This is a genomic window from Mycobacterium sp. IDUB_19 (assembly GCF_055419445.1).
On the sequence record NZ_JBVAXR010000011.1, the window covers coordinates 1 to 57,387 of the forward strand.

Sequence of the window (57,387 nt, forward strand, 5' to 3'; positions counted from 1 at the left end):
TTCGGATCAACGCCTTCGACATCGACACCGCGGTGTGACCTGCCCAAACGTTGTGGAGCTAAGGGGAATCGAACCCCAGCCTCTACCTGCGGAAATGCCGCTTCACCTGCAGGTTCGCTCCATCTCGTTCCGATTTAGTGCCGCTCGTTACCTGCGGTTTTGTTTTCAGGTCTTGACGGCGTCAAGAGCAGCTGGGTTCGCAGAAATGGCTGGCGCGAAGTCTCCCACTCAAGCCTGCCGCTGAACTAGCTGTACTGACCTGAGAGGTTAGGTACGCGGGTGGCGGGTGGTTGGCCGCCGAGTGCGGTGTGGCCGCGGTGGTGATTGTAGGTGTGCAGCCACTGTGTGAATTCCTCGCAGCGTTCGGTGTCGCTGGTGTAGAGGCGGGCGTAGGCCCATTCGTCGGCCAGGGTGCGGTGAAATCTCTCCACTTTGCCGTTGGTCTGGGGTCGGTAGGGTCGGGTGCGGCGATGGTTCACTTCGCCCAGGACCTCGGCGAATGCCGCGGATCGGTAGCAGGACCCGTTGTCAGTCAAGACATTCCGCACGGTTATCCTTCAATCGCTGAACCAGGCATTGGCCCGGAGCCAAAATGCCGCGGCGGTGTCTTTGCGTTCATCGGCAAGCAGTTCGGTGTAGGCCAGCCGAGAGTGTCCGTCGAGGGCGGTGTGCAAAAAGTGATAGCCGCGTCTGGGGTTGCGGTAGGCGTTGAAAAGCCCAGATGCTCTGTCCGCTTTCGCGTTGCGGTTGCCCACGGTGCGGCCCAGCATGCGCCAGCCGCCGCCGGCTGGGATCTTGCCGAGTTTTTTGACGTCAACATGCACCAGGTCCCCGCATCGGGCCGTTTCCATGCGACGCACTACCCGCCCGGTGGGGCGATCCAGCCAGCGCAGTTTGGCCAACCCATAATGGGTCAGTACCCGGTGGGCAGTTGAGGGATGAACACCCAACAGATATCCGATGCGTGCTGGTTCCCCACCGCCGCAACACCCGGACCTTGATGATGCGCCGCTCGATTCGCGTCGGTGTGCGGTTGGGGCTGCGATGCGGCCGTGACGAGCGATCGGCCATCCCGGCCGCGCCCAGGACGCGATACCGACCCGCCCAACGCGCCGCCGTGGTCGACGACACCTGGAACCGTTCAGCGGCCCGCCGCAGCGGCCAGCCGTCGTCAACGACACAGCGGGCCAGCCGCAGCCGACCTGTTTCGGACAAAGGAGCATTACGGTGGGACACGAAGACCTCCGAGGTGAGCAGTGCGTTCTTCAGCAGCTCGCACTTCACTCGGAGGTCTTCGTCATGTCACCACGCCACGCCGTCACCAACGTCCGTGGTCAGTACAACTAGCGCTGGGCAGTGAATGACCTACTCGATGCGACGATCGCTACTCGGCGTTTGTTGTGAGGAGTCCTGTTGTTATCGCGATAAAACTGCAGCTAGCGATGTTGGCGGCGCGAGTTGAATCAAGCTCCAGCAAGTTCTGCTGCGGACTGACGGCGGACTGGCGCGGCATTCTGATATCAGGCGTGGCCGCCTTCAGCTAAGGGTTGGATGCTTCCCGTCACGTGTTCCAAGACGACCCGGGGACGCGCCCATACAGATGGTCATTGGACTGATGGCCATCGCGCGAGCTGCCAGCTAGCCAAACGGAGCCTGTTCGCTCACGGCCGAGACACCAGCCATGGCGATCAGCCGACTGTTGGGTGTCATTAGGGTTGACCGTTGCCCGGGCTGGGCCCTTACCGATCTGGATGAAGGCGATGGATCTCGGGAATCGCTCCTACCGGTCGTCTAGCTTGACTGTGACGGTCACCCGGCCCCGATCGTCGCGGTTGCGCTGTCGGCTTCTACGGTAATGACTGGGTTGAGGAAGCTGTGCACGGAGAACTCAACCATTGCTGTGGATTCCGGCAGACCGGCCGCGATGGTATTCAAACCTTCTGCGGCGATGCCCATATCGTGATCGGTCACCCGGACGTCAGTAGCGCGACGGGATGACCGCGGTCAGTGATCTCGATCGACTCCCCGGCGGCTACTCCTTCGAGGTACTTGCTCGCGTGTTGCCGGTGCGGGAGGCATGATCCAATCAAGGTTTCCCGGCGACATCGAAGAAGTGGAAGCCGACGCGGTCAAGCCCGGAATTCGGCGTACAACAGCAATACCGCTGTGGGGGTGTTGTGCCCAGTGATGACCACCGCACCGCTGACCACCCGAGAATGCCCGTAGGAGCCCACACGGGTGCTCACGAAGCCGCCGTTGAAGTATTAATATCGGCACAGGTTGACAGTGGCCTCGGACACGATCTTGTCGGCGTCCTCGGACGACGTCACTATGCCGGTCGCCAGCACGGCGGCTCTGCGCGCTTCGGGGTCGACCTTTCCAATTCCGTCGGCGGGTCTGGCAACCATGCAGGCCGCGTAACCGGCCTTGAGCAACGCTGCGGGGTCGCCCTTAATGCCGTCGCGCGAGACCAGCCGCAGGTAGTCGGTTTCGTCGCAGAGATACACTTGTTCCCAGCCGCAGTCGTCATCGGCATGTGCGATACCCACCGCCCACGCGCCACCAAGAGTGTAGGTACCGGCCGCCACAAGGAGCAGTATCACTTTCTTCATCGCTGCCTATCGCCTTCGTCGTCGCACTCGCGGAGTGAGCCCTTTCCCGAATCCCCCGGTATTCGCCAGTCACCGCGAGCCGAAAGTCCTTCCAGAACATTGTGATTCATGGTAGGCCGGTCGTGATTACCAGGTTCGATGCAGCAGAGCTTTGGCGTATCCCAACGATTGCCTGATACTCATCGCACTCATACCACGCGTGCGCCAGTTCCTTACTGGGAAACTCGATGAGTACTGTCCGCGTGAAGGGCCAGCTACCCTCGACGATTTCCACATTTTCGTCCAAGGTGACCAGCTTCCCACTGAAGCGGTCCAAAATCTCCCTATGGTCGGCCGTCGCGTACTGCTGGTAGCTATCCCGATCGTGGATCAGAATTTGCACGATCACGAACGTTTTGGCAGTCGACATGAGTGATCTCCTCGGTTGGGCGTCATTTCTGCAAACAAACTCGGCACGTGCAAGGGCCCTCCCATGGCTTTGAGGCTTCAGTAATGCTGAACCGCAAAGACTTTGAAATCGATATCGCGATGCCGATGCAGTCGGCGGCCTGTGATCGGCGACAACATCGCTTGCACGAAAATATCGGCGCGCTGGGACGCTGACTCTGAAAGCCTGACGCCTGGGCACGAAGTTCGTCACGTGCCCGCCGTGCCCGGTGAACGGGAACGCCGCACGGCGGAGTCATCCGCGGCTTTCGGCAATGGCGCGGTAGATTGTCGCTCGAGTGACCCCAAGTGCGGTCGCAATGGCGGATGCCACTTTCCCGTTGTCGCGCATCCGCCGGGCCAGAGCGGTTTGAGAAGCATCCAGAGCACTTGGCCGCCCAATTGCCTGAAGTCCACTTCACGTCGGCTGTCGCTCACGACGACGCCGGTAGCCCGTAGTCAGGCACCTCTATCGAGTCGTAAAACCGGATGCTTTTGTCAGTGAGCGTCATGACCATCCGCGTCAATCCGGTCGGCACGATCGAGATGGTACGGGCTACGCCGATGAGCATCCGCACCCCGAGCGTCGAGCCGGGGATAATGGTCTTGGCTGCGGTTCGGGCGATTGCGCGGCTGTTCACCACCGGATCGGTCATCACCTGCTGGTAGGCGGGGAAGGCAGCGATGTGGTCTCCGCCTGCCCGAGCGAGTTCGCCGGCAAGCACATAGGCGCCGAGCACCGCCAGACTCGTGCTGCCACCTATCGCCGGCCCTGGGCAGTAGCCGGCATCGCCGACGAGCGTTACGCGCCCACGTGACCAGCTGGTCAGCTCGAGTTGATCGATGGAATCGAAGTAGAACGCGCCGGAGCCGTCCAGTGACTCGAGCCAGCGATCGACGACCGGAGCTAGGCCGGTGTACGCGGCCCGCAGCAGGGTTCGCTGCTGATTCTGGTCGCGATGGTGGTACTGCAGGGGGGCGGGGGGGCGGAAGACGAATAGGGCGCGCGCATCGTCGAGATGGTCGGCGGTGTAGAGCATTGCCACTCGTCTCGCATCGAGTATGTCCAACGCTTCGCCTTCGCGGGCAAGGGCTTTCGGCACCGATAGAACCGCTAGATAGCCGCCGAGCCATCTGCTCTGTTCCGCATCGGAACCGAACACCAGCCGACGTACGCCCGAGTGCAACCCGTCGGCCCCGACTACGACGTCGTATCGGCATGGCGCAGCGCGTTCGAAGGTTACGTCGCCCTCGTCGGAGATCGTAGTGATCTCGTCGCCGAACAGGTACTGGACGTCGTTGCGCGTTGCGTCGTAGTAGATCTGGCTGAGATCGTCACGCATGATTTCGATGTGCCGGTCGGAGATAGCCGCCAACACTTTGCGATATTCGATCTCGGCCGGACGTCGTGCCCCTGCACGGTGCATCATGAGTCGGGTCGTACCGGTCGCGTAGGATTCGAGCTGCGGCAGAACGCCCATGCGCTCCGATATCTCCAAGGCAGGCCGAAACAGGTCGACCGCGTGCCCACCCGATTTGCGCAGCACAGGCGCCCGTTCAACGACCGTTACATCGAACCCGTGCCGCGTTAGCCAGTAGGCAAGCACGGGTCCGGCGATACTCGCGCCCGAGATGAGAATCCTCATGGCGTCTCCTTGCATTCGCATTGACTGTTTTGCCCACGTGGCACACGAAACGGGTCATCGCCGCCCGTCATACGCACGTCCGATACGGCCGTAGCGCTTGGCGCGCGCCGATGCCGGCCTTGCTGACACGTCCGTGAGGTCGCGATGGGCGTGGCTGGCTCCGCCAGCATCGCGACGTCGATCGTGCCGAACCTCTCCTTCGAGTCGAACGCGCCTCGGAGAGACTCGGCACCGCCGAGCAGGTTGCGAACGATCGAGCTCAGCACGGGAGTTCTACTGCGGCACTGCAGGTTCCGCGTCGGAATAGGCTACCAAAGTCAGCACGATTTATGGCAAGCGTGGCGATTTCGGGCGTGTTTCCCTCGGGGTCGCAGAGGTACACGTGGCTGAGCGGGTCTAGGCCACCTGCGACCGCGATTCCCTGCCACGATAGATAACCGCTTCCAGCAGTGAGGTCGTCAACGACGATCGAAACGTGACCGTTTCGCGAATCGGACTCCTGGCTTGGGCTGCCGTCGGTCGTTGCGCACTGGTCCAACGGACACTCCGTGAGATGCATCTGTTGTTGACCGATCTGCAGCAATGGACCCCGAAACCCCGACTCCAGCCGATGCACTTGTTTACGACCAAGTACACGGACATAGCGACCGAGGGGACGCTCAACATCCGAGGCTGTGAGTGACACGTAAACGACGCTCATCAGTTGTGGCAACTCAGAGACGTTGTCTTCGACATCGTCATGCGGCGGATCGTCAGCCGTGGTCTGCCGGGACAGGCTGCGAGACAACGGGACGGGCTGCAAGACAATAGGACTCACTCCAATCGTGGCCAGAATGCCGCCTAGATCGTCCCACGCCTACACCTTTGCAGCAAAGCCGCCCACAGTCCTTCCGGGCAGCCTTGTTCAACGGTGCCCCAGGCCATCGACCGCAACCAGTTGCGATCGATACCATGATGTCTTCAACCGCGGATCTAGGCCCCAGAACCGAACGAAGCGGATCCATGAACAAGTTCACTTACATGATGGCCACGATGACGTGCGGGCCCGTTCACAGCTTGCTCAGACGCACCATCGTGTCGCCTTGTCCAGTGTTAGCGTTGACGCATCGGGCATGGCCAGATCTGCCTCGACCATCCAAGCAATGTCGACGAACAGGTCAATCTGGATGACGAACGTACCTTTGGCCTCTTCGGCATCGCCGAGGTCACTGGCGCGACCGTGCTTCGCCAACACTTTTCGTGTCGACATCTATTCGGGACTCCTCGCGCTGCTGCGAGGTGATCGACGCCGGCGCGCCGGTCAGCGGGTCGACGCCGACGACGGTCTTCGGCAAGGCGATCACCTGTCAGATCGAGTCCACCCCACAGAGCAACGCGTTGATGCGGTGCCAGCCGAACGCGATGTGGCCGTGCAAAGATACGCCAAAGGTGAACGCCTCCAACAGAAATTCGAACTTCTCCTCGGCCTCGGCTTGTCCAGCCCCAATCACCGCGAACACCCGCTCCTCGACGTCGCGGCAGTGGATCCGAATTGAACCGCCGCCGATTTCGTTGCCGTTGCAGGAGGGTAGTAGCAGAACCACCATGACTCGGTTCGGAATGCCGCCTACCATTTCAGAGCTGGGGCGGCACACCATCATGCGCGGTGTCCACACGGTAAGTAACGACTTTCAGGAGGAACCATGCCAGACGGACAGCAGCGCGGCACTGGACAGGTAGACCACCCTCTGCCACCTCCCACGCCGGAAATGGTATTGGCCCCCGCGGACGTCTTCGACCACCTCAAGTCAGACAGCTTCGATGCGATCCCAGGATTTCCGGCGCTGGTGATGCGCGATCTCGACCACGTCAAAAAGCACACAGGCGGCGAGGTCTCGGCCGTCGTGCTGCGGGGCGTGCCGGGCGTCCAGTGGGTGGGCAGTCCCTGGCACTTGCATCTGCTCGATTTCCAACTTGCTTTCATCATCGCCGGCGAGGCCGACTTCAATTTCGAAGGGGTCGGTGTGATACGTCTGAAGGCAGGAACCGTGATGTATCAGCCGCCGGTGAACCGCCATCAGGAGCTGGGTGTCTCTGAAGACTTTGAGCTGCTTCTCCTCAACAACCCCGCGCGGTTCAAGACGACGGCGTTCATTTATGACGAAGACTCCGGCGCCTACCAAGACATGACCTTCGACACGGATGACCTCGAAGGTACGGAGCACCTCAACGAGATCCAGTACGCGGACGCGCCCAGCTGATCGCGTCGCGATCGCACGGCTGCACGTCGCTCTCGGCACGATTCTGTACCCGAATACTTCTCTGTACCCGAATACTTTGGCGAGCATTTCCGTCCCCTGGAGGCATTGAATGGCGACGACTCTGGACAAGATGACCGCAGACTGGCGCATTGCGGTGGGCAACGACTCCGGTCTTGGTGACTACACGGTCAAATACGATTTGCGTGGCGAGGGTTTCATTTTCATCGACCGCAACTCGGTGTCCAATGAGGATCGGCCGGCAGACCTGACGTTCAAGGCATCGATCGACGTGATCGAGGGGCTCCTCACCGGGAGGATCAACCCGAACACGGCGCTGCTGCGCGGCAAGCTCAAGGTCTCACCGATGTCGATGGCGCCGAAGATCGGCCCAAAGCTTGAGCCTTTGATTGCGCGACTACCCCACGGTAGTGACGCGACGCCTTCCGATGACGCGGACGTACTCGAGACCCCCCTCGAGGTTCCCCTGCCGCCCCCCGACCCCAGCATGCTGATGGCCGAGGCCGACATGTTCTCGCAAGAGGAGCCGGGCAGTTTCACACAGGTGCCAGGGTACGAGGGGTTCGAGGTGCGCCGCCTGACCCACGTCGAGAAGTACACCGGCGGCAAGTGGGGTGGAGTGATGGTCCGCCGTCTGCCTGGCACCTCATACGCCCGTAGCAACTGGCGTATGGGTGAGCATGACGTGCAGTATCGCTACGTCGTCAGCGGCTGGGCCGTAGTGGAACTCGAGGGCCAGCCCCCCGTACGGCTGGAGGCGGGCAGCTCGCTGGTGCAGCCGTCGATGAATCGACACCGCGTGGTCGAATTCTCCGATGACTTGATCCTGATCGAGGTGTCGTCGCCCGCCGATTTCACCACCACGGTGTGGGTGTGGGACGACGCGGCACAGGTTTACAACACGATCAAGGTCAACCATCTTGACGACAGCAAGGCGCTCAGCAAGCTCTGAGTAGCAAAGGCGGACATGGCTCGTCCTGGCCAAACTCAAGGAAATTCCACGACGACACGACGAGGACGACAGCATGGACACGCGCAAGCTTGATCCCATCGCCAAGCGGTTCAACAAGGTGCACCAAGCCGTGTATCGCAAGAGTAAAGGTCGATGCTGGAGCAGAATGCAGGGCGTCGATCTGATCATGTTGACGACGATCGGACGCAAGACCAAACAGCCGCGAACGACGGTTGTCGGCGCGCCCATAATTAGCGACGAAATGGTCCTGGTTCTGGCCTCGTATGCGGCCGGTAACCGCAATCCGCAATGGTATTACAACCTCTTGGCCAACCCGGCCGTCGAGATCCTTGTCAAAGGCGAGAAGCGCTCCATGATCGCCCGCGACGCGCTCGGCGAGGAGAAGGCCGAACTATGGAAGCGCTCCGTCGCAAACGGAGCATCGCTGGACAAATACCAGTCCAGGACCGAGCGCCCCATTCCGCTTGTCATCCTCGAACCTGCCGAATAGGGATCCCCTACGTTCAGAACATTCCAACAGTCGACGCAGCGGCTCTGGATGAAACACTGCCAGTACTGGCTGGGCCACCGGATGGTAACGGCGAGTTCGACACCCCGATTGACCCGCGCTTCCCGACGTTTCTGGCCACCAATCTGTCGGAGGCCCTGCCGGGGCCGTTCTCTCCGTCCTCAGCGTCGGTAACGGTGCGGGGTCTGCGCGCTGGCGGCGTCGCGATCGCCGACCGGCTCCGGCCTGGTGGCGTGATCCAACACGAGATCGCAAACGTACCGTCGCTGTGTTCGCACACCGTTTGTATGGCGGCATCACGGCGGCGCACTTTATAGCGGAAGCCGGTTTGCCGTTCGTCAAACCCGCAACGATCATCAGCCAGCCGTTCGGTCGCAGGGTGGCCGAGTTACCGGTCTTTGGTGAGCAACGTCTGCCGTCTGGGCACAGCCGCGTGACTCGGCTCGTGCGCACTATCCGCAACGTCGGGGTGTTCGGTGTCAATCTGGTGGCTCTTAGCGGTGGTTCGCGTTGGGACACTCGGGACTTCGTGGGCGATGTGGACCGGTTGGAACGACTGGTAGGTGACGATGTCACCCAACTGGAGGCCGGTCGGTTATTGAGCCTGATCATGATGGCGCGCGACCAAGTGACGTATGGGTGGATATTGGCGGGGGCGGGGTCGTTCATGGTCGGTACTGCCTGCAACGTGATCTTGCGGGCAGTCTGTGGCGACGATGTGACGCCCTCAGCTGGGCCGGGGTTGGTCAGCGCGCGGCCATTGGCCGCTGTGCACAGGCTGGCGTCGGCGGCGCGCAGCAACCCAGAGGTGGCCCGTCTGCTAGGCGGGCAGGACATTCCGCTTGATGCGCTATCGGCGGACACGCCGGACTTTTACGCCGCAGTCCTCGCCGAGCTGGCACTGATCGGTCATCGCGGCCCAGCAGAACTAGAGATGCGGTCTAACAGCTATTCCGACAATCCCGAGCTCCTGGTCCAGCTGGTGGCCAAGTCGCTGGAGCCGCACACAACGCCAGCACTCCGCCGATCACCGATCCCGTTGCGGGCCTTACCTATTGCGTTGCTAGCCGCACACCATATTCGAGAACGCGAAGCCCGTCGCGACAAAATAGTGCGTGCCAACTGGGTCCTACGCCGCCTGTTGCGCGAGCACGGGCGTCGGCTGGCCGAATCCGGCGATTTCGACGCCATGGACGACGTGTTCTATCTGCTGGTCGATGAACTGGATGCACTACCACCAGACGTTGTAGGCCTTGTAGCGCAGCGCCGTGCCGAACAACTCAAGCTGGCCGCCATCGTGCCGCCCCAGGTCTTTAGCGGCAGCTGGCAACCGACTGCCACATTGGCGGCCGCCCTGACGGCCGGAGAGACCATTTATGGTCTCGGCGTCAGCGGGAACCGCGTCCGGAGCCGGGCTCGGATCGTCGGACCCGAGAGCCTAGACGATCTACAGCCTGGCGAAATCCTCGTCACCGAAGTCACCGACGTGGGCTACACGGCCGTCTTCTCCTACGCAGCTGCCGTGGTGACCGATCTGGGCGGCCCGATGTCCCACGCCGCTATTGTGGCCCGCGAATTCGGATTCCCATGCGTCGTCGACACCCAGAACGCCACTCGGCGTCTCCCACCGGGAGCCCTGATAGAGGTCGACGGCAGCACTGGGGAAATCCGCGTGCTGAAACTCCAGCCCGAAAACATCGTCACGCAGGAGGAGAAATGATCATTCTCAAATCTCGGCGAAAACGGGGCTCCGCGGGACTCACTTTCTGCATCGCTTGCTGGCAGTAGGTGTGCCACACTCCGGTCCATATGCCGTCGTAACGTCGTCGTTGTGGGTAATCATGCGCCCCGGGCACAGAAGAGCGTGCCAAGTGAGTCGATAGTCGAAGGCGACTTGATATTTAGGACGACCGAGGCTCATGGCGACCTCATGCTGGTGGTGGAATCGGCGGGTAAAGGCAGTTACGGGGGTATAAAAGTGTCCGTCTGGCGTGGCGACATCTACAAGCTCGAGGGAGAGGGCACCGGCAAGAATTTCAAGTTCCTCGGAAATATAAACGCCCGACGCATGGGCAGAGGTGAATGGATGGTACCGATCGGCAAGCCCGTGACCAAGGCGGCCCCGATGGAGGAAGCGGACTACGAGTACTAATCGACCAAAAAGGAAGGCCAGTGCGGCCCTACGAACACGGCGTGGCGGCGACTATCCAGGCGCGCTGGGCCAAGAAGAGTCGTTTGGAGCAACTTGTCTGCGCCCGCGTCAATTACCAACCCACTAGACCGCTTATGTTTGCAGGCGATCCGATTCTCCACCGTGACGAGCGAGGAATCGATATGATCGAAGATCGGTTGGTCCATCTGAGCGGGGAAATTCGATGTCTGTAGAAACTCGGCTAGTCGCGGTTCGTAGTACAGCAGCTCTTGAGTCTGATTATCTGCGTTCCGCACCGAAGGTCGACGCTGCGCGCCGGGCGGAGCTGGCCGCGTTTCTGCGTGCCCGGCGCCGAGCACTACAGCCCGAGGACGTCGGCCTGCCCCGCTCACCCCAGCGCCGTGTTGTCGGCCTGCGCCGCGAGGAAGTCGCGGAGCTCGCATGGATTAGTGTCACCTGGTACACGTGGCTCGAGCAGGGGCGAGACATCGGCACCACCTCGCAGATTCTCGACTCGTTGGCTCACGCGCTCAAGCTCGACGAAAGCGGCTGGGCCTATCTCCGCCGGCTGGGTGGCCACCCACTGGAGACATCGGAGATGACGGAGGAACCCTCCGACGACATCCCCGAGGTGCTGCGTGTGCTCGTCGAGCAGCAGGGTCCCTGTCCCGCGCTGCTCCTTCGGAGCAACAGCGACATGATCGCTTGGAACGAAGCCATGGCGCGGATGTGGGTCGACCCGGCTACGGTCGAGCCCAAGCTCCGTAACGGTCTGTTGATGTTCCTGACCAACGAGATGATGCGCGCCACGATGGAGGACTGGGAGTTGCATTGTCGTCGCGGGATTGCCTGGTTTCGTGCCGAGGTCGGCAAGCGACTCGGCGACCCCCGCAACGAGGAGCTCGTCGAGCTCCTTCTCGAGCGAAGCGAACTGTTCGCCAAGGTTTGGCCCGAGCACCACGTCGAGCAGCTCGGATCCGAGCCCTACCACTATCGTCACCCTAAGCTCGGCGGCCTTGCTACCCAACACATTCTGTTGCGGCCGTACGGCTGGCCTTCCTACACGTTGCTGGTGCATCAGCCGGTCGACGATTCGTCACGTGCGAAGTTGGCGGAGCTGCTCGGGGATTGACCGTATTGGGCAGGTGTTCGCTGGTATGGCGGCAAGGCGTGGCTGTTGTGCGGACGTGGCGGATGCGCGTGGCTGTGGGGCCTGCGATCGAAGTTTGGGCGCATTTCTGGGAGGGTCGTGTAGCGCCGGGATCTGTGCGAGCCCGGGGTGCGGTCGATCCCCGGGGCCAACCGGCCAATGGGATCGACGCCGCTGATGCTGCATTGGCGCGACGCACGCAGTGAACAGGGGTGAATCGGGCTATGGTCCCCAGACTGTAACGATAGACGGTTTATTCCCGATGGCAGCATCGACCTTGCATCTGATGTCGATGGGTCCCGCCACAGGTTTACACCACCAGCCCGGACCCGGATCCCAGCCCCCGCTATGCCACGAGATCTCGACGGCGCCGCTGTACTGAAAGCCCGTCCGGTTCTCGGCGTTGATGTTCACTACCCATTTTTGGAAGATGCTCGCCGGTTCGGATCTGCATTGAGTACTCCCATTGGGGGCCGCCCAGATGTCTGTTATCTGAGTCTCGGTACCGCCGGATGTCGCGCCGGAACCGAATGTCGGCATAGTGAACGCGTCGGTGATGCCGCACGATTGGGCGCGCGTGATGTCTCCGGTGACGTGATATCCGAGCGCCAGCCTCAATCTGGCGTGAGCGGGCTCGTTCTGCGGTTGGCTCGGTGCCCAGGGATCTGAGGGCGAGCCCTCTTCGCCGGCGGGATCGGCCACCGACGTCACTGGTGGGCACCACGCCGTTAGTAGCACCACTGTCGCTGCCCCCTGCAGCAACCGCCACCACCAGTGGCGCCCACCCCTGGGCACCGCACCGACGAAGCCCGTCACCGGCGCACGCTGCATCCCGTAGCAACCCTTGTGCGCCTGCTTAAGTGCGCCCACCTGGCCGCTACTCGCAGCCGATATCAGCACGCCCCGGTCCAGCGAGTCGGCCATCTGTGTGCTCCTTTTGTCCGAAAACGATCTGCCGTTGTGCCTTCGTCATTGCTGGTAAAGAGAGAACGTCCGGCCTGAGCTGATGTGCCGTCCAGTGCAGCGTCGGATCAAGCCATCAGACGTATTTATGGGCTGTTGGCATTGCGAATCGGCTACCGCAAACATGTCCTGCCCTTTGTAGCCGGCCGCTAGGACCGCACCGAGCAGGTTCGCGGAACCGTCGCGCAACTTGCGCCAGCAGCGTGGGTGCCGCGGGCTCCGACTAACGAGATGATCTGTCTGAACCACTGGCTTTCCGTTTTGCCGTCGACGCCTCGGCGCGCTGGGGGCATCGGCGACCGCAATACCTCGTCTTCCAGGGTGGTGAACTCTAGCCGCGGCGGCGATCAGCGTAGGAAGCTCAATGGAACGATGGATCAGTGGCACACGAGCTGGCAAAGGCACTACGCAGGGAAATCTACAAGGCGGATTGTCGTCGATCGAGACACACAAGCGGCGCCACACTGTGGCGTTGCCGCTTCCGCGTCCGGGTTGACTACTCGGAGTCGGCATGGCCTGCGGTAAGCACGGTCAGTTCCAGGGTGTTTCCGTCAGGGTCGCAGAGAAACACTTGACTAAGCTGTTCTAGACGACCACCTGCGACGGTAAGTCCCTGCTCCGACAGAAACTCCCTCGCAGCAGTGAGGTCGTCTACCACAATTGCGACATGGTTGTTTCGTGGATCGGGATCCTTGGTCGCGCGGAGGCTGGTGTTGGCGCGCGCATCTGTCGGGCACTCCATGAGATGGATCTGCTGTTCACCGATCTGCAGCCATGCGCCACGGAAACCCATTTCCGGCCGCGGCAGTTGATGGCAACCGAGCACGCGGACATAAAAATCGAGCGAGCGCTCAAAATCCGAGACTGCGAAAGACACGTGATGGATGCTTCGAAGTCGCGGCCGGATGGCGACCTCGTTTTCGAGATCTTCATGCCCTGGTTCACCGCTCGCGGAATGCCGGGACCCGTTGTCAAACAATAGAACTCACCTCTTTTGGTCGTCAGACGGCTGCCGGCGACCGTTCTGCTCGTGCTGCATTGGCCTCTGCAGGCGGTGACGCCGGTGTCAGCAGGCTAAAAACCGCCGGTCCGGCACCGGGAAAAATCCTGCCCGAGGTCGGTGGCCACAACCAGTTACGATCGATACCAGGACGTCGTAAACCGCGGCTGTTCGGCGCCCCGTCGCACTGACGTGAATGCGGGTTTGTGTCAGCGGGTCGGGCGATCACGTGCGTGAGCCTCGGCTCGGCGAGTCCCACGAGCTCGACCGGCGTAGTTGCGCGACCAGCTGGACACCTTCCATCGAGGTGGTCTTGCGCGGTGGTATTAGGAGCCATCGGGCTACTCATCGAAGCGGAAGCCGATGGCCTCCGCCCCCGCTCGGCAGCCCAGCCGGTCTAGTTGCTGCCCGACGGTCGCGGCACTGACGATGTCATCCTGGTCGCGGCCGGTGATGATCACCAGCATGGTGCCCTCGGTCTCCCCCACCGCACGGAATGCCCTGTACACACCGGGCGGGAAGGACACCACGTCGTACTTGCCCAGCACCACACGGTGGGCGCCGTCTCGGCCCCACAAGTATTCGAAGGCGCCGTCGAGGACGACGAAGGTCTCGTAAGTCGCCGCATGCCGATGCAAGCCAGGGCCCTGTCCGGGAGGGCATTTGGCGAAAACCATGGTCATGCCCCCGCCACCGGTGATCGGCGCTCCTGCGGTGACGACCGTTTCGTTCCCGTCGGTGATGACAGGAAGAATGGTGCGCGCGTAGAGGAGATCCAGGGCAGCTGGGGGAAGGCCTGACTTCGCGATATGCGGCAGCGGCAGCAGCTCGCTGAATCGCGCGACCCTCCCGGTGACCGATGCGTCGGGGTCAGTCAGGTGACGATCCAAAGCCATCGTTGGCCATTCCTTAATCGTGTAGGGACACTCCGAGATCGATCTGCGGCGTTGGCATCGTCGTCGGCGGTGGCGGAGGTGCGAGGCGAAGGTGAGGCGCCCTCAACGCGGCCCCGACGAACGACTATGAGCGGCCAACTGAACGCCTTCCTTAGATACCACGGGTACACCCTTACGAGCCTTATCGGCTGGTGGTAGTACTTCTACTCTTGTGCCCTTCATCAGGCGGGTGGTCCGATTTGGCGGGAGAACGCCAGAGGAGCAGAGGAGCGCTGATGGACGGGCTGATGCTCAGCGGCGCGCGGGCAATGGCGCAGTCCGTACTGTTTAAGCGCGCGGCACGAGCAGCGTCCGGGTTCGCTTCGCTCGGCATCGGTGCGAACGGCGCGGTTGCCCTGATCCTGCGCAACGACTTTGCCTTCTTTGAAGCCGCTATGGGGGCCGGGATGATAGGCGCCTACACCGTACCGGTGAACTGGCACTTCACCGCGGATGAGGCCGGCTATATCATCCGGGACTGCGGTGCGCGGGCCGTGTTGGTGCACGCCGACCTGCTGCCCCAGGTGGAAGACGGCATCCCGGCCGGTGTCAGCGTCTTCGTAGTACCTACGCCTCCGGAGATCCGTGACGCGTATGGCATCACGGCTAAGTCCAGCGTTCCGTCGATGGAGGCGGTCCAGTGGCGCTCCTGGGTGGCCCAGCAGGAACCCTGGACCGGGCCGCCGCTGGCACGGTCCACCATGATCTATACCTCGGGTACCACAGGCCGGCCCAAGGGGGTGCGGCGCGAGCCGCCGACGCCGGCCCTGCAGGCGCGGATGGCCGAGGTGGTGTCGCACGTTTACGGCATAGAACCTGGCGAGGCTATCCGCACAGTCATCACCGGCCCGATGTATCACTCGGCGCCCAACACTTATGCGCTTTCGGCGGCACGCAGCGGCGGGCTCGTGGTGCTGCAGCCGCGATTCGATGCCGAGGATCTCTTGCGGCTGATCCAGTTGCACCGCATCACGCATCTGCACGTGGTCCCCACCATGTTCGTGCGGTTGTTGAAGCTGCCGGCAGCGGTGCGCACCAAGTACGATCTGTCCTCGCTGAGATTCGTGACGCACGCTGCCGCACCCTGTGCGCTGACGGTGAAGCAGCAGATGATCGAGTGGTGGGGCCCAGTGATCAACGAGTACTACGGCTGCACGGAAAGTGGCGCCGCGGTGTTCCATACGTCGGCGGAGGCGCTGCGCAAACCGGGCACGGTCGGGCGGCCGATCGAGGGTGCCGTGGTGAAGATCTGCGATGCGGCGGGCAATGGGTTGGCGCCAGGCGAGATCGGCGAGGTGTGCATCAAGATCAACGGCTACCCCAACTTCACGTACCACGGCATGGACGACAAACGCCGCGAAATCGATCGCGACGGCCTGATCTCCTGCGGCGAAATAGGTTACCTCGATACGGACGGCTACCTGTTTCTGTGCGACCGTGCCCGCGATATGGTGATCTCCGGCGGCGTAAACATCTATCCGGCCGAGATCGAGTCGGTGCTGATCGGTATGCCGGGCGTGCAGGATTGCGCCGTGTTCGGCATTCCCGACGAGGAGTTCGGCGAGTCCGTGGCGGCCTATGTCGAGCCGCAGGAGGGTGTCGAACTGACCGCCGAGGCCATGCGCGCCTGGCTGCGCGAGCGCATCGCTGCCTACAAGGTCCCAAAGCTGATCAGGTTCGAGCGTGACCTGCCGCGCGAGGACTCGGGCAAGATCTTTAAGAGAAAGCTTCGCGCGCCGTACTGGGAGAATGTGGGGCGCCAGATTTAATCGGGCGAACAGAAAAGGGGCACCGTCGAGGTCTCCGGTCTTCCTATCGTCCAGTGCCACAGCGGGATTCAGTTTCAGGAATGAAGACCGTGTTTCAGTCCGTGGCATCGATGGCCGCGGTCGAGAGGCTGAAGGCGTGTCTCGGCGATGCCCGCCGGCTATGGTGCCGTTTAGGGCCGAATGGCCCAGGCTCATTCGAAGGAGGGCGGCAAAGGGCGGCTCATCGCGGAGCCGGCGCCCCTGCTAGTAGATGAAACCCGCTCTAGGGGAACGGGTTAGAGCGATCCCGTATCATCGGCGGGGGCCAGAATCGCGGTAGCCGCGAAACGGCCGCGCAGTAGCGTGGAACCGCACGACACCCAGTGCTGACGTTCTACTGACTCGGCGCAGGTGAAGACCGCCCGGGAGCAGAGAACCCTCCCTTTAGCTGTCTTGGCATGATCTGCCAGCCGGGAGGCTTCGTTTACCGCATCGCCAATCACGGTGTACTCATAGCGACTTTCGGCTCCCACGTTGCCTGCGAACACCGGGCCGGCTGATACACCGATGCCGAAGTCGACCTCAGGTAGCTGACGCAACGCGACGCCGAGAGCACGCGCTGTCGACAGTGCGGCCGACGCTGATCCGGGTGTTTGCAGGGGCGCACCGAACACCGCTAACGCGGCGTCGCCCTGGAATTTGTTGATCAGTCCTTGGCGTTGATCGACGGCGGCGACAACGATCCGGAAGAAGGCATTGAGCACCTCTGCAACCTCTTGGGGTGGCCGCTTCGCAGCCAGCTCGGTCGAGCCGATCAAGTCGATGAACAGGATGGCCACCTCCCGGACGTCGCCTGACGGCCATTCCTGTTCGGTTACGGCCCGGCGCGCGACGTCCTTGCCGACGTAGCGGCCGAACAGGTCGCGCAGATGGTCGCGTTCCCTGAGTCCGTTCGCCATTCTGTTAAATCCGCTTTGAAGTTGCCCGATTTCGGCCCGGTCGTACACCTCGACCGTGGCGTCGATTTGTCCGTGTTCCAACTGCGACATCGCCTTGATAACGTCTTGTACCGGGTCGCGTATCGACCGTGACACGAGAACGACCGCGCGCAGTCCAATGGGGAGCGCTGCTAGGGAGAAAGCCAGCATTGGGATTTCCGCCGATGCGGCACTGTCAAGGATCCAGCCGTTCGATCGAGTGAGCATCAGCGCCATGATTCCCGCACAGGGAAGTGCGCCGCATAGCATCCACATGATCAGCAGTCGGGTATTCAGGCCGGGAGATATTTTGCGGGCACGGTGGTCGTCGGACTGAGCGGCGGCGGCGAGCGGCCGAAGGGTGCGCTGAGTGAGCAAGAGGCCGGCGCACGCCGATGCTCCGCCGCCAAAGATCCCCGCGAAGCTGATCAAAACCGCCCCTTGTATTCCCAGGTCAAGGTTGAGCAGGGTGAAGACGGCGCCGCCGAACAGCCATGTCGCCAAGAGGATCGCGGACTGGCGGATCGTCGTCGTCATAGCCAGGCGCCATTGTTCGGGATCGGGCTTTTCACCTGTGCTGAACCAGCGAAGCGACGGCGCGAGGTTGACCACGCCTACGACTGAGGCCGCGGCAGTCCCAAGGGCGACGAGGACGGCCATCGTGATCAGGTTGCGCTCCGTGAACAAAGGGGCCACCTGGGCCACGGTCCGACCGCGGAGCGAGATGACGACAATGATGACGTCGATCGCGCCGACTAACTGCGCAGATGCGATGCCGGCCGCATACCGAATGCCTACGCTGGTCCTGTCGCCAAATATTGGTCGGGCCGCTGTCATCGGGGTGGTGATCGACGTTGGGCCAGCCAAGGGCTGGAGCGGGCAGGCCCGTGGTCCGGTTCGGTGTCGGCGGCAAGTCTTGGGCGCAAGGCCACATCTTGCTCGCCATGGTTGCTAGCTGGGAGTAAGGACGACGTGCGCGGCCGATTGCGGCTGCCACCGGTTCCCTTTGGCCTTGCGCGGCGCCACCGGCTCACTAAGGGCACCAAGCGGGGCGGCCGACGTCCTCTGGCAGTCCCATGCACGAACACATCGGTCTGGACGGCGTCGATACCGGCCAGGACCTCGGCCCAGATGTCCGCCTCTTCGGTTGCACTCAACACTCTAATGACGCCCTAACATGACCAGCACGAGGGCTGCGTCGGTCATGACCCTCTCATGACCGATCTACTGCAAAATCGGGGGCGAACGCGCCCGCTCTCCATGTCAGTCACGGGATTCCAGGGGTCGATGACCAGCCATCGACCAAAGGCCGTCGGCTTATGCCTACACCGCCGCCGGTTTGGCCGTGGGTCGGGTGTTCAGCTCATCGAGCAGGTCCTCGATGAGCCCACCGGGGGTGAACTCGTCGGCAGTCGACTCCATCGTTGGCGTGGCGTGGCGGCGATCACCGATGACGAAGACCTGCTGCATTCCATCTGGGCCGGCGACGACGGGACCCAGCCATTCGCCGGCACGGTCAACACGCATGTCACCCTTCTCGTATGGCCGCCCGCCGATCTCACAGGTACCGGCCACGATCAAACGGAACACCTCGGTCTCGAAGCGGCACCGAGGGGTGACCACGCCGTTCGGCTCGGTCGCCGAGAGGATGAGGACCGGACCGCACACTGGGTGCCCAAGGACTGACACCACTGCCCGCGTGCCGGCGTGCAACGGTGTCCACGAGTCGGCGTCGGCGAACGACCCGTTCAGCTTTCCGCTTCTTGTCGACCCCAGGCTGCATGCGAGCGCCGACGGTCCTGCCGTGTCTTGGGGGTCGTCCGGAAACCATATGTCGCCGCCCTTGAGCTCGTAGAGCCTCGCGAAGTAGCGGTGTGTTTCGACCTCCAGCTGCGCCTCTGGGCTGTCCGGCGGGGGCTCTTTGACGTACCTGGCCCGCATCCCACGCCGGTCGGCTACGAAGACAGCCATCCATAGACCGTCGTCGCCGAGGACGTCCTCGCCCGGATAGGGCTTCCAACCCTGTTGGAATCGGAACTCGCCGGGATCGTATGTCTCGGGACCCATCTTGAACGTGCCGCGCAAGATGATCCGGAAGTTGTCGCTGGCGTGGCCGTGCGCCATCGCCGGCGGCGGGATCGTGCCTGGCAGGCACGCCACCGGACCGATGATGGGCCCGCAGGTGTCGTGACCGAGCTTGACCGACGTGTTGGCCATATCTCCCATACGGACTGGCCACGCACCGGTGTCGCTGAAATTCAATTCGGCGAGGGTTTCGGTGGACTGCTTTGTCCCCCAAGCGCTGTACATGCGGTTCTCCCTCCGGGGAGTTGACGGTGAGCTACATCGGAGGCTAGCCCGCGTCGGAGCGGTCAATCCACGCCGTTGAGTGGCAGTAGTTGTGCCACCTGCGGTCAGGCGTGCGTCAAAACGTCGTCGCCAGCGCATGCATCCTTCGGCCACGCCACGGGCGAACCCGTTCCAGGGCGCTGCTGGTTTATAACCAGGTTTTGGGGCGGTGCGGTTGGTGGCGAGATCGGGAGGCGCGGCAGCATTCAACGGCTGCCGCCCGAAGGTGGTGCCCGCTTGGCGGTGAGCATGTCGCCGATCTGGTTACACGCTGGGGATTGGGACGTCCGATGATCGAGGCGTGGGTGATGGCGACGGCGTCGTGTTGCAGGCCTAAGAGGGCTGCGACGCCGAATCATGTTGAGTCGGGCGGGTGCTCAGCGGTCGACGCCGCGATGCGCTGTCCATTTCGACTTGGTCGACGCTCTCACGTCCGACGTCGAAAGTCACCGGTCGAGGGGTAAACCCCACGGCCAGCGCAAAATTCGCGTGTTTGGTGTCCGTACCCGGGCGCTCAGCCGCAACGGTCGTAAGTGATGGATTTACGACACGCGGGCCAGGCATTCCGCCCACTTTCTCACCATCTGAACTTATTTGGGTTGCCGTGGTGCCCGCACAGCGGCGAATAATTGCCGCCAAGCCATAACAGTGCCGGCCCATACCGACGTGCCAGCCGAAGTAACCGGAGTGATCCGCGAGGGGTTAAGTGACAGGTGAGGCTGAATTGACAGAAGAATCTGGTGACGTGTCGCTGGGCGATGGTTCCGGCCACAACACACGGATGCTGAGGCGCGTGCAGCCCGCTTTCGGCTGTCGCGGCTAGAACGGCCGTTTATGTTATTGCAACGATCAGCGGAATCTGAGGAGCGGACGCTCACGATCATCGGCATTGGCGTGGTGTTCTGCATCGTCCTTGCCGCTCTCGCTGTTGTGTTCCAGCCATTTCACGGCAAACCACATGACCAGATTTCGGTAACGATCGACACTCCGTACGCCGCCCAAGGCGTCAAAGCGGGAACGCCAGTGGTGCTGCACGGCGTTCCGGTGGGCGAGGTCACCGACATATCTAGTTTGCGCGGTGGTGGTGTTCGGCTGGTTACCGACCTGCAGAAGGGGCCAGTGACGGGCCTCACCGACACCATGAAGATCGATTTCCGGCCTGTCAATTATTTCGGCGTGACCGGTGTCAACATCATCGGTCGTCCGGGTGGCCAGGCGCTGCGCGACGGGACTCAAATCAGTACGGTGCCCGGTGGCAACTTCTCTTTGCAGACGCTGCTGTCTCGTCTTGGCGAGGTGTCCTCGAGCATCGTGTCGCCCAAGGTGGTCGAGGTGATCGATCGCGCCACCCGATACACCGACGGACTGACTCCGCTGATCGAGACGCTACTGGTCGCTAGCAACACGGTCGCCGACGTGCAATCAATCTCGACAGAGAAACTCTTGCGCAATTCGGCAGGGATTAGCGTCGCATTTCCGGCACTGACTGATTCGGCGCTGGACGCCGCCGACCGCTTGATTTCCTCAAACCCTTCTTTCGGCGGCCTCTCTCAAGCCATGTACGAGAGGTACCTTGCCTTCTTCGATGAGTCGAATAATGGCCTGTTCGGTACTGCCGGCAGGTTGGAGGGAAGCCACATCGATGATGAGCTGCCCGCGATCGAGGTGACCAAGATGCTCGTCGATGTCGTGCCCAATTTGCTCAGGCCAGATGACCTCGCCTACACACTGGTGGAACTACGCACCCGGTTCGAGAGGGGTTTCGAAGGAACTCCCGAGCAACGTGCGCTGCGGGTTCGAGTCGTCTTGGACAGCCTTCCTGGCGTTGCTGCGCCGCTTGGCATCATGGCGGCCCGACAATGAAGCCGATAGCAGCGTTATGGCGCCTTGGGATCAGCGTCATCGTGACGATCTTTCTGATTGTCCTGGTCTCCAACGTCATTACCCAGCCGGTAACCACGAATATGCGTTCTTACACCGCGGCGTTTACGGATGCATCCGGACTGCATATGGACGCTGATGTGCGTGTCCGTGGTGTTCGTGTTGGGAAGGTGACATCTATCGATTTGTCGCGACAGAGTGGGCAAAGCGTAGCCGTGGTCGGATTCACTCTTGATACTGGACAGGGCATCGTGTCAGCCTCGCGCCTTGCCATCAAGTACCAGGCTCTGACGGGTGTGCGCTACCTGGAGGTGGTGAACCCAGCGGAGAAATATTCGGCAGCCGATCTCGTCACGAAGGTGCCAACCGCCATGACACAGTCGTCCTTTGACATCACCGCGCTGTTCAACGGCCTGCAGCCCGTGATCGCGACACTGAATCCCGACGAGATCAACACCTTTACCGCGAATGCGGCATCATTTTTGTCCGGCGACGGGGCCGGCCTGGGAACGATGCTGGACAGCCTGCGCAAGCTCACCGAGTTCGTGTCGGACCGCCAGCAAGTCGTGGCAACTCTGATGCGCAATCTTGCAGCACTCGCCGACGCTATAAGCGGCGATTCGCCAAAGTTTATCCAGTTACTAAAGTGGGCGGAAAGACCGCTTGATGGTGCACTCGAGGCGCTTGATGAATTCAGGAAGTCCCAACTCTACGGTCCCGGCTTCCTCCAACCGACGTTGCGACTTATAGATAGTTTGGGGATCAAGCCTGGAATTAATCCTGATACGGCCCTAGATCGTGCGTTCACCAACCTCGACAATGCAATAGACGCATTCAAACTGATACCGGTCATGTGGGAGAATATTCCATCACCGGCTCCGGATGGAACGCCCGCGCCGTGCTCTCATGGTCGTGCCCAGCTGCCGACGACATTGGATGTGTTTTTGAATGGGCAACGGGTGATGCTATGCAACAATTGAAGCTGCGGCGAAACCCGATTCTCTGGGGTACCGGGGCGCTTGCATTAGTTACCGTACTCGCGTTAGTGGCCGCGTATTTCTATGTGTCTCCCCCGGGGCAGAAATTAGTCACTTTCTATACCGACGACTCGGCGTCCATCCGTCCCGGCGATGAGGTGCGGATTGCGGGTATCTCGGTTGGCGCGGTAAAAGACCTGGCCTTGGAATCGGATCGGGTGCGGGTGCAGGCACACGTCGAGGGCACAGCCTTTGTCGGCGATCAGTCGCAGGTACAAGTCCGCATGCTCACCGTGGTCGGCGGTTACTACGTGAATCTCGTTTCCCTCGGGACCAAGCCGCTTGGCGCTACGCCTATTCCGGTGGCGCGGGTGACCATGCCCTACAGCCTGGTCCGCGCGCTGGCTGATTCGACGAAAATCACCGACGATGTCGCCACAACGTCGATCAACGAATCACTCAACCAAATACAAGAGGGGCTGACAGGTAAAAATGTGGAGTCGCTCTCCGCGGTGATTGACGCGGGCAATACCCTCATGTCGACAGTAGACAAGCAGCGGGGACAACTCTCCGCGATCCTGAATCTTTCCGACGAATATCTCAACGGTCTGGCCAACTATCGGGATGACCTCGTCAGATTTGTCCGCAAGGCGGCAGTCGTGCAGCAGACTCTCGTCCTATACAGCAAGGGCTTCGGCGCCTCATTGTTAGGGATTGGTAAAGTGCTCGACGCGGTCAAACCGGTCGGCGACTTTTATATCAACCATCGTGATCGTTTCCTCGAAACGGTCCGCCGATGGCAACAAGAGGCGCGGTTGTGGATAGACCGCAATGGTGTCACTCTTCGCCTCCTGCACCGACTGCAGGACAAGACGAGCCGAATGCTGGACGAACAGAATGCCAGGCCAGAACTGTTGGCCACCGACCTGTGCATTCCCGTGCCGGGGAGCCCATGCTGATGGCCGCATCACGCCGATACCGCGCATTCTTCCGGGCGACCGCAGTTTCAGTCAGCGCGGCGACTGCGGTCGTCCTATGCGGCTCGTGCGCGCCGATCAGCCGGGTGCAGCACGCCAGCTACTGCGCGATCATGCCCGACTCTGTCGGTCTCTATGTTGGCAACTCGGTCACCCAGATGGGCTATCCGATCGGCAAAGTCTCCGCGATCACCCCCGCGATGCGCGACGTCCGAGTGGATTTCACCGTGACCGAGCCGCGGTCGCTGCCCGACAATGTTAAAGCCGTCACCAGGTCGGGGTCGATCCTCGCCGACCGTTCGCTCGAACTTGTCGGGAATTTTCATTCCGGTTCCCGGCTGCCCGTCGGCGGGTGCATTCCGCTGAGCAGATCGTCGACGTCGAAGAGCTTGTCCGAGATCATCGGGTCGGCAACCAATTTCGTGAACTCGATCAATCCGAACGGGTCGAGCAATCTCGGCGATGTCGTACGGGGGCTTGACTTGGCCACCCGCAACACCGGATCGCGCGTCAATCACCTTCTGACCACGACATCGGCGCTGCTTGACGCGCCCGACCAAGCGATCGGCGACATCGGCTCGATCATCACCAACCTTGAGCTGTTGACCTCGACGATCGCAAAGATCAGGGGGCCGCTCAAGGATTTGCTGCACGACCTTCCCCAGACGATACCGGATGTGATCGATGCGCTAGACGGTGCCGTCCTGATATTTAACGGCATCCTCCCGCTGATCAACTTGGCTTCGGATGTGGAGAGCAACCTGGGTAGCGAGGTCCAGCAAACGCTCGACGAAGTGTCGATCGCATTGCGGAAGGCGAGCGCACACGCTCCGTGGCTAGCGTCGTTTCTTTATTGGGGTATCTATCCGTGGTGGATCAACCCGATCGTCAACTATGTCAATCGGCATCAATTCGCCACACTCAGATGGCGACCGCCCCTCTATCGCATCCGCACGCCTAACAACCTGGCCCTGTGCAACATGATGAACGCGTCGTTGCCCGGCAGCTGCGCAGACGTCGCCGGTACGCCGTACGCGGTTGATGCTGCGCTCCTGCAGTACGTACTGACGCAGGCGGCGAAGCGATGACGCGCCGGGTGGGGTACCTGGCCGCCGCCACCGCGCTCGCGCTCTCGTCGTGCGCGTCGCTCAATGTCAATGCGCTGCCGCTGCCCGGCAATTCCCATAGCGGCGGATACGACATCGTCATGGAATTCGCTAGTGTGCTCAACCTGCCCGATCGCGCCAACGTGATGCTGGATCAACGGACGGTCGGAAGTGTCACTGCGGTGACGCTTCGGAGCAACCACGTCGATGTCACGGCGCGTATCGACCGCGATGTGGTGGTGCCGTCCAACGTCCACGCCGTTCTGCAGCAAGCGACGGTACTAGGTGACATCTACGTCGCTCTCGACCGCCCGCAGACCACTGATGTCGTGGCCCACCCGTTGGGTCCGGGCGCTCGGATAGCCCTGGCCCAAACCACCTCTCCCCCACAGCTGGAAGACACCATCGCTTACGCGGCCAATTTCATCTCCAGTGGGTCCATTCAGCGTATACAGAATACGATTGTCGGCCTCAATCGAGTGACGCCACCCGGTGATAAGGTACGCAAAATCGCCTCCCTGGTTTCTGCCGATCTCTCGGATTTATCCAATAATATCGATGTGGTCGACCACTTGCTTAACGGCGCGTCCCAGACCGGTGATGTCTTGTACAGCAGAATTCCGTCGTTTCAGCACTATTTTTCACCGGAAGGCATGCTCGGGTTTGAGCGCACGACTTTGGCCTCGCGTGACACAGGTAAAACGGTTCCGTCAATCGGCACCACCTACACAAACGGATTCTGGCTTGTTCCGTTTCTGATGTCGGCAGCAGACGCCGCGAGCGCGCTCCAACGGTCGAAGTGGGCTGTCGATGATGAGATACGAGAATTGCCGCGCCTATTACGCGAGTACTTCCTCCCGCAAGACAAGCATCCGGCGATCAATATCACCTCCATCATCGGACCGGACGGGCGAGAATTGTCGGGCAATGTCCAAGATGTGTTACGGATTCTGGGAGCCACCCCGTGAAAGTACGTGACGTCGCGTCATTTCTCGCCTTTGCGGCGATGATTGTGCTCGGGCTTGGTTACCTTGGATCGCTCGGCGTCCGGGTAAAGCCACCTGATCAGCGCACGAATCTGTCAATGGAAGTACCTGATGTCAATGGTCTCGTGGTGGGAGCGAACGTCCTGCTGCGGGGGGTGCCGGTCGGCAAGATCAGCAATATCGCAACGTCGGTCGGGGGCGCATCTATCGGCTTTTACATCGATGACCGCTATCGCGTTCCAGTCGACAGCGAGGTGCGACTGGAGAATTTGTCGGCGCTCGGTGAAACCTACGTCGGCCTGGTACCGCGCAGTGAGGGCGGACCGGTATTCCATAACGGCCAGCACATCGCGACCGACGCGATATTTCAGCCCGCGTCGATCTCCGAGTTGGCGACGAGTGTCGTGCGCGTTCTCAATCAACTGGACCCCGGCGCGCTGGACCGCATCGTCGATGAGGGTGATGTTGCATTGCCAAGCCCCGTCGCCGTCCTACCGAACCTGTCGCACGCCAGCACACTGCTGAGAAACACCGCAATGAGCATGAATGGACGCGCACGTCAACTGCTTGATAACTTTCAAACGCTGCTGCACCACAGCGAATGGGTTGGTCCGATACTCGCCGGCCTTGCACCCTATATCTACCGGGGTGGCAAAGATTTTCAAGGGGTGTTTGGCGCCTATTCGGAGATCATTGCTCGCGGTGCACCGCGAACACTTATTAACCTTCGCCATCTTATCGAACGAATACAGAAGTTTCTTGACGTACGGGGCGGTGACCTCAAGGTGTTGTTCGAGGCGTTTCGACCGGGTATGACAGGCATCACCGGGGCGCTGATGAACCTAGACACCGGTCAACTCTTAGAAAACCTGCTCGCCACGGTGCCGCCCGACGGCACCATCACGCTCCATGTCGCCACCGCCGGGAACTAGGTATTCGGTTGCCTCGGGACACGCGAACGAGAAAGGTACAACAATGACTGACACGACTACTGACACCTTGGAACCAGCTTCCGCCGAAACGGATCCGTCCGGGCCGCAGGACGGCGATTCGGACACGGTTCGGGTTAAACCCGAAGCGCCGGTGAAAGATTCGACAGCCGACACGGCAGTCACTGGGCGGCGGCTGTCGATCTCCATCGGATTTCGCAGCTTGAGCCTCGCTACATTGATAGCCATTCTAGTCGGGGCGGTCGCCACGTTGGCCTGGCTATATATCGGGGCGCAGCACAAGCTCGATGCTCAGGCTCGCGAATCGGATAATAGGACTCACGCCGAGAAGATCGCGCTTGACTACGCGGTGGCCGCGGCGGCGATGAATTTTCAGGATCTCAATGCCTGGAAGGCCAAGCTGGTGGCGGGGACCAGCCCGGAACTCAACGCGAAGCTGACCGACGCGGCGAAATCCCTGGAACAGATCCTCACCCCTCTGCAATGGACTTCGACGACGCAACCGCTCGTCGCAAAAGTTCATTCGACTACGGGCGGAGTTTTCACCGTCGACTGCTTTGTCAGCGTTCAGACAAAAACCGTGCAAGCCCCTGAACCGCTGCAATCCACGGCAACATACAGCGTCACCATCGACAGTAATAAGAATTGGCAGATCACCGACGTTGGCGGGATTGGCGCGGTCGTCGAGCATAAATAGATCGGCTAATGCTCAAAGAAACGAAGGGGCCGTGATTCTCAAGATCTTGGGTCGTCGCAAGAAGCTCCGCCCCGGCGGCACTGCTACCGCCGCGCTGATGGTTGCGCTCACCACGGTCGGCATGGCGGCGGGGGTCCTGAGTGGGCCGACGGCGTTCGCTGAACCCGCTTCTGATAGCGACCTCATTCGGCCTTTACCGGTGTTCACCCCGACGCCCTCGACCTGGGTTCCAAAATTTCCTTTTCCTTACGACTCCACCAGAGGCAATGTCACCGATGCGGACATCAACGCCGAACGCGAAATGTGCCAGTGGTACACGGCTCAATACAATACGCTGTATCGGCAGATCGACAGGTTGCAATTCAACCGCATTGGTGATGTTGGCACCAACAGCGTTAATGGTGACAACGGAGTTGATTGGGACTACAGCATCAACGGTGTTCAACAGCAAGCGGATATCGTCCTGGCAAATATCGATCAGTCGCTCGCCTTCCTCGCTCCGCGCGTCCAGTCGCTGTCGCGCAGTCAAGACTATGTGGGCGATAGCTACTTCCCGCTCTATAAAGCCGACGCCTTTTACAAGCTCTGGGAGCAGCTATCCAATGTGCGTAACGGCGTCGGGGCCCATCAGCCGGACTGGTTCACCGGACCATCGGTGCAAACGGCAAAGCGGTGGGGCAGTGACATCCAGCATTCGCATGTGTGCGACTAGAGGGGATGCGACGAATGCACACTGAGGCGGCGCTGCTCAGACGGTCAACCGGCGATCTGGTCGGCCGCAAAACAGAGCGACCACCATTGCGCCGCCGCCGACAACGCGGGGCATCGGCGGTGATGGCCGTGACGGTTGTCGGCGCCAGCGTCTGGCTGCCACCCTCGGCGGCCGCAGATTCGGCAGACAACTTAAGGAACGCGGTGTTATCGGCCCGCTCGGGGTCGTGTGGGCCATTACGGTCAAACCCAGCTGCGGAGCAAACGGCCACGATCGTCAATCGCTCGACCGATACATACCTCGATCACAACGCACGCGCGTTGCCAGTGCTCGACCCATTACCGGTACTCAAGGATCTCGGCTACGGCGGCCGTAAGGCCGTGATACTGCAAGGTGCGGGCCACACGGAGGCCGAGGCAATTAAGGGGGCGTTGTTGGAAGGCTATGATGCGCTTCCCGACTGCTCCTACACCGATTACGGGGTGAGCTTTTTGCGCAACGCCACGAGTGAATACATGTTGACCGTCGCCGTATTGGCCGGACCCTAAATACGGTCGACGCGATCGGAGTGCTGTGACACACAATTTACCCACCGGCCGGGCCAATTCACGGCCCAGCCCGGCTCGGCCCGACATTGTCGGCCGCTGGGCGCTCCCCTGCTCGGCAACCTGGACGGACTCATGAATCGAATCCACATCATGACAGTTTCGCTGATCATCGCCGTTGCCGCGACTATGTTGGCCCCAGTGGCGAACGCTGACGATAGCGTGACCTACGAGATCGTTTCCGAATCCATCCCGGTAGTAAACATCGAGTACTTCGACCATTCTACGAGAAAAGCATTCCAGGGCGTGCCGCTGCCATGGCGAACCGATGTCACCGTGGTCAAAGCAGTTCTTCCGTCGCGAGACGGGGCCGAATTGCGCGCCGACTGGCGACCCTATGCCGGGGAATTTAAATGGGTCACGCTGCGCATCTCTGTTCGTGGGAAAGTCCTGTGCGAGAGCACGCTCGATATCGGCGACGCGACCTGTTATGGGAATACGCCGTTCACCGCGGGAGCGCCCCCCAACTTTCCGCTGTGGAATTGAACACTGTGGCGCGCACAAATTCAGGATTGTCAGCCCCCGCGGTGGCACCACGACCGTGCGCCCGCGCTTGGAGCGCGGACGCACGAATGACACGCACGAATCAATGGAGGCGACGACCCATATGCATCTGAGTACCGCGATCCGCCGATGGTTGCGGGCGACCGCAACGTTACTCATCGGCTCGGCGTTGGTCGGCGCCCCGGTGGGGCGTGCAGAACCGACGTACACGCCTGCGCCCACCCCGTACCCGGACAACCAGTACGTTCTGAGTACGTACGACAGCGTCCCACCTGATCGATTCTTTGTTGCCGACCAGCCCGGCGTGTGGTTCCTGACGCCCACCGGACTGAACTGCGGCATTTTCTATAAGGGAGGCTTCGGCTGCAGTGGCGACATTCCAGGCGCACCCCCGGGGACCCGAAATATCGCCTGGTACAACGGAGATCGGGTGGTGCATTACGGCTGGCCGGCAGCTGTCCAGTTCCCTTCCGGACGAGCGACGCAAGTCCTGCCGCCGCACAGTTACGTGAACTACAACGAATCAATGTGCGCAACGATGCCAGACAACAGCATCTACTGTAATCACGGCATGATGCGGTTCTTGGTGACTGCGACACAGACCTGGCTCAACGGTTAGTTGACTCCTTTGCGAACGCTCGTCTGGCCGGACGAGATCCGCAGGCCTACTCGACGTTCGGGCAATGGGCCCGCGCGACGCCGACGCGGCGATGAGGTGTTCGCCGTGGCGGTAAACCCCGACCCCATCGACATCGGGCCTTTCCGGATAGATTCCTTAGCAATGAGGCGAATCGAGGATGCCCGGGCCGAGCAACTGGGCGCCCGCAGGAGTTCCACCCGGGCGAAGCTGTTAACCGCCGCTCGCGACGTGTTCCGCGATCTGGGTTATGAAGCGGCGACCACGGCCGACATCGTCAACGCAGCTGGCGTCAGCCGTGCGACGTTCTATCTGTACTTCAGCAGCAAGCAGGATCTTTACGTTGCGGTTGCCGAGGACGTCGTCGCAGAGGTAACGCATCGCTTCCACGAGCTTGACGAGGTGCTGGCGCGAGGCTCGCGTGATCGTTTTCGAACCTGGCTCGACGATCACGCCGATTGGGCGGAAACTCACCACGGCGCGCAGAACTTATGGCGCGACGCGGAGGCGGTCAATCCGATCATGTCAACGGGAGTCTGGCGTGACACCATCTCTAAGTGTCTTGACGTCATGCCCTGGTTTGTGCGTCAGTGGACCCCGGGGCGCAAGTATGAGTCGTTCACTCGGCTCGGTCTGTTCGTCGGACAGCTTCAATTCTTCCACCAGCCACTATTGACCGCCGCTGAGCGTCGGATGGCCTTGGACGTCCTGGCCGATTGCTGGTGGACACAGCTGCGCCCCAGGTCCTAGCTATAGGGCGGACCGTTCCGCGATCATCGTTGGGCGCGCGTGTGCTCGCGCATGGAGATGTCAGAAAAGTTGTAAATTAGACATAGTGTCTTTCATTCCCCTCCGAGACCTACGTGAGCAACCGCGGGTGTTCGCCCTACGAACGCGGTTCACGATCACCGGCCCACACTCAGGGTAGTCACGCACCAGTCCGTCCATGGAGGAGCGCGCAGAGGGTGCGCAGGCGTTCGGCTGCGCTTAACACCCGAACGGCATTCTTCCCGGTCAGCAGCGCCAATGTGACCGCAACGACAGCGTTGTGCCTGTTCATAGCGATGCAGATTGGGGATCATGGTTGGACCGGCCATCGTCGCGGTGACAAAGAAAGCTGGAGAGCTACTCGGTCCCTAATGTCCAACGTTGCGCTATCGATGGAGGTCCTGTTCGGGGCGGACCGCTTGGGGATTGAGGTCGCCGACCACCACACCACGATCGCCAGAATGAACTTGTCGCCGACCGACCAAAGTTAGACAGAGTGTTGAATTTGGCTTCCGCGCTGGCTATGGTGATACGGAAGGGCGTGAGCCCGATCACATGAGCAAGAGCCACTCGGGCCCTAGCCGTGGCAGTCAAGGAGTGCGAGCAGAATGCGCGTTGGTGTCAGCCTTTTTCCTCAGAATTACGGTGACTGGCCTCGCTTCGAGGCGGCCGAACGCCATGAGTCTGCGGAGCCGCTACCCGTGGTGCCAGATGGCAGCGTGCTCGATGACGACTTTCGCCTCGCTGACGAAGTCGAGGCTCTTGGATTCGACTCGCTGTGGTCCGTGGAGCACCACTTCGCGCCTTACACGATGATCACCAATCCGCTTCAGATCCTGGCTTACTTCGCCGGCCGCACCGAGCGCATCGACCTCGGTACATGTGTGGTCGTGCTGCCGTGGCACAACCCCATTCGGGTGGCCGAGGACGCGGTGATGCTGCAGCATCTGCTTGGCACTGAACGAAACCTGATGCTGGGTGTGGGCCGAGGGCTCGGACGCCGCGAGTTCGGAGGCTTTGGTGTCGACATGAACGAGACTCGAGGCCGCTTCCAAGAGGCTGTCGAGATCATCAAGTTGGCAACGACACAACCGTCATTCTCCTACGACGGCGAGTTCAACAAGGTGCCAGAAACGTCACTGAGGCCCTACCCTTCCGACACTCGTATTGTCGAAAACATGCACTGCGCCTGGGGGAGCCCGCAGTCGGTGCCGATTGCAGCAAACCTGGGGCTCAAACCGATCATCATTCCCCAAAAGGAGTGGGCCGAGTACAGCCCCGAGATGGAGATCTTCGACGAAGCCCGCCAGGGTCTCGATCTGCCTCCGGCTCGACCCAGAATCATGGTCTACATGTATTGCGCACCGACGGCCGAGGCGGCCGAAGCCGGTGCCCGCAAGTACTACCTGGAGTACGCCGACAGCACCCTGCGCCAATATGAGCTCGGTGCAAATCACTTCGCGACGCTAAAAGGCTACGAGCACTACGCGGCACATGCTTCTGCGATGGCCGACTCGAACGTCGGCGCAGCGCATTTCGCGGATATGTTCTTCCAAAACCACATCTGGGGCACACCCGACCAATGCATCGAACGTATCCAGAAGATTGAGTCGGCGTTGGCCGTTGCGCCAGCCGAGATCATCGTCGTCGCCAGGTATGGCTCTATGCCCTACGAGGAAGCGCGAAGCAGTCTTGGGTTATTCGCGCGCGAGGTGGTCCCTGCCGCCCAGGAGCTTCCCTAATTGTGCCCGTTGCCGCGACCAGATAGGTGCGGCCCTGCAGTCCTTGTGGACTAATGCCCAACCTGGAACCTCCGAGCTAGGAGAAAGGGGACGCGTCAAAGATGACCGCCCAAACACACCGGACTCGTACACCTGTTGCGACCCAGAAATTTCTCGACGAGGGCCCCAAGCGACTGTTCATTGATGGCAAATGGACGAACGCAGCCAATGAGGCGACGTTTGAGAGCATAGATCCCTCCACCGGCAAGTCGATAGCCCAGGTGGCCGACGGCGGTCTGGTCGATGTCGACCGCGCCGTCGAGGCCGCCCGACGGGCTTACGAGGGGCCATGGAGCTCCTTTCGGCCCAACCAGCGCCAGAATGCACTGTTAAAACTGGCCGACCTTGTGGCCGCGCACGCGGAGGAACTGCACTACCTGGAATCAGTGGACATGGGCAGTCCCATTACCTCGACTCCAGGAGCGGGGCTGGGACTGGCTGCGGAGTTCCTGCGTTACTACGCTGGTTCGGCCACGAAGCTCGAGGGCACAACGATCCCAAACTCGGCCGCGGGCAACATGTTCAGCTACACATTGCGCGAGCCGGTCGGAGTCGTTGGCTCGATCATCCCATGGAATGGACCGGTTCACGCCGCGGTCTGGAAGCTCGCGCCGGTGTTGGCGACAGGTTGCACCATGATTTTGAAGCCGGCAGAACCCGGATCGCTTTCGGTGATCCGACTTGCCGAGCTGGTACAAGAAATTGGACTGCCCGACGGAGTGTTCAACCTGCTGACCGGGGCGGGGCCGGACGCCGGCGTCGCCCTTTGCGCGCATCCCGGCGTGGACAAGATTGCGTTCACCGGATCTACCACGACCGGCCAGTCGATTGTGCGTGCAGCGGCGGGAAACCTCAAGCGGCTGAGTCTAGAGCTCGGGGGGAAGTCGGCCAACATCATCTTTGCCGACGGCAATCTAGCCACCGCCATTCCCATGGCGGCCGCTGCGGTGTTCCACAACACCGGTCAATCGTGTTGCGCGGGAACACGAGTGTTTGTCGAGCGCTCCATTTACGAGGAAGTGATCGAGGGGCTTGGCAGCATCGCCAATGCCTTGACTGTCGGCGACAGCCTTGATCCTTCGACCAAGATCGGCCCGGTTGTCTCCGCGCAACAGCTTTCGCGCGTAATGCATTACGTGGACAGCGGACACCGCGACGGCGCCCGGGCAATTGCCGGTGGCGAGCGCGTGACCGAGGGCGACTTAGCCAATGGGTACTTCATTCGCCCGACCGTGCTGGCCGACGTCCGCGACGACATGCAAGTCGCACGTGAGGAGATATTTGGTCCGGTCGCCTCAGTGCTGCCGTTCGACGACACCGACGAGGTGATCGCCCGCGCCAACCGGAGCGAATTTGGGCTGGCCGGGGGTGTCTGGACGAGGGATCTCGGCCGAGCCCACAGGGTCGCTCACGCTATTCGAACAGGTGTGGTGTGGGTCAACACCTACCTACAGTTCGACCCGGCCGTGCCCTTCGGCGGTTACAAGATGAGCGGATGGGGCAACGAGCTTGGTGTCCAGTCGCTTGACGAATACCTCAATACCAAGGCCGTCTGGGTAAATATGGCGTGACGATGGCGAATCAACGACAACCATGGGTTTCAGTGACTGTGCCCGTACGCCCTAGGAGATCAGGTTGTTTCGCCGCGGCCGCGTCACCCACGAGGCAATGTTGGTGCTCCCCCATGGCCCGCTCGGCATCGCACAAGGCCACCATGTCGCGTATCGACGGTGGCCGCGGCAAGTCGCCTCGCCCGAGCCTGTGGGCTGCGGCACCGGCGAGCATTACGTGGGCAGCGACATCTAATAGAAGCTGTGAAAGCCCGCTTAAGCTTCCAAGGCCGTGTGATTGCCCGGGCAGCGACAGGTCGTGGGCCGACCAGCAGTTAACCGGTCACAGCATCAGGAACCGAAAGTTGTTCCGATGACTGTCAGTATCGAGTCAGTGGCCTCCGCGTCAGCTTCATCTCGACTGGGTTTGCCAACCCGTGACCCTGTCGCAGCCAATCGGGTACGTTGCGCAGTCGAGAGCCTCCGGACGGGTAAGCCGGTGGTTCTTATGGACACCTATGCTTGTCCGAGCCGAGGCGACATCGTCCAGGCCGCGATGTATACCTCGACTCGCGCTGCAGCCTTCATCATTCGCCACTCGTCGGGCTTCCTTCAGGTTGCACTACCCCAAGAGCGGTGCAACGCACTAGAGCTGGGCCGGCAACAAGGCGCAGGCATCGGAGCCACCGAACAGTGCGTATCGGTGGATGCGGCAGCCGGAATCAGCACCGGGATTTCGGCTGCCGACCGGGCCACCACCATCCGCCTGTTGTCCGAGCCAACCGCGTGCGCGACATCCTTTGCACGCCCCGGCCACATTGTTCCCCTTAATGCCGACCTCGATCGTCCACCCCGCGGCTACAGTTTCGCTGAGGCCGCTTGCTACCTCGTCGCACAAGCAGAGCTTGCGCCGGGTGCCGTCCTGGCGACGATTGTCCAGGAGCCACCCGGTGTGGACGGCATGGCCGGTGCCGAACTCCATCGATTCGCAGTCGAAAAGCACCTGCCGGCCATCGGTATCGATGACTTGTACAGCATCCGCGCACCCCGTCTGAGTCTCGACATTCCAATGCCCATCCCGGAGCAGCGGACCCGTCTGATCCGGTTTGATGATCACCTGGTGACGATTACGGCCCTCCTGGCCGGAAAGACCGACGGCTGCCTACCCATCACGCTCCGCGCGGTAGCTGATATCGGTCAAATCGCTGGTGCTCCACTCGACAGTGAGCCGCAAATCTACGTCTCTTTCCGCTCGGAGACATTCAATCTGAACTGGGATTACATTTGCGGATATCTTCACCGCCGACAGTCGGCGCTGTTGAGCGCGTTGTATCAAATCGGAGTCAGCTCAGTTCGCGTCGTTGATGCCATGCATGGCGTCTTGGCAGAACTGCCAACGGTCGGCGGCGGATCGCCTAATCTCGAGCCCCCGATGGACGGGGTCAACGACCATTACCCATACGCCGACGGGAATCGGCCGCACACCGAGAGAAGCGACAGTGACATGTGCGCCACGTACCGGGCTGATGTCCTCCCGCAGATCGACAACTACCGCAAGCAATTACGTCGTTGACACGTAATCCCCGAGGCGGTGCGTGACCTCTCATGCATCGCGCCCAAACGCGCCTTAACGCTGTTCAAATCGAGTGCCCTGGAGGTTCGTAGCATGCCGAAGCCGGTGTCTGATCGCGTTCTTATTGATGTCGTTGATCATGTCGCGCTGATCACCGTCAACGACCCCGACCATCGCAACGCGGTCACCAAGGAGATCTCGGTCGCCCTGCGCAGTGCCGTCGACGCCGCCGAGGCCAACGCTGAAGTGCACGCGCTCATCGTCACCGGTGCCGGTAAGGCGTTCTGCGCCGGCGCCGACCTCACCGCCCTTGGTGAATCGACAGGGGAAGAATTGCGCGGGTTCTACGACGGTTTCCTTGCGGTCGCCAACTCGGTGCTCCCCACGATCGCAGCGGTCAACGGCGCGGCCGTCGGCGCCGGACTGAACTTGGCGTTGGCCGCCGACGTGCGGATCGCTGGCCCCGCTGCGCTGTTCGACCCGAGATTTCAGAAGCTGGGCGTCCATCCCGGTGGCGGCGCAACGTGGATGCTGCAGCGCGCGGTCGGGCCGCAAGTGGCGCGGGCATCACTGCTGTTCGGCATGCGCTTCGACGCCGAAGCCGCGGTGCGCTACGGCCTTGCGCTCACGGTGGCCGACGATCCCGTCGCCGCCGCGCGTACGTTGGCGGCCGGCCCTGCGGCCGCGCCTCGTGATGTTGTGCTGGCAACCAAGGCTTCCATGCGGGCAACTGCCAACCCCGGAGTCGTCGATACCGATCAGCACCGGATCGCGGTCGACACCGAACTGGGACCGCAGGCCGCCTCGGTCCTGTCGCCGGAGTTCGCGCGCCGGTTGGCCGCCGCCCAAGGGCACTGAGTGCTCACCATGATTGGTAGATCTTGGGTAATTGCGCACAAAGGGAAAATCGGTCGCCATATGGTCGAACACCAGCTAACAACGCCCCACGCTCGCGCGGAGAGAGTCTCCGCTTCCTAAACTGTGGGTGTCGGGGCAGGGCGGGCGTGCGTCTTCGCTTTCCAATCGGGACCGGCCCATGGTCGCCGATAAATCAAAAGCCTCGGTGCACAAGCAGAATCGGCTCGGCACCTCATTGACTTTGCTGGGCTTTCAGGCGATGTCGCTAAGCCAGCTCATCACAGCTTCGACAGGCCGTTGCTCGGATACCCAAATCACGTCGCCGCACCCGTTACGGCCACGGTCGTCATCGGCGATTATGGCGTCGTTAAGCTCATCAATCTCCGCCCTGTGGGCCGATTGGATGCGTTGGATTGTCATTCTGTGGCCCTCCATCGCGTGCAGGCCGCTACGGCACGGATTTCGTCATCGTCGACTGCGACGTAATGCTCTGCGCCGGTGAACACATCGCGCAGACGCGCCTGGCCGGCTTCGGCGCACCGTAACCTCGCCTCGGCGACCGGACGCGACGCGAGCCCGGCGCGGGCATCGGCCGCAGCGTCGTCAGGCACGGGCCGCTGCGCCGCCTTAGACTGCGGCACCTTGGGCAGCGCGTCCCCAACAGAAACCGACAGGCGACCCGCCTTGTGCGCCAACGAGAATCATACCTTCACGGCAATTCGGTTGCTGCCGCGATGCGTGTGGGGATGGCGCAGCGTTGGCCTTACAGGGATGCATCATCTACCACCGATTTCGGTAGCGCGCTGTCTCTCGCGTCGGGCTCATCGGTGAAAGCCAGCGATCGTGGCGTAGTAAGTGCCCCCTAGCAGGCCTGTCAGCTCTGCGGACTGCTCGGCGGTGAGGTCACCGTGAATCGCGATGCTAGTCAGCTTTGCGATCTTGTTCTGCAAGGGAACATATTTCTTGACGGGTCCGATCTCTCCACGAAGGTGCGAACGCGCTGACTCAAAGCTGTCGAATCCCTCGAAGAGGTGGTAGATGAGGCCATCGGGGTGGCGATAGCCCCAAAAAGAGTATGCGTTCGGCTCTTCGGCGCGAACGCAGTCGATGATCTCCTCTATCAGCTGGTCGAACTGTTCCGCCGCGTTTTCCTGAACGTCCCACTCCACCCAGAGATCGACCCGCGCCATCTATTTCCTCCTTGGGGTTACATGGGCGCGGGCAAGTTGACCACACGGTCGCGTGGCCGGCCGACCCAAATTTACTGACGACCACTCCGGACTCAGGACTGGTCGGATCTGTCCTCGTTACAGCCATCTCATTACAGCCCCGCCCAACCCTTTTGGCATCGGCCCAGCCGGGTACGAATGGTACTGGTTATTTCCGCTACCAGTCTGGGTCTCCTCCCACTAGTGCGGGACGAACCAATGATTTCCTTTGGGAGACAGGGCTTCCGGACGCTCGCCGAACGCCGATCCTGCATCAACGAGTCGTTCTCGCTGCTTGCCAACGACGAGCGCCCGCGAATACTCGAATGAATAGTGGACGTGCCCGCGCTATCGGGCCCGCCGAGAATGTGGCGGCACTACTACACGCGATATGCAGACCGCAACGAATTCATTTGTGACACATGCGCCTCAGCGCCGAGATCGCCACAGCTATGGCGCACAGACGTGAAGCGCGGATCCTCTCGATCGATACGATTTCGTTGTCTGAGATCGGAGCGCTACACCGCGCATTCGCCCTGACATGTTTGCCCTCGCAACCGGCCGACGCAGGATCGATAGGAGATACGTACAGGTACTGAGTCCAATGGCATTCATACCGGCTAGCTTTTGAGTTCTCGGGCTCGTCCACGATCGCAGGTAGGGCTAACAACGGCAAGCCAACGACTGCGATCCGCCCGAGGGCGTGGGCGATAGCAGGGCTTGGCTCGGCGAGTGCGCCGAACTCAAATCTCGGCATCTGCGCCCGCTGCTTGGGATCGACCGTACTTGTGAGGACGCAAACATGCGCATCGATATCCCGGCCGACCAAGAGCCGATGGTTTACATATGGAGCCAAATCGCATCGCCAAAGTTACGAGGCCTGCTGCAGTCGACGCACCAGGTAATGTTCGCCAATGACTCCACCGTCACTCCCCAGGAACGCGAGGCGATGCGTTACTACCTCGCGTATCGGGTCGATTGCAACGCGTGCGCGAGCTTCCGCGCGGGCCGCGATCTACCCGGTTTCTCAGACGAAGTGATGTCTGAGGAATGGTACGACCAAATCCCGAACTACCAAACGTGGGCGGGCTACACCGACCGCGAACGACTCGCCATCGAGTTCGGCGCGCGATTCGTGGACGACCATATTGCTCTCGAACAGGATGATGAACTCTTTCGGCGGCTGTACGACAACTTCACTCAGCGCGAGGTTGAGGACCTGGTTGTGATTTTGGCTTTTGCGGTCGCAGGGAATTGCATTCGCGAGGTTCTGCTCGGTCCTGCCGTCTGCTCTGTCGAGGGCGCCTCGGCTGAATCGGCGACAGCCCCCTTGCCAACAGCTGGATACGACCAGGTTTGTTGAACCGCAGTGCAAACACCATCAGCTGCTCCGATGGGCTGACGAGACAGGCTCGAAGGGTACGCAACTTGCCCCACGAGCGTATCGATCCTTTGCAGTCGACGGCCTGGGCCGGCGTCCTCGTTCCAACAACTGCAAATGACTGACTAACCATGCGCGCAGAACTTGCCGGGCTGCCCCCGTCCGCGACTGCCGATAGCGGTCTTAGAAATGGGCCAAAAGCCGATTTCTCGACGAGCGACGACCGGCGCTGTCTGGAAGCCGAACTCCGCGGCTCTCCTGATCAGATCAATTCGGGAATTGATGCCAAGCTTGCGGTAGCCATGGCTGATGTGGGTTTCCACCGTCCGCTCACTGATGAACAACTGGGCCCCAATGTCGCGAGCCGACAGCCCACCACAAACCATTGCCAAAACTTGGCTCTCCCGCCCGGTGAGCGGCTCGATGTAGGCGGGGGTGGGAAAGTTGGGCGCAGTGACGGTCCCGGTCTGGCTGCCGCAGCGCACCTGCACGACGAGCAGCTTCCCCGACGTTGACAGCAACTGAGTGACCTCCTGGCACAACCCGAGCAGCTGCTCCTCGGCAGCCGCATTGAAAACCGGCCTATCAAATTCAGTGAGTGCGATCGTTTGGACAGCCGGATTACGAACATGGGCGGCGACCACCGCGAGTATTTGGCGCCGGAACCTCTGCAGATCACTTGGTTCCAGCCGGTCGACGGTCACCCAGCCGATAGCCCCATCGACGCCGCTTCTAACGATGGCATGTTCCTGGGATGTGGTCACAGCCCACTCCTTCAACTCCTTGGGAAAAGCAACTTCTTGGCCGCAACTTCGCTCGCTGTGACACGTCTTAGCTATTGAAAGGTTCGCTCGAGCGATGCCAGATCAGCGCCGACTTTCTGCCGTCGACGTTGACCGAACCAAAAGATAAAAGGCGGTAGAGCGAGCCGACGGACCGGTGCCACACCCCGCGTAACCTCTGTGCCCGCTGGCCGTATCCGCGTAACTCCTGGTCTTTCGGGCCTGGTGTCTGCTAGTGATCACCTATATCGGCACGATCGCTTCCAATCCGCCTACTTGCTCGCGCGGATCAGTTTCGTTCAACGAGCCTACGAATCTCCTCGGGAAGTACCCTGAATAAGTCGAGCGGATCTACGGTTCCGATCACTTCATCATTGTCGTCGAGGATCTCGAAACGGTTGCCTTTGCCGATGGTCAAACTGATGGTGTCTTCCGTACATATGAACGCATCGTGGACGGCCCCATCGCGCTCGTAGAACCAAGATCCCTCGGCGATCAAGTTGCCGTTGACATTTGCGCCACCACCAGAGATGACGTACACCATGACATCGCCGATGTGCCGATGGCGCGGTTCGAAGGCACCTTCAGTCATCCTCCCCAACGCCACGTACTCGCCGTTCTGGCTGAATCGAACGGGCTTGACGAAATTGCCAGGAGTGAACTCGATCCAGTCGATATCGTGAGCATCAATTACGTCGGGTCTCATACCGAGGTCATTCTCGCCTGTGGTTGTCATGTCGTGGTCCCCATTCTCCGTCGGCGCCTGGTTTTGTCCGGCCCGAACCGCGGCTTGGTTCGACGGTAACAACCGCACCTGACGACAACCGGGTGCTAAAGCTAATAGCTTCCCGGAACGTCTCGAGGCGGCCCTGCCCAGACCCTCTAGCCTGCACCCGACAGTCCATGCAGAGCTAACGGTGCGCCTCCGCGCCACGACTAGCGACCGGCGCGAACGCGACATTTTCTGACGCAAGCCGCCGCGGTGCATCGCCCGGGAAAACCTAACGGCAACTTAACGTCGTTGCAACACATGGGCTTTCAGGAGTCGCCTCTAGCACAGTTTTCCAATGTCGGGAGTGGCCAACAAGCAATAGTTCCAGCCGCGTCGCGACGGCCGGTGGAAGGATATTCCTGATGCTCCAAGTTGAACCCGGCTCCGATGTGCAACGAACGCAGAAACCATTCTCCGCTGATTAGCCTCGGCAATGAGTAGCCCCGATAACTTACGAGCAATCGGTCAGGCGACGAGGCTAAAGAGCGCGACGGGGGAACGCTCAGTGGTTGATCACCTCGGCCGCTGTTAAAGCCACGCACGCGGCGTGGGTCGCTGCTTGCGTTTGCTGCCTCACCACCAAATCTTGCCCACCCGACAGACAAAGATGTACCAGTGTTGATCACCAAGTTTTGTGTGTCATCGAGACTGCAATGCAACATCGCAGCATCAATCGCGTGGGCGGTGTCCGGCGCCGGGTATAAACCGCCCGAGCCGTTCGTCGCGGGGGCGTCCTTCGTGAGCAACGAGGTCGCCCCGCAGATACGTGCTGAGGACCCGACCGATCATGGTGCGCCCGTCAAAAGGTGTCCAGCCCGCCTTGGATAGAACGTCGGCGTTGTGCAAGGTTCGCGTTGCCGCCGGGTCGACGAGAATGACGTCGGCGTCGGATCCGGTTGCCAGCCGGCCCTTTCGCGGCCACAGCCCGTATTGTCGCGCCGGCGCCTCGCTGTACACCCGGGTGACATCCTCATACGACAGATGCCCGCGCGCGGCGGCGTCAAGCAGCACGGACATGGTGCTGTCGAGGCCAGGTAGACCGAAGTGGACCTCCCAGATATTCCCAGCGTTTTTCTGTTCCAGGGTCGAGGGGGCGTGATCGCTGGACATGTGGGTGAGTACGCCGTTGCGCAGCAGCCGCCATAGCCGCGCTTCGTCGTCATCGGTGCGCGACCTGGCCGGCGGGGTGAATTTGCGCAGCGCACCGTGGGTGAGAACCTCGTCTTCGCGCAGGAGAAAGTACTGCGGGCAGCCCTCGGCGGCCAGCGTAGCGCCACGGGCACGCTCGGCGGCCACATAATCGGCGACCTCGTCGTTGCTCACGTGCGCGATGGTGGCCCGGGCGCCTGTGCGACGGACCAGCAGCGCCGCTGCCGCGGCCGCGATTAGCTCAGCGTCACGATTGCGCCATTCCACAAGCACGCCGGCGTCATCGCGACCCTGCTCATGCAACAGTTTCTCTGCCGCGCTCGTCAACGATTCGTCTTCACAATGCATCAGGCTCACCGCGCCGGCAATCGCTGAGCGCTCCAAATGTGTTTTCAGCGCCGCGAAGTCGTGGCCCGGCACCCCATGCGTTGTGCAAGTGAAAACCTTGAAGAACGCGACGCCGGCCGCCCAGAGATCGGGCACTGCGTCGGCCTCGCCGGGCCAGGCGTGGGCGGCGAGGCCGAAGTCCACATTGGAGCGGTCAGTTAGGTACGCCACTTTGTCGTTCAGGCCAGCCACGGTGCGGATCGGCCGGCCGTGAGAATGCTCGATAATGGTGGTCACGCCCGAGGCCGCGGCAGCGCTTGTGCCCGTCGGAAAATCTTCACGCTCTGGGGAACCCGGGTCCATCAAATGGACATGGGTGTCCACGCCACCGGCCATAACAAGCAGCCCCGACGCGTCGATGACCTCACGGGCATGCGGTCGCTGATTGGTGATGTCGGCGATGAGGCCGTCCAGTATCACGAGGTTGGCCCGGCGCCGGCCACTGGGGGTGACGACAGTGCCACCTGCGATGAGCACGTCTGCTTCTTGCATGCCTACTCCTCAACCGGCTCGTTGCCGGGCTGATCCTTGCCGTGGCTTGCCGGCCACTCTGTGGTCGGCAAGCCATCGCGGCGCACTTGATGATGCATCATATAGACTGCATGATCCGCACGGACTGCAGCGACCGTGCCTGGCGGACGCTGACCCGGGGCGGCTCAGCATTTTTCGCGACACAGTCACGCCCACAGCGGTGAGGAGTAAATCGGCCATGGTCAATCCGACGATTGCGGTCGCATCGTTGGGTGGAACCATCACGATGACATCAGCCAGTGGGCACGGTGTCCGACCGGCGTTAAGCGGCGAGCAGCTGATTGCGGCGGTGCCGGCGTTGGCTGAGTTCGCCGACGTCCAGGCCACGACATTGGAGACTTTGCCAGGGGCGTCGCTGACGTTCAAAGACCTACTGCGAGCACTGAATTGGGCGCGAGGACAGGTGGTCGCCGGAGCGGCCGGAGCTGTGATTGTCCAGGGCACTGACACCATCGAAGAAAGTTCCTACCTGCTTGACTTGTACTGGGAAGCACCCGAGCCACTTGTCGTCACCGGCGCGATGCGCTCGCCGCAAGCCCCGGGGGCCGACGGGCCGGCGAACCTGATCGCCGCTGCCCGGGTTGCAGTCGACGACACCTCTCGGGATCGAGGGGTGCTTGTGGTGTTGAACGATCAGATCCATGCCGCGCGCAGGGTGCGCAAAATGTGGGCTAGCGGGCCGAGCGCTTTCGAGTCGCCGTCGTTTGGACCGCTCGGGTACCTTGACGAACTGCGACCAGTCTACGGTTGCCTCACGACGGGCCGGCACGTGCTACGGACGCCCGAGCCATTCACCACGCCTCGGGTGGCGCAGATTGAAACATATCTCGGCGACGACGGTGAGATACTGAAAGCCCTGGTGCGCAATGGATTTGAAGGCGTTGTCGTGGCCGGCTTCGGGGTGGGGCACGTTCCCGGCGACTTCGCCAATGCGATCGAGGCGGCGGTTGCATCCATGCCAACCGTGTTCGCTAGCAGGACTGGGGCTGGCAGCACCCATCGCAATAGCTATAGCTTTAGCGGCTCGGAATCAGACCTGATCGCCCGAGGCGCAATCCCGGCCGGATGGCTCGATGCCCGTAAAGCGCGGGTTCTGCTGACCTGCTTAGTGGCAGGCGGAACTGATTTCGACGGCATCCGTGACGAATTCGATCGTCGGGGATCCGCGTTGTAGGACACCAACCTTGCCCCCGTTGGGTGACCCGAGTGTTGACGGGCTTCGACGAGACGTAAGGCAGGGCACGCGGTCGAACAGGCGCTAACCTCACCTGCACTGCTCAGTAACTCGTCCGTCGCGAAGCGCTGCGCATCTGGGCGTCGAATACGTTGCCGCCTGCAGCGAGCCGAGGTGCCAACCGCGCCAGGCAAGGCGGGGTCTGTCGGCGCAATCGTTGCACGGTTCAGTTAAGGCGCTTGAAGGCTGGGCCTGAGCACCAGTGATGCGCCGGCCCGCCATGCGCGACCCTTAATTGGCGCCACGCGCACGGCGGCGCGAGATCGGCGCGCAGTCGAATTGACTGGCTTCAGCTCCTCGCGCGCGGGGCGGGCTTGAGCATCGGTGTGATCATCCGGCGCCACTCGGCGACGAGGCGTTCCTGGCCAGCCTGGGCGGGAGCAATGCCCGCCGAGCTTGCTGCACCCGACATGAATTGCCAGGTGAGCTCCACGGCGGTGACGAAATCGGCGTCGTCTTGCGCGACGCCCAATCGATCGGCAATGGCGTCGACCACTCGATCACAAATCGCCTGCTGATTCTTGGCAAGTACGTCGCGCAGCGTGGGATCGGTGCGAGCCGCGTATTGCATTTCCAGGGTCGCATACATCAGCGGATCGGTGAATTGACGCCACAGCGCGTCGACAAAGTCACCGGGCTCGAGGTCTTGACCCGTTTCGTTCAGCGAGGTGATCAATTGTTGCTGCCAGCGAGCGCCCATGTAGTCGACTGTGGCGACGAGCAAGTCGGTCTTGGAGCGGTAGTGATGCATCACTGCGCCTCGGGTCACGCCGGCGCGCTGCTCGATCGCTTTGGTCGTCGTCTTGCTGTAGCCCAACTCATTGAGGCACTGCACAGTCGATACAAGGATGCGTTCCTGAGTCTGGCTAGACCGCTCGGCTTGTGTTCGGCGGCCCGGTATCACACGATCGCCTCCTTGAGAGCCGTCGATTTCGACAGCCAGCTGAGCGAAGGGTGCCCTACTCGCCGAATTGGAGGATAACAAGAGGAATCGGAAACCCGGTTATCGCCCGACCCCTCAGAACGTCATTGGCGGTTCCCCTTTCTCCCCGTACAGTCGGCATTGTGGCTCTCGAACAACTCGGCAGGCTGCTGCTGCGCGTGGCGCCGTTGATCAACGCACCGGTGGCCGCGGTGGCGAATTCGCCCCGCTTCGGTGGTCTGGTCAGCGCCAACATCGCGGTGCTGCGTTACAGCGGCCGGCGCTCGGGCCGCGCGTACAGCATCCCGGTGGGGTATCGCCGCAACGGCGACGAGATTACTATCGGTGTTTCGATGCCCGACGCAAAGTCATGGTGGCGCAACTTTCTCGGCGAGGGCGCGCCGCTGAGCCTTCGGCTGGACGGCGTCGACCGCGACGGGCACGCGGTGGCACACCGCGACGACACCGGCAACGTCAGCGTCACAGTCAAGCTGACTGACTGACGCCGCGCGGCCGATCAGCGCGGACGCAGATCTCTCGCCCGACTAGAGACATCGGGCCGGATCCACTCCTATCCTGGTCAGCGGGGTGACGGGAACGCCCCTATGACGGGCGCGGCGATTAGATCCTGCTGTGGCGCTCGAATCGCCGTCACCCGGGAGACTGCGATGTGGGTATCGCGTAGGTATCGCCGTTGGGCGACAACGGGGTAAGCCGCAAGATCGGAATGCGCCGACTCATGCGCTCGGCCTTGGGGCGGTAGGCGACGAATCCCGCATCGACGCGCTCCACCAAGGCGTAAAGGCGCTCGTAGTCTTGTGGGTCGGTGATCGGAGTGGCGTGGAAGGCTTCACCGCCCAGTTCGCAGTCGGGGCGAGCGATGAGGTTGTGGTACCTACCCGGATGCTGGTGGCGGCCGTAGTTAGATGCGATCGCAATCACGTCGGCGCCGTCGTGGAAGGAGCAGATCCCCACCCAGCGTTGGTCGCGGCCAATCGACCACTAACTGTACTCGGCAGTACACTCGCCCGCGTGTCAAGCTGGCCCGACGACGCACCAAACGGGTGAGCCGACGACGCCACAGGAGCCGCTATGCAGGTCAAGCCCGGAGACACCGTCTACGCCGACGAACTACACACCATCAAAGGCGCGACGGTCGCCTTGCCTGATCCAGAAAGGCTTGTCCACCTTCAGTTTCGGCGGTTTGCGGGCTGTCCGATCTGTAACGTACACCTGCAATCGGTGATCAAGCGCCACGACGAGATCACCGCAGCGGGCATCAGGGAGGTGGTGATGTTCCACTCAACCCCTGAAGAACTCGCCACCTACGTGGACGACATGCCGCTCGACCTCGTCGCCGACCCGGACCGGACGCTCTTTCGGCGCTTCGGTGTGGAGACGTCGGTCCGATCGCTGGCCGACCCACGCGCGGGGGTACCGGTCGTCAGAGCCATGATGGACCCCTCCATGAGGGGCAAGCTGCGGATGTCGGCCGGACTGCACAGCGCCAATGGCGGCCATCTCGGTCTGCCCGCCGACATTCTGATCGACTCCGACGGCACCGTCGTTGCCGCTAAGTACGGCAAGCACGCCGGCGATCAGTGGTCCGTCGACGAACTGCTCCAGCACGCCAAGGCGCCTCGCTGACCGACGGGGCACCACCTTGACGAGGGCCCGTCGGACGGAGAGGTCGTGCTGTTGCTGCACGGCGAGCCGTCGTGGCTAGCTATACCGGTGGATGACCCCCGTCCGGGTCGACGCGGGCCTGCGCGCGTTGGCGATCGACCTGGTCGAGTTCGGCCGTAGCAACAAGCCCATCAGCCGCGACGACTACGCCTGTCGTGCGCACGTGGATTGGACGTCGGCGGCGATCGAGGCGATTCGGTTTGGCCGACGTCACGTTGATGTGCCAGGGCTGAGGCGGCTTGATCGGCCTGCGCATCGTCGCTGAACATCCCGAGTGGTTCGTCAGGGCACCGGCGGCCAACGCCATGCTTCCCACCGAGGATCATCGTCCAGGCGACCCGTTCCTGGCGTGGTTGAAGTTCAGTCAGGAGGTGCCGTTTTCCCTCCGGGCAGAACGTAACGACGCGTCGCTGTCCACGCTGTCACCCGAGGTGATCGCCGCCCGCGACGCGACGTTCTCCGATGCGAGCTATCGGGTGCCAGGCAGCTCCGGATGCTCGTCCCGATCAGTCCGGATGACCCGGACCGCGCCGAGAAACCGGGCGGCATGGCGGCGGTAGCCCGTTTCGAAAAGCCTTTCCGATTAGCATTTTCCGACACCGATCCCACTACGGGCGCGACCGAACCGGTATTGCGCGCACGAGTACCCGGTGCTCGCTACTAGTCTCACGTCACGATCCTGGGCGGCGGCCGCTTCCTTGAGTGGGACAAGGGCGCTGAATTGGCCAAGGACGTGGTCAAGTTCATCGGTGCCAACCCTCGGTAAGCAACGCGGGCTACCCAGTTGGGCCCAGCGTTTCCGTTGTTGCCGTTGGTCCCCCCTGCCGCCGTTGGTCCCGCCGCCGCCGGTACCGTTGGGACCGCTTGTCCCGCCATTGCCGCCGATCCTGCCGACCGCATCGACATCGACACCCGACGGCCAACAACCGGGTGACCGTCGGCCAGCATGCCGGGCGGCTCAGATGAGCGGAATGTCGTTAACTCTGGCAAACAACATCGTGATCGAACTCATGGTCTGCGGCGCCGGGGTGACCATCAATGAGGCCGTCGCGGTGTTGAACCGGATCGCGCTCAACGTCCCGGCCTAGGACTGAGCCAGGGCTACCTACCTGGCGAGCCGTTCGCTTTCGTCGCCGTCGGCACAGGTGCCAGCGTGGTAACGGTTGTACCCCTCCCTCGCGTGCTGCTGCATCGCCGCCGTATTGCCTTGCCAACATCCCCTAACTACCGTCATCTTCACTGCCGTCATCTTCGTAAGATGCGGCGAGCGTTGATTGATACAGGAGTCGGGAATGGGTCCGTCGAAGCAGTCTATTCAGCAGAATTCTTCCCTACCGGAGGAGGTCACTCCGACTTGCAGCGAGAGATGAGCCCCGACCTTGCCAATTTTGTCGCCGGGCTGGAAGCGGAGCAGGTGGTCAAGTTGATATGAGAAGTTAAGGGCGAAATAGAAAGATTGCGGGCGTCTGGCGATATCCCCGGCATCGAGATCGGGGCTGCCGCTCCCGCGTTCAGGTTGCCTGAATCTGTCGGTAAGTACGTCTCTCTCGAGGAGCGCCTGGCCACCGGCCCGGTCGTCCTTGCGTTCTATCGTGGTGCTTGGTGTCCGGCCTGCTGCATGCAGTTGCGCCGGCTCCAGAAGATCCTTCCGGACCTCCAGCTACTTGGCGCGTCGCTGCTTGCGGTAAGCCCTCAGCTCCCGGATGCGTCGATGGAGCTTGCGGACCGTCTGGAGCTCGGTCTCGACGTCCTGAGTGATCTCGACCAAAGTGTGAGCGTTGACTATAAACTTCGATTCGAAATCCCGCCCTCCCTACGCGAGATGTCGCGGGCCTTGGGCTCGCCCACTAATGAGCAGAACGCGGATGGATCGTGGTATCTACCGGTTCCCGCCACATTCATCATTGATCGTCGCGGTATCGTGAGGGCACGGCACGTGGACGCGGACTGGTCGGAACGAATGGATCCTGAAACGGTCGCAGAAGCCGTGAGGACCCTGTCGGAAGTTGCTAATAATGCCGAGTGATCGCCCCCCGGTACAAGGCGTCAGCCGTCTCCAGAGAGCCCCATAGATCAGCTCCACGAAACCGCATCACCCTTCACCGACGCCAAGCTGTCATTACGTTAAGTGACAGCGTAGCCTTCGGAATTGCCAGTCATCGTCGTCCTGTGCAACAGCTGTCGTCAGGGCCGGGCGCCGGCGAATACATTACCAAGTCCGCGGAGCGGTTTCCCTTTGGGGGCTTTCGAATTTATCGACTATCTCGAAAGCTCGAAGAATCTGTACCCACCCAGCGCAGTTCTCCCACGCCGCGGAGAAGCACCAGCGACCGCTAGCACCCTGACTCGTGGGCAAGCGAACTTAGCTGGCTCACGGTCAGATCGTGTACTGTCCGGTACAGAATAAGTTTCTGTGTGACCACCGGGTCACCCGCGATTGGCGGCGGATGATCGGCGTTGAGGCGGCCGATTTGCTCCGAAAGCCCGCGAGGCCGGCCCGCAAAGCCTGATCGCGGTCGCCCCCGATACCGGCATGAACGCCGGATCCGGAACTTCGCAACGCCTCAGCCCTCGCCCGACCGCCCGACGCTATCCAACGCCTCGCGAAGCTCATTCGCTCTCTCGTCGGAAATCTGGCAGACGGTCTTGACTTGGTCCTGCACCGCCCAGACGCTTTCGCGCATGGCGTCACCGGAACGCGTCAGATCCACGAAGACGCGCCGCTCGTCCTTGGCGTCGCGGCGGCGAGTGACGAAGCCGGCCTGTTCCAAACGCTTGACCAGCGGCGTGATCGTTCCGGTGTCCATGCCAAGCTTCGTTCCCAGTTCGCCAACCGAGCGCGGCGCGGAGCCGAGGAGCTCCAGCATCACCAGATACTGGGGGAAGGTGAGCCCAAGCGGCTCGAGAAACGGCTTATGCATTCGAACGAGACGGTTGCCCGCGCCGTAAAGCGCGAAGGAAAGCTGTTTGCTCACTTCGTGCCGGGTCCGGTCGGAAGAGTCTGGCATATGCCCCTCTCTAGCGCACAACTATCTTGTGCGCTAGAATATATTTTCGACGGCTAGAAGCGCCGCAATCCAATCAATGATGAAGCTAAAATCGAAGGCGAGCAACATGCCCGAAGCCCAACTGTTCCATGACGTCGTGCGTGGTCGCAGATCGGCGCGTAGCTTCCTTGCCGATCCGGTGCCCGATGCCTTGCTTCAGGCCGTGGTTGACGATGCGCGATACGCGCCGTCAAACTCTAACGTACAGCCATGGGTGGTCCACATCGCTTCGGGCGCGATCCGCGACAACCTAAGCAAAGCGATGCTCGCGGCGGCGGCAGAGGATCGGTTCACCCCCGATTTCCCCTTCAGCTATGACGATCTTTACGGCGTTTATAGAGAGCGCGCACAGGCCCAGGGCGCCGCCTATTTCCAGGCCGCCGGTATCTCGCGCGATGCTGCAGAGCAACGCCGCTCATCCCTTTTGCGTAACCTGGAATTCTTCGGCGCGCCGCACGTTTGCCTGCTTTTCATGGCGCCGGTGTACGAAACCGTGCGCGTGGCTGGGGACGTCGGAATGTATGGCCAAACCTTCCTGCTCTCGCTAGTGGCGCACGGGCTCGCAGGCGTGCCGCAGACGATGCTCAGCCTTTTTGCGGCCAACGTCCGCGAGGTCCTTGGCGTCGAACCGTCCTTGAAGATGCTGTTCGGCATCTCTTTTGGCTATCCAGAGCCGGGCAACCCGATGAACACATTTCGACTCAACAAAGCGCCAACGGACGAAACCGTGACGTTTCATCGCTGACATCAGCGGCGGGTAGTCGCCGTCAACACAAACGAGATCGCAGCCCCGCATCAGGCCCCCAAATCGGGCATTGCTCCTGGATCATCGCAGGCACGTCGTTGATCGTGGATACGGCGACTACGTCTACGGCGAAAGCTTGTGGCAAAGCGCGTTCACTGGCTAGGCTGTCGGCTCGGCAATGTGCAATCAGAACTATGTCTGTTCGTAGGTACCGTGGATGACTGCACGGGCGATCGCGTTCAGGAACAGGTTGAAACCCAGGTACGCCGGAGTCGCATCCTCGGGCAGCTCCAGCTTTTCCACACCGACCGCGTGTACCGCGATGAAGTACCGATGTGGGCCGTGCCCGGGCGGTGGGGCCGAACCGAGATAGCGACGGACGCCGGCGTCGTTCGCCAGCGTCAGTGCATTGCCAGGCAGTTCGCTACCGTCGCCCACGCCTGCGGGCAGCTCGGTGACCGTCGCCGGAAGGTTGGCAACCGCCCAGTGCCAGAACCCCGATGCGGTTGGCGCGTCGGGGTCATAGACGGTTACCGCGAAGCTGCGGGTCTCCTCGGGATACCCAGACCAGCTCAGCTGCGGTGATTCATCCTCCCCACCGGCACCCAGGATTCCGCTGACCTGTGGCTTGGCCAGCGGCCCGCCGTCGGTGAGCGACTGCGAGGTCAGGGTGAAGGTGGGCAACGCTGGCAGAAAATCGTACGGGTTGTATGGAAAAGCCATGCTCGTCCCTTCAGATTGTGATTGGTGAGCTGTGATGCGGTAGTTCTCGAGTACCTACATGCCGAACGCAGCACGTCGACAAGCAGCCGTTCGTTGACGCTGCGGGGAAGGGCGCCGGCTCCAAATCCATTGGGGCACAGCGGTACAACCCGAAGCAGAGGATCCAGACCGGACAAATCCCTCGCGTTGGTGTGCCCAGCCCTCAGGACGTCGGCAGAACCTGCTCAGCGTCGTCAATCGTGTCAATGAGGACGCTGTTGTATGCCCCGGTTGCGTCGTCCCAGATGAAGACGGTCGATGTGAACCGCGCGGGTGAGGACATCTCTATCGCTATGCAGTCGTCGGACATCGCGCTGGTGCGGTGACGATTCAAGCCGGGCTGGTAGACCGAGTCACCCGCTTGGAGCGTGACCGGCGGTAGGCCCTCGAGCTCGAGCACGAGCGTCCCGCTCACGACGTAGCTGATCTGGAAGTCCACTTCGTGCAGGTGCCAGAAGGTGTGCACCCAGGGTGTACCGGGCCGTCTCCGGAACATCGTCCCCCCGAAACTACCGTCGGTGAGCTTCTCGAGCGGGATCAGCTGGCGCAGGTCTATTCCAGGGAAACCGGGGAGCGATTGGTAGGCCTCTTCGGCGTACTTTTCGACTATCTTGACGTCTGCTATGTCGAACCCGGGGACCGGATGGAAGTTCTCTGGAGTGAGTCGCGACAGCACGTCCGGGGTCGCTATCACCATCTCCGACGTGGGCGGCGGGAGTGGATGATCGACCTCGTGCCCGTTGACCTCAGTCGAAACCGCCACTGACTTCCTCCTTAGCGCAGAAGCAAACTAACCGACCACACGGTATGTTAGTTCGGCTTGCCGCGTCAATGACAGCACCGAACATCAGAACCTCCACCATTGCCGGGGCGCTTCAAAACTACGTAGCCTCACGGATGCGGTTTTCGCAAAGCTCCACGACATTTGGGGGCGACCGGCGTAAAGCGCCACACCACTCGCGTGGGATATGCGCCCGGATTGACAACGGTCCCGTCGTTGAGCAGCCGCAAGAGATAAGGGGTCAGGATTGTGAGAACCGCGGTGCTGAGCTTCCTAGCGGGGATGTCATTGTCGAACGCCATTCCCCATTTCGTCCGAGGCATCACCAACGAGTCGTATCCCTGCGTGATAGGTCGCAGTTCTGTCCCCAACTTCTTCGCTGGTTGGTTGGGCCTCGTACTGACCGCGCTACTGATCGACACGGCACACGTCTCGCGTCGCCCGAGGGCCGCCTGGATGTCGGGCGCGGCTGGCGCCGTGGTGACGGGCCTCTTCCATGCGGGAGGCAACGCCGACCGCTCCACAACGGCGATGGTGAGCTGGGGGAAGAGAAAGTAAGTGATCGTGGGCGATCCGCGGTGCCAGCTGCCGTAGCGATGGCATGCCTTTCGAAGGCCCCAAGCTCGCGGTGCGATTCCTATAGGGTCGCGTCGGTGTAAGCGGGACTTTCGCCGCGAGGAAGTCGCTCCGGCAGCGTCTCAGAACGTGGGTCGGAGCGCAGGAACGGCCAGACCCGCGACTCCGCGCACAATGGCCTTGGCGGTGTCGAAGAGATCGAAATAGTCGCGCCACAGCGTAATACGGCCGTTATGAACTTCGAATACGCCGCAAATCCACATGTGCAGCCGGAAGCGCCCCAGGACAACGGCGTCGGTTCGCTCGGTAAGTACTGATTCCCCGTTCACTGCGATGCGGTGAACCTTCACCTCGAAGCCAACCCGGCCACGCGCGCTGCGAAACACCTTCACGGTACGCGACCGCCCACGGATTGTAGGGAATCCGACGTTCTCGTACACCAGATTCTCGTCGAGGAGGGCTTCCATGGTGTCCAGATCCTCGTCTTGCAACGCCGACAACAACCTCTCGACGATGGCCGCATTGTCGACGGTGGGCCTCAAGTTAGCGTGCTCGCTCACGCCGACAAGCGTAGTCCCGCCTGTTTGTATCTGCTACGCACAACCAGATTGCTGATATCACAACGCGGTTGGCTCTCGCGATTGCCGACTCACAGACATACGGCCGCTCCTAGATTTACCTGCGGGGGCACCGCTGCGGGGTTCAGCGCGCCCTCTGTCGGCCGCTGCGGCAGGGTCCGCACCGATCGAATCGGTGCGCTAGTGGGATCGCGGTCGTGGTGCCGCTCGCCGGCTCCCGGGGGGGTAGAAACTCTACCGATTCTGCGGGTTGGGTCCATGGCTCGCCTGCGATATTTTTTCCTACCTAGAGCGGCGAGGCAAGCAGCAGGGACGCCGTACCTGACGACTGCGGAGGCCGCCAAATGACCCAAGACTCTGCCACCGAGGACGATGCCCGCAGCGACGTCAGGCTCGTCGTCGATGACGGCATCGCAACAATCAGCCTGAACCGGCCGGAGTCATTGAATGCCATCACCCCACGACTGCTGGAACAGTTGGCCACCGTGCTGAGTGCCACGGCAAAAAACCCTCTGGTCCGGGTGGCGGTTCTTCGGGGCGAAGGCACCTCGTTCTGCGCTGGCTTCGACCTCAAGGTCGACCAGTCGACTTCGTCGCCGGTCGAGCTGCGCGCCAAAGTGGAGAAATTTCACGATTTGACCCGCGCGGTCCGCCGCGCGAGCTTTCCGATCATCGCAAGTGTTCGCGGCTACGCAGTGGGAGCCGGCTGCGAATTAGCCCTGTGCAGCGACCTCATCGTGGCATCCGCTGACGCACAATTCGGCTTCCCCGAGGTCGACGTGAACTTGTCAGTAACAGGCGGCATCTCCTACCTACTGCCGTTGACCGTCGGCCTGCCGCGGGCCAAAGAACTCATCTTGCTCGGTGACAGGTTCTCGGCGGCGACCGCCCGCGAGTACGGCCTGATCAATACCGTCGTCGATCCCGATGACCTCGCCGGTGCCACCGCTGCGTTGGCGGGGCGGCTACGAGACAAGCCGCCGTTGGCGCTCGCCGTGGCCAAAGCCGCCCTGGACGCCGGCGCGCCCGGGAGCATCGATGATGCCTACGCGATCGAAACGGGTTACGCGATGGTCACCCTCGAATCCGCCGAAGCGCGCCACAGCAGAATCGCCTTCGCCGGCGGTGGCCAGATGGACGGATGACCGCCCACACACTCGGGCAGTTGGTCGCCGACGCCGCGCGGCGCTGGCCCAACAAGGTGGCATTATGCTTTCCGGGCCATCGCTCGCTGACGTTCCGTCAACTCGACGAGCAAACGGAGTCAACGGCGAAACTCCTGCATCACAGCGGAGTTCGCCACGGCGATAAAGTTGGCGTGCTCCTGACCAACCGACCTGAATTCGCTCTGAGTTGGCTGGCATTGGCGCGTATCGGTGCGTGCATGGTGCCGGTGAACACGCGGTTCACTAGTGCCGAGGCCATGTACGTCCTGACGCACTCGCAGGCATCGTTACTCATCACGGAGCGCCAGTTCGCGGAGCTGTCCGTCGGGATCGGCGAACGGATGCCCGTGTTGGACTGGGACAACGCTACATTCGATGATGCCGATGATCATCCCTTTGAGTTCTGGGAGGAACCTTCGGCAGGCGAGGCCATCAACATCCAGTACACCTCCGGGACCACGGCCAATCCCAAGGGCTGCCTGCTGACCCACGATTACTGGATGGGCATCGCTGAGGAGATGACGCGAGCCGATCCCGACGGCAATGATGTGCTGTCGGTGCGACATAGCGACCGGCTGCTGACCGCCCAACCGATGTACTACATGGATCCCCAGTGGCAGATCGCCAGCATCCTGCGCGCTGGAGCCACGTTGACCATCGTCGACGGATTTCACCCGTCGACGTTCTGGGATGACATCCGAAACCACGACATTACGCTCTTCTACTGTCTCGGCGCGATGCCAACGCTGCTGCTGAAGATGCCGCCGTCCGTGCTGGACACCAAGCACAAGGTGCGCGCGGTACTGTGTTCCGCCATACCTCGAGCACTGCATTCTGACCTCGAGAAGCGTTGGGGGGCAACATGGTTCGAGATCTACGGGATGACCGAGTCGGGTGTCAATATTCGTGTGCGCGCCGCTCAGCACGATCAGGCAGTCGGGACCGGCTGCTTGGGATTGCCGGTAGTTGGTTGCCAAGCCGTGGTTGTCGATCCTAGGGGACGCGCGGTTCCCTCTGACGCGATCGGTGAGCTGCTGTTGCGCGGGCGATCGTTAATGCTGGGGTACTACCGCGATCCCGAGGCCACCGACCGCGTGCTCGGGGAGGATGGATGGCTGCACACCGGCGATCTCGCACGGATGGACACCGCTGGCAACGTCTATTTTGAGGCCCGGGCCAAACAGATGATTCGGCGCGCCGGCGAGAACATTTCCGCGTCCCAGGTCGAGGAGACCATGGAGCTCAATCCTGTTGTGGCCCAGGCTGCGTGCGTTCCCGCTCCAGATCCGTTGCGCGGTGAGGAAGTGATGATCTTCGTTAGACCAACGACGCGCAAGGACCCGGTGTCAGTCGAGGACCTCGTGCAGTTCGCCACGAAACGTCTGGCGCCGTTCAAAGTACCCCGCTACTGGCTAATCGTCGATTCCTTTCCGACAACGCCGTCGGAACGTGTGGCGAAAAAGGAACTCGTTCAATCGACCTTTCACTGTGGCCGGGTCTATGACCGGACGGTCACAGGCTGGGTTCCCAATCCGTTGTAAATAACCCAGCGACGACGCGGCTACCCTAAGACGGCAATCGCCATGATGCTTTGGTCGATCCGCCACGACACCGTGTCACCGGGGCCGCCTTAGCCGCAGCTGGACCTAGACACAATGGTCCTGCGAGGTCACCCGGGACAAGCGACTAGCTCAGACGAAAGGCGCACTGGCCCAGAGCGATTTACCGCACGCGGTGCGCAGCCTGTTACAAACACAAACATAAACACAAGCGGGCGGGATCCTTTGATCGTCTTACGATGGCACGAAGAACAATTTGCATGACCTCGTGCTGACGGGCTGGAGGAAGGCCGGACATCGTGGATGGCTCCGCTAAGAACCAAGCTCGGCAGCTGGATGCGCTGGTCATCGGTGCGGGATTCGCCGGAATCTATATGCTGCACAAGCTCCTTCACGATCTGGGATTCGACGCGATCGCGATCGACAAAGCTGGGGGCGTGGGCGGAACGTGGTATTGGAACAAATATCCAGGAGCTACTTCGGACTCCGAGGGCTTTGTCTACCAATACTCATTCGACCGCGATCTCTACGCACAGAATTCCTGGACGACTAGATTTGTGCGTCAGCCCGAGATCTTGACCTACCTCAATGGCGTCGTCGACCGGTACGGCCTGCGAGACCATATAGTCCTTGGGACTGCCATGACCGCAGCAGAATTCGATGAGACGTCGGGGACATGGACGGTCACAACCGATCGATCCACTACGTATCGGTGCCGCTATCTGATCACCGCGCTCGGAACGCTATCGGCAACCAATCTGCCCAAGTTCCCCGGTATCGACTCCTTCGCCGGCAAGTTGACCCACACCGCCTCTTGGCCCGACGATTTGGACCTGACTGGTAAGCGAGTCGGCGTGGTCGGGAACGGATCCACAGGCAGCCAATTCATCACTGCCGCCGCGCCGGTCGCCGCACAGCTGACATCTTTCCAGCGCACACCCCAGTACAGCGTGCCGGCAGGCAACCGCACACTTACCCCTGAGGAGCAACGCGCGCACCGCGATGACTTCGAAGCAACGTGGCACGAGGTACGCAATTCCGACTTGGCCGCGGGAATCCATGAGAGCTCCCGCGAGACCTTCAGCGTGTCAGCGGCCGAACGGGAACGCATCTTCCAAGACGCGTGGAACAAGGGCGGCGGATTCCGCTTCATGTTCGAAACTTTCGGCGACATCGCGATCGACGCGGCCGCCAACGACGAGGCAGCTCGCTTCATCCGACGCAAGATCGCCGAGATCGTCAAGGATCCCGAAACCCGCCGCAAGCTCACTCCCACCGGCCTCTACGCGCGCCGACCGCTGTGCGACTCTGGCTACTACGAGACCTTCAATAGGAGCAATGTCAACCTCGTCAGTCTCGCCGAGACTCCGATAAGACAAGTCAAGCCAAATGGCGTCGAGACGGCCGACGGTGTCCTTCACGAACTCGACGTTCTGGTCTTTGCCACCGGATTTGAGGCCGTGGACGGCAACTACGTGCGCACCGACATCCGCGGGCGCGGCGGCCGAAGTCTCATCCAGCACTGGCTTCATGGAGCAACAAGCTACCTAGGCGTGGCCACCACGGGCTTTCCCAACATGTTCATGATTCTGGGCCCCAACGGGCCGTTTACCAACGTACCGCCGGCAATTGAAATGCAGGTCGAGTGGATCGCCGAGTTGATCTTCGATGTCGAAGCCGCCGAACGGCGTTGGATCGACGTCAAACCTGACGTCGAAAGTGCGTGGACACGCACCTGCAACGAAATCGCCTCGAAGACCCTGTTCGCGAAGGCGCCGTCGTCTTGGGTGTTTGGCGCGAACATCCCTGGTAAGAAACCCTCCACGCTGTTCTATCTCGGCGGTTTCAAGGAGTACCGGAGG

55 protein-coding genes and 3 pseudogenes (1 of these 58 only partly in view) are annotated in these 57,387 nt (G+C 61.5%); 33 read left to right on the plus strand and 25 right to left on the minus strand.

Going from position 1 to position 57,387, the window contains the following annotated elements:
- Positions 1-245 precede the first annotated feature (245 nt).
- The 9 genes and pseudogenes from ACZY0B_RS11300 to ACZY0B_RS11340 all read right to left on the minus strand — a co-directional run.
- Positions 246-1,236 (minus strand): annotated as a pseudogene (locus ACZY0B_RS11300) (IS481 family transposase).
- A gap of 573 nt (positions 1,237-1,809) precedes the next feature.
- Positions 1,810-1,971 carry a hypothetical protein gene (locus tag ACZY0B_RS11305; protein ID WP_463764195.1) on the minus strand — a complete coding sequence of 54 codons (162 nt, stop codon included), beginning with the start codon at positions 1,969-1,971 and terminating at the stop codon, positions 1,810-1,812.
- On the minus strand, positions 1,968-2,090 hold the full coding sequence (locus ACZY0B_RS11310) for a type II toxin-antitoxin system Phd/YefM family antitoxin (RefSeq protein WP_463764196.1): 123 nt from the start codon (positions 2,088-2,090) through the stop codon (positions 1,968-1,970). Before ACZY0B_RS11310 ends, ACZY0B_RS11305 begins: the two co-directional genes overlap by 4 nt.
- A 174-nt stretch (positions 2,091-2,264) precedes the next feature.
- The gene (locus ACZY0B_RS11315) at positions 2,265-2,612 is read right to left on the minus strand and encodes a hypothetical protein (protein WP_463764197.1); all 348 of its coding nucleotides are present in this window, start codon (positions 2,610-2,612) and stop codon (positions 2,265-2,267) included.
- Positions 2,613-2,718: 106 nt separating this feature from the next.
- Positions 2,719-3,021 carry a DUF1330 domain-containing protein gene (locus tag ACZY0B_RS11320; protein ID WP_463764198.1) on the minus strand — a complete coding sequence of 101 codons (303 nt, stop codon included), beginning with the start codon at positions 3,019-3,021 and terminating at the stop codon, positions 2,719-2,721.
- 273 nt (positions 3,022-3,294) lie between these two features.
- The gene (locus ACZY0B_RS11325) at positions 3,295-3,441 is read right to left on the minus strand and encodes a helix-turn-helix domain-containing protein (RefSeq protein WP_463764312.1); all 147 of its coding nucleotides are present in this window, start codon (positions 3,439-3,441) and stop codon (positions 3,295-3,297) included.
- A 31-nt stretch (positions 3,442-3,472) separates the two neighbouring features.
- A complete protein-coding gene (locus tag ACZY0B_RS11330; RefSeq protein ID WP_463764199.1) occupies positions 3,473-4,684 on the minus strand; it encodes an FAD-dependent monooxygenase in 1,212 nt (403 codons plus the stop codon).
- A 1,060-nt stretch (positions 4,685-5,744) separates the two neighbouring features.
- On the minus strand, positions 5,745-5,933 hold the full coding sequence (locus ACZY0B_RS11335) for a hypothetical protein (protein ID WP_463764200.1): 189 nt from the start codon (positions 5,931-5,933) through the stop codon (positions 5,745-5,747).
- Positions 5,890-6,246, minus strand: a pseudogene (locus tag ACZY0B_RS11340) (amino acid--tRNA ligase-related protein); the annotation flags it as partial. The pseudogene ACZY0B_RS11340 and the gene ACZY0B_RS11335, both read right to left, overlap by 44 nt.
- Positions 6,247-6,366: 120 nt before the next feature.
- Here ACZY0B_RS11340 and ACZY0B_RS11345 point away from each other — a divergent pair.
- The 6 genes and pseudogenes from ACZY0B_RS11345 to ACZY0B_RS11370 all read left to right on the plus strand — a co-directional run bounded on the left by ACZY0B_RS11345 (position 6,367) and on the right by ACZY0B_RS11370 (position 11,707).
- Positions 6,367-6,924, plus strand: coding sequence for a cupin domain-containing protein (locus ACZY0B_RS11345; RefSeq protein ID WP_463764201.1), 558 nt, complete (start codon positions 6,367-6,369; stop codon positions 6,922-6,924).
- Positions 6,925-7,033: 109 nt separating this feature from the next.
- A complete protein-coding gene (locus ACZY0B_RS11350) occupies positions 7,034-7,894 on the plus strand; it encodes an SCP2 sterol-binding domain-containing protein (RefSeq protein ID WP_463764202.1) in 861 nt (286 codons plus the stop codon).
- A 73-nt stretch (positions 7,895-7,967) separates the two neighbouring features.
- Positions 7,968-8,405: a nitroreductase family deazaflavin-dependent oxidoreductase gene (locus ACZY0B_RS11355; protein ID WP_463764203.1), complete on the plus strand. Its 438-nt coding sequence runs from the start codon at positions 7,968-7,970 to the stop codon at positions 8,403-8,405.
- Positions 8,406-8,416: 11 nt separating this feature from the next.
- Positions 8,417-10,143, plus strand: a pseudogene (locus ACZY0B_RS11360) (PEP-utilizing enzyme); the annotation flags it as partial.
- A 111-nt stretch (positions 10,144-10,254) separates the two neighbouring features.
- The gene (locus ACZY0B_RS11365; protein ID WP_463764204.1) at positions 10,255-10,575 is read left to right on the plus strand and encodes a hypothetical protein; all 321 of its coding nucleotides are present in this window, start codon (positions 10,255-10,257) and stop codon (positions 10,573-10,575) included.
- A 223-nt stretch (positions 10,576-10,798) separates the two neighbouring features.
- The gene (locus ACZY0B_RS11370; RefSeq protein ID WP_463764205.1) at positions 10,799-11,707 is read left to right on the plus strand and encodes a helix-turn-helix transcriptional regulator; all 909 of its coding nucleotides are present in this window, start codon (positions 10,799-10,801) and stop codon (positions 11,705-11,707) included.
- 240 nt (positions 11,708-11,947) lie between these two features.
- On the opposite strand, the gene ACZY0B_RS11375 is transcribed toward ACZY0B_RS11370, so the two are convergent.
- From ACZY0B_RS11375 to ACZY0B_RS11385, 3 genes are all read right to left on the minus strand, one after another.
- A complete protein-coding gene (locus ACZY0B_RS11375) occupies positions 11,948-12,649 on the minus strand; it encodes a hypothetical protein (protein ID WP_463764206.1) in 702 nt (233 codons plus the stop codon).
- A gap of 535 nt (positions 12,650-13,184) precedes the next feature.
- Complete coding sequence (locus ACZY0B_RS11380) at positions 13,185-13,565, minus strand: VOC family protein (protein ID WP_463764207.1); 381 nt, start codon at positions 13,563-13,565, stop codon at positions 13,185-13,187.
- A gap of 464 nt (positions 13,566-14,029) precedes the next feature.
- Complete coding sequence (locus ACZY0B_RS11385; RefSeq protein WP_463764208.1) at positions 14,030-14,584, minus strand: cupin domain-containing protein; 555 nt, start codon at positions 14,582-14,584, stop codon at positions 14,030-14,032.
- A gap of 275 nt (positions 14,585-14,859) precedes the next feature.
- Between ACZY0B_RS11385 and ACZY0B_RS11390 the strand changes: the two genes are divergently transcribed.
- Entirely contained in the window at positions 14,860-16,392 is a 1,533-nt protein-coding gene (locus ACZY0B_RS11390; protein WP_463764209.1) for an acyl-CoA synthetase, read from the plus strand.
- A gap of 275 nt (positions 16,393-16,667) precedes the next feature.
- On the opposite strand, the gene ACZY0B_RS11395 is transcribed toward ACZY0B_RS11390, so the two are convergent.
- Together ACZY0B_RS11395 and ACZY0B_RS11400 are read right to left on the minus strand one after the other, a co-directional pair.
- Complete coding sequence (locus tag ACZY0B_RS11395) at positions 16,668-18,185, minus strand: adenylate/guanylate cyclase domain-containing protein (protein WP_463764210.1); 1,518 nt, start codon at positions 18,183-18,185, stop codon at positions 16,668-16,670.
- A gap of 486 nt (positions 18,186-18,671) precedes the next feature.
- Positions 18,672-19,658 carry a hypothetical protein gene (locus ACZY0B_RS11400; RefSeq protein WP_463764211.1) on the minus strand — a complete coding sequence of 329 codons (987 nt, stop codon included), beginning with the start codon at positions 19,656-19,658 and terminating at the stop codon, positions 18,672-18,674.
- Between the two features lie 933 nt (positions 19,659-20,591).
- Between ACZY0B_RS11400 and ACZY0B_RS11405 the strand changes: the two genes are divergently transcribed.
- The 16 genes from ACZY0B_RS11405 to ACZY0B_RS11480 all read left to right on the plus strand — a co-directional run bounded on the left by ACZY0B_RS11405 (position 20,592) and on the right by ACZY0B_RS11480 (position 36,259).
- On the plus strand, positions 20,592-21,560 hold the full coding sequence (locus ACZY0B_RS11405) for an MlaD family protein (protein ID WP_463764212.1): 969 nt from the start codon (positions 20,592-20,594) through the stop codon (positions 21,558-21,560).
- Positions 21,557-22,558 (plus strand): MlaD family protein, encoded by a 1,002-nt coding sequence (locus ACZY0B_RS11410; RefSeq protein WP_463764213.1) that lies wholly within the window; start codon positions 21,557-21,559, stop codon positions 22,556-22,558. Before ACZY0B_RS11405 ends, ACZY0B_RS11410 begins: the two co-directional genes overlap by 4 nt.
- Entirely contained in the window at positions 22,546-23,514 is a 969-nt protein-coding gene (locus tag ACZY0B_RS11415; RefSeq protein WP_463764214.1) for an MlaD family protein, read from the plus strand. Before ACZY0B_RS11410 ends, ACZY0B_RS11415 begins: the two co-directional genes overlap by 13 nt.
- On the plus strand, positions 23,514-24,620 hold the full coding sequence (locus tag ACZY0B_RS11420) for an MlaD family protein (RefSeq protein WP_463764215.1): 1,107 nt from the start codon (positions 23,514-23,516) through the stop codon (positions 24,618-24,620). Before ACZY0B_RS11415 ends, ACZY0B_RS11420 begins: the two co-directional genes overlap by 1 nt.
- Positions 24,617-25,606, plus strand: a complete 990-nt coding sequence (locus ACZY0B_RS11425; RefSeq protein WP_463764216.1) for an MlaD family protein — start codon at positions 24,617-24,619, stop codon at positions 25,604-25,606. The genes ACZY0B_RS11420 and ACZY0B_RS11425 overlap by 4 nt, the downstream gene beginning before the upstream one ends.
- Entirely contained in the window at positions 25,603-26,556 is a 954-nt protein-coding gene (locus tag ACZY0B_RS11430) for an MlaD family protein (protein WP_463764217.1), read from the plus strand. The genes ACZY0B_RS11425 and ACZY0B_RS11430 overlap by 4 nt, the downstream gene beginning before the upstream one ends.
- Positions 26,557-26,599: 43 nt before the next feature.
- Entirely contained in the window at positions 26,600-27,271 is a 672-nt protein-coding gene (locus ACZY0B_RS11435) for a hypothetical protein (RefSeq protein WP_463764218.1), read from the plus strand.
- Between the two features lie 97 nt (positions 27,272-27,368).
- The gene (locus ACZY0B_RS11440) at positions 27,369-27,983 is read left to right on the plus strand and encodes a hypothetical protein (RefSeq protein WP_463764313.1); all 615 of its coding nucleotides are present in this window, start codon (positions 27,369-27,371) and stop codon (positions 27,981-27,983) included.
- Between the two features lie 122 nt (positions 27,984-28,105).
- Complete coding sequence (locus ACZY0B_RS11445; protein WP_463764314.1) at positions 28,106-28,531, plus strand: hypothetical protein; 426 nt, start codon at positions 28,106-28,108, stop codon at positions 28,529-28,531.
- 150 nt (positions 28,532-28,681) lie between these two features.
- Complete coding sequence (locus ACZY0B_RS11450) at positions 28,682-29,074, plus strand: hypothetical protein (protein ID WP_463764219.1); 393 nt, start codon at positions 28,682-28,684, stop codon at positions 29,072-29,074.
- Positions 29,075-29,195: 121 nt separating this feature from the next.
- Entirely contained in the window at positions 29,196-29,711 is a 516-nt protein-coding gene (locus tag ACZY0B_RS11455) for a hypothetical protein (protein ID WP_463764220.1), read from the plus strand.
- Positions 29,712-29,807: 96 nt separating this feature from the next.
- Positions 29,808-30,479, plus strand: coding sequence for a TetR/AcrR family transcriptional regulator (locus ACZY0B_RS11460; protein WP_463764221.1), 672 nt, complete (start codon positions 29,808-29,810; stop codon positions 30,477-30,479).
- A gap of 626 nt (positions 30,480-31,105) precedes the next feature.
- Positions 31,106-32,239 carry an LLM class flavin-dependent oxidoreductase gene (locus ACZY0B_RS11465; RefSeq protein WP_463764222.1) on the plus strand — a complete coding sequence of 378 codons (1,134 nt, stop codon included), beginning with the start codon at positions 31,106-31,108 and terminating at the stop codon, positions 32,237-32,239.
- A 101-nt stretch (positions 32,240-32,340) separates the two neighbouring features.
- Positions 32,341-33,849 carry an aldehyde dehydrogenase family protein gene (locus ACZY0B_RS11470; protein ID WP_463764223.1) on the plus strand — a complete coding sequence of 503 codons (1,509 nt, stop codon included), beginning with the start codon at positions 32,341-32,343 and terminating at the stop codon, positions 33,847-33,849.
- Positions 33,850-34,222: 373 nt separating this feature from the next.
- The gene (locus ACZY0B_RS11475; protein WP_463764224.1) at positions 34,223-35,401 is read left to right on the plus strand and encodes a 3,4-dihydroxy-2-butanone-4-phosphate synthase; all 1,179 of its coding nucleotides are present in this window, start codon (positions 34,223-34,225) and stop codon (positions 35,399-35,401) included.
- A 105-nt stretch (positions 35,402-35,506) separates the two neighbouring features.
- A complete protein-coding gene (locus ACZY0B_RS11480; protein ID WP_463764315.1) occupies positions 35,507-36,259 on the plus strand; it encodes an enoyl-CoA hydratase in 753 nt (250 codons plus the stop codon).
- Positions 36,260-36,675: 416 nt separating this feature from the next.
- Here ACZY0B_RS11480 and ACZY0B_RS11485 read toward each other — a convergent pair whose 3' ends face one another.
- Both ACZY0B_RS11485 and ACZY0B_RS11490 read right to left on the minus strand, forming a co-directional pair.
- The gene (locus tag ACZY0B_RS11485; RefSeq protein ID WP_463764225.1) at positions 36,676-36,870 is read right to left on the minus strand and encodes a hypothetical protein; all 195 of its coding nucleotides are present in this window, start codon (positions 36,868-36,870) and stop codon (positions 36,676-36,678) included.
- Between the two features lie 210 nt (positions 36,871-37,080).
- Entirely contained in the window at positions 37,081-37,449 is a 369-nt protein-coding gene (locus ACZY0B_RS11490; RefSeq protein WP_463764226.1) for a hypothetical protein, read from the minus strand.
- Between the two features lie 820 nt (positions 37,450-38,269).
- On the opposite strand from ACZY0B_RS11490, the gene ACZY0B_RS11495 reads away from it, so the two are divergent.
- Complete coding sequence (locus ACZY0B_RS11495; protein ID WP_463764227.1) at positions 38,270-38,830, plus strand: carboxymuconolactone decarboxylase family protein; 561 nt, start codon at positions 38,270-38,272, stop codon at positions 38,828-38,830.
- 143 nt (positions 38,831-38,973) lie between these two features.
- On the opposite strand, the gene ACZY0B_RS11500 is transcribed toward ACZY0B_RS11495, so the two are convergent.
- The 3 genes from ACZY0B_RS11500 to ACZY0B_RS11510 form a co-directional block, all read right to left on the minus strand.
- Positions 38,974-39,552, minus strand: a complete 579-nt coding sequence (locus tag ACZY0B_RS11500) for a helix-turn-helix transcriptional regulator (RefSeq protein ID WP_463764228.1) — start codon at positions 39,550-39,552, stop codon at positions 38,974-38,976.
- Positions 39,553-39,919: 367 nt separating this feature from the next.
- The gene (locus ACZY0B_RS11505) at positions 39,920-40,366 is read right to left on the minus strand and encodes a cupin domain-containing protein (protein ID WP_463764229.1); all 447 of its coding nucleotides are present in this window, start codon (positions 40,364-40,366) and stop codon (positions 39,920-39,922) included.
- Positions 40,367-41,071: 705 nt separating this feature from the next.
- Positions 41,072-42,430, minus strand: coding sequence for a dihydroorotase (locus tag ACZY0B_RS11510; RefSeq protein ID WP_463764230.1), 1,359 nt, complete (start codon positions 42,428-42,430; stop codon positions 41,072-41,074).
- Between the two features lie 217 nt (positions 42,431-42,647).
- On the opposite strand from ACZY0B_RS11510, the gene ACZY0B_RS11515 reads away from it, so the two are divergent.
- Positions 42,648-43,643 (plus strand): asparaginase, encoded by a 996-nt coding sequence (locus ACZY0B_RS11515; protein ID WP_463764231.1) that lies wholly within the window; start codon positions 42,648-42,650, stop codon positions 43,641-43,643.
- A gap of 349 nt (positions 43,644-43,992) precedes the next feature.
- Here ACZY0B_RS11515 and ACZY0B_RS11520 read toward each other — a convergent pair whose 3' ends face one another.
- A complete protein-coding gene (locus ACZY0B_RS11520) occupies positions 43,993-44,607 on the minus strand; it encodes a TetR/AcrR family transcriptional regulator (RefSeq protein WP_463764232.1) in 615 nt (204 codons plus the stop codon).
- A 161-nt stretch (positions 44,608-44,768) separates the two neighbouring features.
- Here ACZY0B_RS11520 and ACZY0B_RS11525 point away from each other — a divergent pair, with 161 nt between their 5' ends.
- On the plus strand, positions 44,769-45,128 hold the full coding sequence (locus ACZY0B_RS11525; RefSeq protein WP_463764233.1) for a hypothetical protein: 360 nt from the start codon (positions 44,769-44,771) through the stop codon (positions 45,126-45,128).
- A 148-nt stretch (positions 45,129-45,276) separates the two neighbouring features.
- Here the strand turns inward: ACZY0B_RS11525 and ACZY0B_RS11530 are convergent, their stop codons facing one another.
- Positions 45,277-45,600: a nitroreductase/quinone reductase family protein gene (locus tag ACZY0B_RS11530; RefSeq protein WP_463764234.1), complete on the minus strand. Its 324-nt coding sequence runs from the start codon at positions 45,598-45,600 to the stop codon at positions 45,277-45,279.
- A 117-nt stretch (positions 45,601-45,717) separates the two neighbouring features.
- Between ACZY0B_RS11530 and ACZY0B_RS11535 the strand changes: the two genes are divergently transcribed.
- The 3 genes from ACZY0B_RS11535 (at position 45,718) to ACZY0B_RS11545 (ending at position 48,337) form a co-directional block, all read left to right on the plus strand.
- On the plus strand, positions 45,718-46,272 hold the full coding sequence (locus ACZY0B_RS11535) for a peroxiredoxin-like family protein (protein ID WP_463764235.1): 555 nt from the start codon (positions 45,718-45,720) through the stop codon (positions 46,270-46,272).
- 278 nt (positions 46,273-46,550) lie between these two features.
- Positions 46,551-46,871, plus strand: coding sequence for a hypothetical protein (locus tag ACZY0B_RS11540; RefSeq protein ID WP_463764236.1), 321 nt, complete (start codon positions 46,551-46,553; stop codon positions 46,869-46,871).
- A gap of 896 nt (positions 46,872-47,767) precedes the next feature.
- Positions 47,768-48,337 carry a peroxiredoxin-like family protein gene (locus tag ACZY0B_RS11545; protein WP_463764237.1) on the plus strand — a complete coding sequence of 190 codons (570 nt, stop codon included), beginning with the start codon at positions 47,768-47,770 and terminating at the stop codon, positions 48,335-48,337.
- A gap of 538 nt (positions 48,338-48,875) precedes the next feature.
- Here ACZY0B_RS11545 and ACZY0B_RS11550 read toward each other — a convergent pair.
- Positions 48,876-49,319, minus strand: coding sequence for a MarR family winged helix-turn-helix transcriptional regulator (locus ACZY0B_RS11550; RefSeq protein ID WP_463764238.1), 444 nt, complete (start codon positions 49,317-49,319; stop codon positions 48,876-48,878).
- 76 nt (positions 49,320-49,395) lie between these two features.
- Between ACZY0B_RS11550 and ACZY0B_RS11555 the strand changes: the two genes are divergently transcribed.
- Positions 49,396-50,103, plus strand: a complete 708-nt coding sequence (locus ACZY0B_RS11555) for a nitroreductase (RefSeq protein ID WP_463764239.1) — start codon at positions 49,396-49,398, stop codon at positions 50,101-50,103.
- Between the two features lie 192 nt (positions 50,104-50,295).
- On the opposite strand, the gene ACZY0B_RS11560 is transcribed toward ACZY0B_RS11555, so the two are convergent.
- The 3 genes from ACZY0B_RS11560 to ACZY0B_RS11570 form a co-directional block, all read right to left on the minus strand.
- Entirely contained in the window at positions 50,296-50,826 is a 531-nt protein-coding gene (locus ACZY0B_RS11560) for a YbhB/YbcL family Raf kinase inhibitor-like protein (protein ID WP_463764240.1), read from the minus strand.
- 202 nt (positions 50,827-51,028) lie between these two features.
- Complete coding sequence (locus tag ACZY0B_RS11565; RefSeq protein ID WP_463764241.1) at positions 51,029-51,628, minus strand: cupin domain-containing protein; 600 nt, start codon at positions 51,626-51,628, stop codon at positions 51,029-51,031.
- Between the two features lie 716 nt (positions 51,629-52,344).
- Entirely contained in the window at positions 52,345-52,782 is a 438-nt protein-coding gene (locus ACZY0B_RS11570; protein WP_463764242.1) for a limonene-1,2-epoxide hydrolase family protein, read from the minus strand.
- A gap of 362 nt (positions 52,783-53,144) precedes the next feature.
- On the opposite strand from ACZY0B_RS11570, the gene ACZY0B_RS11575 reads away from it, so the two are divergent.
- The 3 genes from ACZY0B_RS11575 to ACZY0B_RS11585 form a co-directional block, all read left to right on the plus strand.
- Positions 53,145-53,945, plus strand: a complete 801-nt coding sequence (locus ACZY0B_RS11575; RefSeq protein ID WP_463764243.1) for an enoyl-CoA hydratase/isomerase family protein — start codon at positions 53,145-53,147, stop codon at positions 53,943-53,945.
- A gap of 20 nt (positions 53,946-53,965) precedes the next feature.
- Positions 53,966-55,507 (plus strand): AMP-binding protein, encoded by a 1,542-nt coding sequence (locus ACZY0B_RS11580; RefSeq protein ID WP_463764244.1) that lies wholly within the window; start codon positions 53,966-53,968, stop codon positions 55,505-55,507.
- A gap of 317 nt (positions 55,508-55,824) precedes the next feature.
- Positions 55,825-57,387 carry the 5' portion of a flavin-containing monooxygenase gene (locus tag ACZY0B_RS11585; protein ID WP_463764245.1) on the plus strand. The gene runs 84 nt beyond the window's last position, so only the first 1,563 of its 1,647 coding nucleotides appear in the window; the start codon lies at positions 55,825-55,827; its stop codon lies off the right edge, out of view.

Coding starts and splice junctions, on each gene's coding strand:
- ACZY0B_RS11315 (WP_463764197.1), bottom strand. CDS start 2,612: ATGAAGAAAGTGATACTGCTCCTTGTGGCGGCCGGTACCTACACTCTT.
- ACZY0B_RS11320 (WP_463764198.1), bottom strand. CDS start 3,021: ATGTCGACTGCCAAAACGTTCGTGATCGTGCAAATTCTGATCCACGAT.
- ACZY0B_RS11330 (WP_463764199.1), bottom strand. CDS start 4,684: ATGAGGATTCTCATCTCGGGCGCGAGTATCGCCGGACCCGTGCTTGCC.
- ACZY0B_RS11335 (WP_463764200.1), bottom strand. CDS start 5,933: ATGTCGACACGAAAAGTGTTGGCGAAGCACGGTCGCGCCAGTGACCTC.
- ACZY0B_RS11345 (WP_463764201.1), top strand. CDS start 6,367: ATGCCAGACGGACAGCAGCGCGGCACTGGACAGGTAGACCACCCTCTG.
- ACZY0B_RS11350 (WP_463764202.1), top strand. CDS start 7,034: ATGGCGACGACTCTGGACAAGATGACCGCAGACTGGCGCATTGCGGTG.
- ACZY0B_RS11355 (WP_463764203.1), top strand. CDS start 7,968: ATGGACACGCGCAAGCTTGATCCCATCGCCAAGCGGTTCAACAAGGTG.
- ACZY0B_RS11370 (WP_463764205.1), top strand. CDS start 10,799: ATGTCTGTAGAAACTCGGCTAGTCGCGGTTCGTAGTACAGCAGCTCTT.
- ACZY0B_RS11375 (WP_463764206.1), bottom strand. CDS start 12,649: ATGGCCGACTCGCTGGACCGGGGCGTGCTGATATCGGCTGCGAGTAGC.
- ACZY0B_RS11385 (WP_463764208.1), bottom strand. CDS start 14,584: ATGGCTTTGGATCGTCACCTGACTGACCCCGACGCATCGGTCACCGGG.
- ACZY0B_RS11390 (WP_463764209.1), top strand. CDS start 14,860: ATGGACGGGCTGATGCTCAGCGGCGCGCGGGCAATGGCGCAGTCCGTA.
- ACZY0B_RS11395 (WP_463764210.1), bottom strand. CDS start 18,185: ATGACAGCGGCCCGACCAATATTTGGCGACAGGACCAGCGTAGGCATT.
- ACZY0B_RS11400 (WP_463764211.1), bottom strand. CDS start 19,658: ATGTACAGCGCTTGGGGGACAAAGCAGTCCACCGAAACCCTCGCCGAA.
- ACZY0B_RS11410 (WP_463764213.1), top strand. CDS start 21,557: ATGAAGCCGATAGCAGCGTTATGGCGCCTTGGGATCAGCGTCATCGTG.
- ACZY0B_RS11415 (WP_463764214.1), top strand. CDS start 22,546: ATGCAACAATTGAAGCTGCGGCGAAACCCGATTCTCTGGGGTACCGGG.
- ACZY0B_RS11420 (WP_463764215.1), top strand. CDS start 23,514: ATGGCCGCATCACGCCGATACCGCGCATTCTTCCGGGCGACCGCAGTT.
- ACZY0B_RS11425 (WP_463764216.1), top strand. CDS start 24,617: ATGACGCGCCGGGTGGGGTACCTGGCCGCCGCCACCGCGCTCGCGCTC.
- ACZY0B_RS11435 (WP_463764218.1), top strand. CDS start 26,600: ATGACTGACACGACTACTGACACCTTGGAACCAGCTTCCGCCGAAACG.
- ACZY0B_RS11440 (WP_463764313.1), top strand. CDS start 27,369: ATGGTTGCGCTCACCACGGTCGGCATGGCGGCGGGGGTCCTGAGTGGG.
- ACZY0B_RS11445 (WP_463764314.1), top strand. CDS start 28,106: ATGGCCGTGACGGTTGTCGGCGCCAGCGTCTGGCTGCCACCCTCGGCG.
- ACZY0B_RS11450 (WP_463764219.1), top strand. CDS start 28,682: ATGACAGTTTCGCTGATCATCGCCGTTGCCGCGACTATGTTGGCCCCA.
- ACZY0B_RS11455 (WP_463764220.1), top strand. CDS start 29,196: ATGCATCTGAGTACCGCGATCCGCCGATGGTTGCGGGCGACCGCAACG.
- ACZY0B_RS11465 (WP_463764222.1), top strand. CDS start 31,106: ATGCGCGTTGGTGTCAGCCTTTTTCCTCAGAATTACGGTGACTGGCCT.
- ACZY0B_RS11470 (WP_463764223.1), top strand. CDS start 32,341: ATGACCGCCCAAACACACCGGACTCGTACACCTGTTGCGACCCAGAAA.
- ACZY0B_RS11490 (WP_463764226.1), bottom strand. CDS start 37,449: ATGGCGCGGGTCGATCTCTGGGTGGAGTGGGACGTTCAGGAAAACGCG.
- ACZY0B_RS11495 (WP_463764227.1), top strand. CDS start 38,270: ATGCGCATCGATATCCCGGCCGACCAAGAGCCGATGGTTTACATATGG.
- ACZY0B_RS11505 (WP_463764229.1), bottom strand. CDS start 40,366: ATGACAACCACAGGCGAGAATGACCTCGGTATGAGACCCGACGTAATT.
- ACZY0B_RS11510 (WP_463764230.1), bottom strand. CDS start 42,430: ATGCAAGAAGCAGACGTGCTCATCGCAGGTGGCACTGTCGTCACCCCC.
- ACZY0B_RS11515 (WP_463764231.1), top strand. CDS start 42,648: ATGGTCAATCCGACGATTGCGGTCGCATCGTTGGGTGGAACCATCACG.
- ACZY0B_RS11535 (WP_463764235.1), top strand. CDS start 45,718: ATGCAGGTCAAGCCCGGAGACACCGTCTACGCCGACGAACTACACACC.
- ACZY0B_RS11550 (WP_463764238.1), bottom strand. CDS start 49,319: ATGCCAGACTCTTCCGACCGGACCCGGCACGAAGTGAGCAAACAGCTT.
- ACZY0B_RS11555 (WP_463764239.1), top strand. CDS start 49,396: ATGATGAAGCTAAAATCGAAGGCGAGCAACATGCCCGAAGCCCAACTG.
- ACZY0B_RS11560 (WP_463764240.1), bottom strand. CDS start 50,826: ATGGCTTTTCCATACAACCCGTACGATTTTCTGCCAGCGTTGCCCACC.
- ACZY0B_RS11575 (WP_463764243.1), top strand. CDS start 53,145: ATGACCCAAGACTCTGCCACCGAGGACGATGCCCGCAGCGACGTCAGG.